This is a genomic window from Pseudomonas sp. ICMP 561, assembly GCF_002699985.1.
In the GTDB taxonomy this organism is placed as follows: Bacteria; Pseudomonadota; Gammaproteobacteria; order Pseudomonadales; family Pseudomonadaceae; genus Aquipseudomonas; species Aquipseudomonas quasicaspiana.
This window is the reverse complement of sequence record NZ_LKBT01000003.1, coordinates 115,344-173,014: the sequence shown is the minus strand read 5'-3', so window position 1 is coordinate 173,014 and position 57,671 is coordinate 115,344. Positions and strand designations below refer to the sequence as shown.

The following is a 57,671-nucleotide window of genomic DNA, read 5'->3' as shown; positions in this document are numbered from 1 at the left end:
TCTGCCGGGCATCCTGGCGATTTACACCGACGCAGTGCTTAACACCACCGCGATCTGGAACGAGCAACCGGTAGATCTGGCCAATCGTCAGGCCTGGTTCGATGCGCGCCAGACTCAGGGTTATCCGATTCTGGTCGCCATTGATGATGACGGCCAGGTCACGGGTTATTCGTCGTTTGGCGACTGGCGCCCTTTTGAAGGCTTCCGTCACACCGTAGAGCATTCCGTCTACGTGCGCGCCGATCAGCGCGGCAAAGGCCTCGGCCCCAAGTTGATGAACGCTCTGATCGACCGCGCCCGCCTGTGCGACAAACACATCATGGTCGCGGCGATTGAAAGCGGGAACAAGGCCTCTATCAGCCTGCATGAACGACTGGGCTTCATCACCACCGGCCAAATGCCACAGGTCGGCACTAAATTTGGACGCTGGCTGGACCTGACATTCATGCAACTGGATTTGTCACCCGGCGCATCGGCCCCACCGTCACAAGCTCCCGTTTCCAACTGAGAGGCGATCATGAATCCTGCCCAGCTACGCCGCGTCACGGATGAAAGTTTTGCTCACTACCGCCACGGACTGGCGACCTTACTGCTGGACGCTGTGAACAACGGCGCATCGGTGGGTTTCATGGCCGACTTGACCCTCGAAGACGCGTACGCCTGGTGCGACGGACTTCGGGAAGACGTCGCCAACGGCAACCTGCTGTTGTGGGTTGTGGTTGAGGATGAGCAGGTACTGGCCAGCACTCAGCTCGCTCTTTGCCAGAAGGCCAATGGCCTGAACCGTGCCGAGGTGCAAAAACTGATGGTGCTCAAAGAAGCGCGACGGCGCGGCCTGGGGCAGCAATTGATGCAAGCGCTTGAACAGGCCGCACGTCAGCTCAAGCGCGGTTTGCTGTTTCTGGACACCGAAGCCGGTTCGCCCGCTGAAGTGTTTTATCGCTCGCTGGACTACACCCGCGTCGGCGAACTGCCCAACTACTGCCAAAGCCCGGACGGCCGTTATACGCCGACCGCTATCTACTTCAAGACCTTGGGACAACCCGCATGATTCCTGGCCAATACCAGATTCAACCCGGTGAAATCGAGCTCAATGCCGGTCGCCGGACTATCAGCCTGAATGTCGCCAACAGTGGCGACCGGCCGATTCAGGTCGGCTCGCATTTCCATTTTTTTGAAACCAACGACGCCCTCACCTTCGATCGTGCCGCCAGCCGCGGCATGCGCCTGAACATTCCGGCCGGCACCGCCGTGCGCTTCGAGCCAGGGCAGTCGCGGGATGTGGAATTGGTGGATCTGGCCGGGCATCGCCGGGTGTTCGGCTTTGCCGGGCGAGTGATGGGTAATCTCTAACCCCGAGCCGGAACCCTGTAGGAGTGAGCTTGCTCGCGATCGGCTGCGCAGCAGTCGCAAAAGTAGTGAATAAACCACCACTGGAAAGTCGTTCCGACTTTATCGCGAGCAAGCTCACTCCTACAGGTCAGGTCAGGTCAGGTCAGGTCAGGTCAGGTCAGGTCAGGGTGTGCACAGACATATTTTTGAATTCAAGGAATCGCCATGAAGATTTCCAGACAAGCCTATGCCGACATGTTCGGCCCCACCGTGGGCGACCGGGTACGGTTGGCCGACACCGAGCTGTGGATTGAGGTCGAGAAAGACTTCACGACTTACGGCGAAGAAGTGAAATTCGGCGGTGGCAAGGTCATCCGTGACGGCATGGGCCAAGGCCAGTTACTCGCCGCCGAAGTCGTCGACACGCTGATCACCAACGCCTTGATCGTCGACCACTGGGGCATCGTCAAAGCCGACGTGGGCCTCAAGAACGGTCGCATTGCGGCCATCGGCAAAGCGGGCAACCCGGACATCCAGCCCGACGTGACCATCGCCATCGGTGCCTCCACTGAAATCATTGCCGGCGAAGGCATGATCCTCACGGCGGGCGGCGTCGACACACACATTCACTTCATCTGCCCGCAGCAGATTGAAGAAGCTTTGATGAGTGGCGTGACCACCATGATCGGCGGCGGCACTGGCCCGGCAACCGGCACCAACGCAACCACCGTGACGCCCGGCCCTTGGCACATGGCGCGCATGCTTCAAGCGGCCGACTCGTTCCCGATGAACATCGGCTTTACCGGCAAAGGCAACGTCAGCCTGCCTGGGCCGCTGGTGGAGCAAGTCAAAGCCGGTGCAATTGGCCTGAAGTTGCATGAAGACTGGGGGACCACGCCAGCGGCTATTGATAACTGCCTGAGCGTCGCCGATGAGTACGACGTGCAGGTCGCGATCCACACCGACACCCTGAACGAATCCGGCTTCGTCGAAACGACGTTGGCGGCGTTCAAGAATCGTACGATTCACACCTATCACACCGAAGGTGCGGGCGGCGGTCACGCGCCGGACATCATCAAGGCCTGTGGCTTCCCCAACGTACTGCCCAGCTCGACCAACCCGACCCGGCCGTTCACGCGCAACACCATCGACGAGCATCTGGACATGCTGATGGTCTGCCATCATCTGGATCCAAGCATCGCCGAAGACGTAGCCTTCGCCGAAAGCCGTATTCGCCGGGAAACCATTGCAGCCGAAGATATCCTGCACGACCTGGGTGCCTTCTCGATGCTCAGCTCCGACAGTCAGGCCATGGGCCGGGTTGGCGAGGTGATCATGCGCACCTGGCAAACCGCCGACAAGATGAAGCGCCAGCGCGGGCCATTGCCTGGCGATGGTGAAGGCAACGATAACTTCCGTGCCAAACGCTACATCGCCAAATACACCATCAACCCGGCAATCACCCACGGCATCAGCCATGAGGTCGGCTCGGTGGAAGTGGGCAAATGGGCTGATCTGGTGCTGTGGCGCCCTGCGTTCTTCGGCGTCAAACCGACCCTGATCCTCAAGGGCGGAGCGATTGCCGCGAGCCTGATGGGCGACGCCAACGCGTCGATTCCGACACCGCAGCCCGTGCACTATCGTCCGATGTTCGCCAGCTATGGCAGTTCGTTGCACGCTACCAGCCTGACCTTCATCAGCCAGGCAGCGTTCGACGCCGGTGTGCCTGAATCACTGGGGCTGAAAAAGGTGATCAGCGTCGTCAAAGGCTGCCGGTCCGTGCAGAAGAAAGACCTGATCCACAACGACTACCTGCCGAAAATCGACGTCGACCCACAGACTTATCAAGTCAAGGCAGACGGTGTACTGCTGTGGTGCGAGCCGGCTGATGTGCTGCCCATGGCGCAGCGCTACTTTTTGTTCTGACCGAGTGCGCGTGCAAGCCAAGGCAGCTAGGGCTGCCTTGGTCCTTTCCCGGCAATTTCCTGCTTGATGCCTGATAGAAATGTCTCATCGCCGTCGAGCAGCTGTAACGCTTGCAGCGTATCGTTCACCGCCTCGATCAAACCCAGATCCTCAGACGTACTGGTCCCCTCAAGTACCCGCCGCAGCGCCAGGTAAAAACCCAGCTTTCCGTACGCCACATCATCCAGTCTCGCGCTCTTGCCGGTGTAGAGCTTTTGTTCAGCCTGAGCGATTTGTTCTTCAACAAACGTCGTGAAAGGGGTTGTGAACATGACGGCTCTCCTGCCAGATAGTCCTTGCGATCAAATAAAGCCTAGCCGTTGCTTGCCTCTGATGCCGGAAATGACTGTGGCCTCCGGTCGCTGTCTCGATACCCGAAGGTTAAAGGCGTAAGATGCGCCATCCTCATTACAGCTCCCGCAGCAAGGTAACCGGCCATGCGCCTCTCGGACTTCATCGTTGCCCATGTGGATCGTATTGTCGACGAGTGGGAAAACTTCGCAAAAACCATTAAACCTGCCGCCGATGCCATGAACAGTGCCGAGCTGCGCGATCACGCCAAAGCGATTCTGCTGGCCGCAGCACGGGACATGAACACCTCGCAGACCAAAAGCGAGCAAGCCGCCAAGGCCAAAGGCGCGGACCTGCGCAAGACACCGAGCCTTGACCAGGCTGCCGCCAGCCACGGGGAGCTGCGGCATATGGTCGGTTTTGATCTGGTGCAGATGACTTCCGAGTTCCGCCATCTGCGCGCCAGCGTCATCCGGTTGTGGGTCGAGAGCCTGAAAACCCCGGACCTGGCCTATTTCACTGACATGATCCGCTTCAACGAAGCCATTGATGAAGCACTGGCCGAATCGACTGCGGCGTATGCCGAGCAGGTGGCACGTTCGCGAGATATCTTCCTGGCCATTCTTGGCCATGACCTGCGCGCGCCTCTGCAAGCGGTGAGCATGTCCGCCGACCTGCTGGAGCACAGAAAAGAACTGGATGCGAAGTCCCAGGGCTACGTGTCGCGGATCAAGAGCAGCACTCGACACATGGGCTCGATGGTCAGCGATCTGCTGGAGTTCGTGCGCAGCCGCCTCGGCGCCAGCCTGCCGGTTGAACGCAATGCCATGGACCTGGGCAAAGCGTGCCGCGAGGCCATCGATGAAGCCTGTGCCGGTCGCCCGGACTCACATCCGCATCTGGTCGTGGAAGGCGATACGGTCGGTCATTGGGATCGCGGACGTATCGACCAGTTACTGCAGAACCTGATCGGCAATGCCCTGCAGCATGGCAAGGGGGAGGAAGAGGTCAACGTCAAAGTCTGCGGTGAGCAGGATCATGTGCAGTTGATCGTGCACAATCTAGGCGACCCCATTTCCGAAGACGCCATCGGCAGCATCTTTGACCCATTGGTACGCGCCATCAGCGAAGGCTCGACGCCCAGCGGTCGGTCAACCAGCCTTGGCCTGGGGCTGTTCATCGTCAAGGAAGTGGTCAACGCCCACGGCGGCAGCATTACCGTCACCTCCAACGTAGGTGACGGGACGACGTTTACGGTGGTGTTGCCGAAAAACGTTTGATCAAACCCTGCATTCGCGAAAGGCCGATGGATGCGAAGCCTCTTCAGCGCCCTGGTGCTTTTGCGAGTAAATTCGCACACAAGGTCCGACATCGTCCAAGGCTTTATGTGTTTATTGCAGGCCGACATCGAGTTCCCTTTCAGGAGTAGATGGCCCGCGCAGAAATCTGCCGTACGAGCGGATCATATTTAGATTATTTGCTCATTTAGAGTATTCCCATTAGCGATAACGCACACTTAACCTATTGTTTCTTTTGAAAAGAACCTTCTTAAGTTCGATGAGTGCGCTCCTAATAAGGAGTGCAGAAGCGGCAGCCTTTTTTTCAGCGACTACTTTGATAGAAGGGATATCCATTACAAGGGAGCGTTATCATGAGTCCACAAACAACCCCAGGCCAAACTCAATCAAAATCTATCAAGGCGGCAGGGGATCTTGATCCTGGTTTTGGTGTTGACGGGCTGGTCAACATCCCAAACCCCGAAGCCCCCAATGCCTTCCTCTACATTTCGGCAGTTACAACTAACCCGACAACCGATACGGACAACGCGCTTTATGTAGGCTGCTGGCTAAACGAAACCTATATTGTCCGCCTGTTGCAAGACGGACAAATTGATACAAGCTTCGGCAGTGCGGGATATGCAAAACTGCCGAAAGGTGAGCCCACAAATCACTCACTTAACGTTGGTAGTTTTATCTTTCTGGAGACAGGAAATGTCATTGGCTTGGGAAGCATACATATACAGGAGAGCGGGTACAATTTGAACGTGCCCGCTGCGGTTGGCTTCACATCGGACGGCATTATCGACACCAGTTTTGGAGACGGAGGTATTTCTATTTTCAGACTGCACCTGCCTACACCCGAGTCCGCCCCACGCCAGACATCGACGAATGAAAAATACGAGCCTAGCCCCTACCTCAATAGTGACATTCATAAAGCGCACCGGAATGGCCACACAGATGCCTCCCAAGGCGTCAGACTCGCGGACGGAAAATTACTGTTCGTTGGATCAACCTACTATTCAAACAGCCCGATATTGGTTGCCGCCTATTTGATCAGGATCAACGCTGACGGGTCGCTGGATACTTCTTTCGGACAGAATGGGAGCGTCGTAATTCGACAATTCGAAGGGAACGACACTCATAATACTTTTTTTGGGTTTGATCGTCAGAACAGAGTGTTTATTGCCGGGAACCCAGCTCTCATCCCCTTCCCTGCCTCTATTGTTCGGTATGACGCAGAAGGCAACATTGACACTGGCTTTGGCAACAGCGGCGTGGTGCACATTACCCTTACCGACAGCCCCGGCTCTCAGGCCATGGGAATGATAGTTCTGGACGATGGTAAGGTCATTGTTCTTGCAAACTTTTTCAAAGATGCGTTTAGCCCAGCGACTACAGCAGTGGTGCAACTTTCGCCAAGCGGGACTCCAGATCCAGAGTTCAATAATGGCGAACCCGTATCTATTGTGCTGACCCAAGGGGGGACCTTTGCCGGATCAACGATCAGCAAGGATGAAGGCAACCGGATAATCATAAGCGGTAGCCGAGAAAAACCGGGTGAAACTTCGTCCGGCTGTATGGTGAGACTAATGCCTAACGGACAGCTCGATACCGGTTTCGGTTCAAACGGCACGGCAGTGTTTGAACGTTTTGAGACGGTGGATCTGACAACTATCCAGAACAGGGTGAACGTCGTCACGGCCTCAAGTGACATTGTCAGTCTTGAAGGTCTCCTGTTCCGGATTATCGGCTGAAGTGATTCATTACCGTAATCTCGAATGTGAGTCATGGCACCACACCACAGTTATTGGAGCGAGGCTTGCCCGCGATAAGGCTGGACGCGTTCGATTCAAGATCGCGGGGCCTTTATCGCGGGCAAGCCCGCCCCCCCCAGACATTCGACGCAATCGCAAGGTTTTACCCGGGAAGAGGGCGGGACAACCGCTATATCTGTGTCATCAGACAGGCCGTTCTCCCGGTTAAAGCCGGTCCCACGTCGGAATAGCATGTGTGCAAAAAAAAAAGATCTCCAAAGTGGCAGCGGCCTCTCCTGCTGGCGCTGCCTACAGCGCTCAACTCACCACTGCGCCCGCGGATCAAACGCTGCCTTGTCGGCCAGTTTTTTCCACAGCTCCTGAGTCGCCTCATCGCTGGACCTGGGCATTACCACTTTGATCTGCGCCAGCAGGTCGCCACGTTGCCCTTGTTTGTTCAGCAAGCCATTGCCTTTGATGCGCAGTCGCTGACCATTCTGACTGTCGGGACGGACAGTAAGGTTGATCTTGCCCGTGAGGGTCGGCACAGCGACTTTGGCACCCAACGCAGCTTCCCATGGGGCCACGGGCACAGTGATGATCAGGTCGTGGCCTTCGACTTCGAACTTAGGATGCGGCGCGAGGCGGATGATCAGGTACAGATCACCGCTCTCTCCCCCTGCAACACCTGGCGCACCCTGCCCCTTGAGGCGAATGCGCTCGCCGTCGGTGACACCGGCAGGAATCTTCACATTCAGCGTCTTGGTGACATCAGCCACACGCTGGCCCGCTGCATTGTGTTGCGGCACCTTGAAGCTGACCTGCTTGGATTCGCCCGACAGGGTCTCCTCCAGGAAGATAGCCAACTCCATTTCGACGTCTTGTCCCTTGCGCCCAGGGTTGCGAGAGCGGCCGCCCTGCTGCGGACGACCACCAAAGATCGAGCTGAAGAAGTCGGAGAAGTCGCCGTTATCAGCGCCGCCAAACCCGCCCGCACCCGCTCGGCTCTGCCAGCCCGGTGGTGCCTGGAAGGGTTGGCCCTGGCGACCGTATTTGCGTAAGTCGTCGTATTCGGCGCGCTTTTCAGGGCTGCTCAGCACCTCGTACGCTTCGTTCGCTTCTTTGAATTTTTCTTCCGCGCCAGCCTCTTTGCTGACGTCCGGGTGATACTTGCGCGCCAACTTGCGGTAAGCGACCTTGATCGCTTTCTCATCCGCAGTCGGATCCACCGCAAGAATCTTGTAATAGTCTTTAAAGTCCATCTAATGCTTTCCCCGGTTACGCCGTGCAGCGCTGAACACTGCGCACAGCATCCTCTGTGTGAGGTCTCTGAATCCAATACGTTGAGATATATCGGCCGTGCAACCCGCCCGCTTGATGCCTGAAGCGTTCGACGGCCTGACATGAAGACAATTCCCTGAAGATTGGGGGTCCGGTCGGTTAGTTCAAGTCAGGCATACAAATACAGTTATCTACATTTAACCGATGTTTCGCCCTACGCATCCGGCGTGCACTGACATACACTGCGCGGCCGTTTTTTGACTGGAACGTAAAAGACATGAATGACCAATCCCCGGCCCGTGCCTGCGGCATCGACTTTGGCACGTCCAATTCCACCGTCGGCTGGCTGCGCCCCGGCATGGAATCGCTGATCGCGCTGGAGGACGACAAGATTACCCTGCCGTCGGTGGTGTTCTTCAACATGGAAGAACGCCGCCCGGTCTACGGCCGTCTGGCGCTGCACGAATACCTGGAAGGCTACGAAGGCCGCCTGATGCGCTCGCTCAAGAGCCTGCTGGGCTCCAAGCTGATCAAACACGACACCAGCGTGCTGGGTACGGCGATGCCGTTCAAGGACCTGCTGGCGCTGTTTATCGGCGAGTTGAAGAAGCGTGCCGAAGCCAACGCCGGTCGTGAATTCGAAGAAGTGGTGCTGGGTCGCCCGGTGCATTTCGTCGATGACGACATTACCGCTGATCAGGAGGCCGAGGACACGCTGGCCGAAGTCGCCCGCAAGATCGGCTTCAAGGACGTGTCGTTCCAGTACGAGCCTATCGCCGCCGCGTTCGACTATGAATCAACGATTACCAAAGAAGAGCTGGTACTGATCGTCGACATCGGCGGTGGTACGTCGGACTTCTCCCTGGTGCGCCTGTCACCTGACCGTCGCTTCTACGATGACCGTCACGAAGACATTCTCGCCACCGGTGGCGTGCATATCGGCGGGACCGACTTCGACAAGCAACTGAGCATTCAAGGCGTCATGCCGCTGTTCGGCTACGGCAGCCGGATGAAAAGCCAAGCGTACATGCCGACCAGCCACCACATGAACCTGGCAACGTGGCACACCATCAACTCGGTCTATTCGCAGAAGTCCCAGTTGGCGTTAGGCAGCATGCGTTACGACATTGAAGACACCCAGGGCATTGATCGCCTGTTCAAGCTGATTGAACAACGCGCCGGGCACTGGCTGGCCATGGAAGTGGAAGAAACCAAGATCCAGCTGACCCACACCGAAAGCCGTCATCTGCCGATGGATCGCATCGAGCCGGGCTTGAGTGTGGACCTGAGCCGCGTAATGTTCGAAGCCGCCATTGATTCACAGCTGGAGCGCGTACGTAACAGCGTGAGCGAATTGCTGCTCAAGGCGGGTGCGGGTGTTGATCAGGTCAACACGGTGTTCTTCACCGGTGGCTCAAGCGGCATCCCGGCGCTGCGCAACAGCGTCTCGGCCATGCTGCCCAATGCCCGGCACGTCGAAGGGAATATCTTTGGCAGCATCGGCAGCGGGTTGGCGATTGAGGCGAAGAAGCGCTATGGCTGAAGGGCAGCTGCAAGCTGCAAGCCTCAAGCTACAAGTTAAAAGCAGGCCGTGCGCCTCTTGAAGCTTGAAGCTTAAAGCTTGCAGCTGCTCTCTTACACCAACCCTTCCCGCTGCAACTCGCTCTTCAGATACGCGTAGTAAATCGGCCCGGCCACAACTCCTGGCAGGCCGAACGCGGCTTCGAAAATCAGCATCGCCAGCAGCAACTCCCACGACTTGGCATTGATTTGCCCGCCAACGATCCGCGCATTGAGGAAGTACTCGACCTTGTGGATCACGATCAGGTAACCCAGCGCCGCCAGTGCAACCCAGATCGAAATCGACATGCCGACGATGAAGATCAGTGTGTTGGACATCAGGTTACCCACCACCGGCAACAGGCCGAGCAGGAAGGTCATGATGATCAGGGTTTTGGTCAACGGCAGGTGAATACCGCACAACGGCAGCACGATGACCAGAAACACCGACGTGAACGCGGTGTTCAGCAGCGAGATTTTGATCTGGGCGAAAACGATGTTGCGGAACGCCTTGCTCAACAGGCTCAGACGGTCAAACAGCGCAGCCGCCAGCGGTTTGCGGGTATGCACATCGGAGATGCGCTGCAAGGCAATGATTGCGCCCAGCACCATGCCAATCAGCATGGTGACAAACATATGTGCCGCACCTTTGCCAATCAGCTGCAGTTCGCCAACGTGCTTCTGTATCCATTCGCCCAGAGATATCCGGAACTCGGCAGCACTGGCCGGTAAATAAGCGTCGATGAACGGCGGAAGCTGACCGCGAGCGCGATCCACGAGGATCATGAACTTATCCAGCGACGCGCCAGGGTTTTCCGCCTCATGCAGCACGAAGCTGAACGCTCCAGCAAAGATCAACGCCAGCACACTGACCACCAACGTGCCCAGCAACGCCACCGCGAGCCAACGGGCACGCTCCCCTGCGATCAGCCTTTGCAGCTTGGGCGTCAGCATGTTGACCAATTCATAGACCAGCAACCCGGCCAACAGACTCGGCAGTAGTTTGAACGGCAGAACCATCAACAGACCGCCGAATATCAGAATCCAGCTGGCCAACAACACTTGTCGCGAGGAAAACGTTGGCATATAGCCTCAAGACGAACGGCGCTAAGAGGCAGGCAGTCTGCCAGCGTTCTGAGCTAAGGACCAGTGATCAGACGACCCCATCGGAAACGACCTACAGACCGATGAATAAGCCACCTGCACCAGACGCCGGAATTAAAGGTTTCAGGACGCTGAACGGCACGTTTTCCAGCGCCTGAACGCTCACTGGAAAATTATTTCTTCTTGAGACAATCGCTCATAAAAGCCTTCCGGGCATCGCCCTTGAGCGCCTGAGTCGTAGCCGTTGCGTTACAGCTGGTCATCTTTTGTTGCTGGGTTTGCGGCGGTGAAGCTTTAAGGCAGGTGCTCATGAACGTCTTGCGCTCATCGCCCTTCAAGGACTGAGCTGTAGCATCGGCATTACAGGTGGTCATCTTGTTCTGTTGCGCAGTGGCCGCATAACTCTGGGCACACATCAACAGACTCACCAACAACACAGGGACGCGCAGCATTTTCATGGTTATCCACTCCACAGTGGCCATGCCGACCAGCGTGGCCTGCTTTGGAGTGTAGCCAAAGAATATGCGGCGCGACCCGCCCAGCTCAGGCCTACCCGACGTTGCGCGTGTCGAGTCGCAGTTCCTCTTCTTCGATGCTGTGAATCGACACATCGGTGATACCCGATGCGTGGGCCGTTGCCTCATCCACGGCGATAAAACTCTGCACGTCGTCATCCAGTACGACGTGATGCTTCTGTGCCAGCTCGTGAACCACGTCGATGATCGGTACATCAAGATTCTCGATCACGTCCACGTGGTGCTCGCCCGCCAGGGTGTACTCGATTGCGTAGTGTTCTTTATCGCTCATTGCATCACTCCAATGCCGACCCGACCGGGCGGCAAACTACGAACAACAGCTGGGATAGCTAAAGGCCCGCAGCCTTGAGGCGCGCGGCGTGCTCAACAAACAATTTCACAGGGTTTACGGTGGTCGGGGGTAGTCATCACCGATGACGGCACCCAGGTGAGAACTGAATCTCCCGACCATGCCATCACATTGACCGCGCCCTTTCGTGAACGTGCGAGCAACTTTCATCAAGTCAGGTTGCTGGCATCCTGGTGGTTACAGACGTAGTCAGAAGCCTGACTGTCAGGTAACGAAAACACCGTGCGACGTACGTAGTATTCAAAGGCCATCAAATAATCGAACTCTTGCGAACCTTCGCAGCTCCAAGCTGCAACGGGCCAACAATGGCTCTGTCATTGGAGTGGTATTTCATGATCAAGAAGAGCCTCGCAGCAGCTTTCGTTATCGCCGCAGTCAGCGGTTGCGCCAACACCACCGTGCAGAACCCGGTGGATTACGTGACCTATCGCAACGAGCCGCTGGTCAAGCAAGTTGAAGACGGCATGACCGAGCAGCAAGTGCTGACCATCGGCGGCACGCCGTCTACTCGCGTACAGCGCAAGGTGCACCCGGGTGTTTGCAACAACTACGTGATGAATAAAGACGGCCACGAGCAGGTCTATCACGTCAGCTTCAACGCCAACGGTCGCGTGGATAACAAGGGTTTCATGACCTGCGAGCAACGCGAAGCCAACGAACGCGCCATGTAAGCGGGTCGTTGATACGCAAAAGCCCGATGCATATGCATCGGGCTTTTTATTGGGCGGCGCTTTTACATGTGCAGTCGTTCGCGCTTAGAACACCAGCTTGAACAGGGCGATGACCACAATCAGGCCGATCAGGAAGATGATGCCGATGGTGCTGCCGAGGAACTTGAGCATTGTGTATCTCCATATATTTTCGTCTCAAGGTTGGGACCGCGGCGTGTAACAGTCGTTTCCTAATATTTTGTTCATCAACCAATGACGCAAAAGAATAAAACTTTTCCCGAAGCCGAGCACTCACACCTGTTACCGATCATGCCGGGCGCCACTCAACGCTGTAGAGGATTGGCGCATCAAGAGCGAGACGGATACCGGATTAGCTTTGGAGATAAACCATGAACCACGACCAACAATTGTCGGATGTAAGCACCCTGCGCGCACGTGCGCGCCAGAACGTCGAGAACGGTGCTGTCACTGAAGGCTATAGCGCTGACCGCGAAACGGTACTGCGCCTGCTGAACGAATCGCTGGCTACCGAGCTGGTGTGCGTGCTGCGTTACAAGCGCCACTACTATATGGCGACCGGCCTCAAGGCCAGCGTCGCAGCCTCCGAGTTTCTTGAGCATGCGCAGCAGGAAGCCGAACACGCTGATTTGCTGGCCGAGCGCATTGTGCAACTGGGCGGCGAGCCGGAATTCAACCCTGACCTGCTGTCGAAGAATTCCCACGCCCAGTACGTGGCAGGCACGACGCTGAAGGAAATGGTCTACGAAGACCTGGTGGCTGAACGTATCGCCATCGACAGCTACAGCGAAATCATCAAATACATCGGCGAAGATGACCCGACGACTCGTCGTATCTTCGAAACCATCCTGGCTCAGGAAGAAGAACACGCCGACGACATGGCGGATATTCTCAACGACCTGTGATCGGCGAGTCGTGATGCAAAAAAGCCAGGACTGAGTCCTGGCTTTTTTGTGCCTGCCAATGCGAAGAACTGTAGGACTGGCAGAGATCCTGTTGGAGCGAGGCTTGCCCGCGAAGAACGATGACGCGCTAGATCTGACGTACCGCGTCGACTGCTTCGCGAGCAAGCTCTGCTCCCACAAAAAAGGCACGAGCGCGATATTTCTGACGACTCATTTTTAGTGCCTGTAACGGCCCCTTCCCGGCTAAAGCCGATCCCACGGCGTGAAGACTCTGTTGGAGCGAGGCTTGCCCGCGAAGAACGATGACGCGCTAGATCTGACATACCGAGTCGACTGCTTCGCGAGCAAGCCTGGCTCCCACAAAAAAGGCACGAGCGCGATATTTCTGACGACTCATTTTTAGTGCCCGTAACGGCCCCTTCCCGGCTAAAGCCGATCCCACGGGATTGCTGAGACCCTGTGGGAGCCGAGCTTGCTCGCGATGAACGATGACGCGGTACTGAGCTATGAAACCGCGTCGCCAATATCGCGAGCAAGCTCGGCTCCCACAAAATAGCCGGGAAAGCGGTATTTTACTGCACCGTCTTCGGCGCTTTGCCCGATCTCATCTGCTCCAGCAACGGCGCGCACTGGTTGGGCTCTTCGCCACTGCTCGGCGCCACAAGAGCCAGCAAACCTGCAGCCGGCCCGATTGCGGCACCCAGCAGTACCATCCCCGCTCCACGCAACAGCAACGGCCCGGACTGCACGCCCGCATTCGGTTTTGCGAACGGCCCGCGTACATAAAGAGGAGACCGCAACGAGAACACGCGGAAGCCTTTTGACTCAGGCTTGACGCTCAAATCCAGTTGCTCGGTTTTGAAGTTGGCTGTGCCGTCGATAAAGATAATCGCGTTCTCGGTATCAAACACAAACAGACGAGGCGTCGCCAGACCGTCCTTGATGCCCACGTCAGACGCTGCGCAGTTAATCTTCACGTCCTGATCGCCGAACAACTTGCCCACCACATAATTACCAACGTTGAGCCCGGCGATTTCCATCAGGCTGCGGCTGATCGCGCCGTCGTTGACCAGCATCTTCAAGTCACCATTGGAAGTGCCCAGCAACGCCGCAACCGAGTTGCCCTTGCCGCTGATGTCGGCATCACCCGCCAGTTCACCAAAGCTGGTTTTCATTGGTTCAAAGGTCGGGAACAGCTGCTTGAGCTTGAGGTTGCGCGCAGAAAGCTTCGCCCTGCCCTGCATCGGTTTGCTGCGGCCATCAAGACGAATGTCGGCGTCGAGCTTGCCGCCCGCAACGCCGAATCGCAGCGGTTGCAGGCTCAGTTGCCCGTCGTTCAACACGACGTGGGTATAAAGGTCAGAGAACGGCAGGTCCGGGCTTTGCACGATGCGCTTGCCGGTGAACTCGACATCCGCGTCCATGGCCCGCCAGCGGTCGGTCTGGAACTCTTCCACAGGCAGCACCTTGCCCGTTGGCTGCTTGCTTTCCCCGCCGCGTTTTTTCTGAGCGGCGTTGGAGTCTGCGCCGATCAACGGTGCCAGGTCGGTAAATAGCAGTTGATTGGAAACCAGTGTGCCGGTGAGTTTCGGCCTTGGCTGACTGGCGACAAAACCCAGGTCGCCATGAATGTCGCTGTTGCCGATCTTGCCGTTGAAGCCTTCGTAGCGGAAGTTGGCGCCCGCCGGGTCATGGATTTTGGCGATCAGTCGACCGTCCGTGGAATAAGCAGGCGAATCCGGCAGTGTCACACCCGTCAACGGATAGAGATTGCTCAGGCTGCTGCCTGACAACTTGAGGCGCAGATCCAGCGCGCCCAGGTTTTGCGGATCGGTCACTGTGCCCGCAATAGCCGCGTGGGTGTCACCGACGTGAGCATCGACTTGAACCGGGAATGGCTGAGCAGCATCCTTGAGCGCCAGCAGCCCGCCGAGCTTACCGCTGCCGTTGAGCTTCTGGCCTTTATATTGGCCTTTGAACGTGACACCAAACGCATAATCCTGCGGCCTGACGCCCTTCTCCTCAGCTTTCTTTGCGTCTCCACTGCCGACGATATCGCCGAATGGAATGGGCTTGCCCAGCGGGTCGATCACCAGGTCCACCTGAGTGTTAAGGGTCTGATCGTTGAAGCTCACCAGCCCCTTGTCGAACTTGATGGCGCCGATGTCCAGCACCCAGCTGGAAGGTTCAGCATTCGGGTCAGATTTGGGCAAATCGAACGTCCAGTTGGCGCGGCCATCAGCCAGGCGCTCAAGTTTTGCATCCGGGCCGGTCAGGTCAATGCGCGGGATAACAACGTGCTGCACGATCAATGGCAACGGCGAGAGGCGGAATTCGACGCGCTTGAGGGTGACCATCTGCGGCGTTTTCGACCACTCCGGGTTACCCAGGCTCAAGTCCTCAGCCACGAAACGCGGCCATGGTACCCATGCACGCCAGCCGCCCTCCTCAGGTTCACGCCCCCAGATAACCGCAAGGTTGCCATTGATCGCGAAGGGACGATGCAGCGCTTCACTGACTTTTTCGTTGAGCGTTGGCTTGATTCGGTTCCAGTCAAACGTGGCGATCACAACGACCAATACAGCCAGTACCAACAACAGAATGGCACCGGTCCAGGCAAAAATTTTACGGCTGCGCGTCATTGCATGACTCTCCAGATAACAACAGACCGGCCCAGGCCTGTTGCAGTCGACTTTAAGCTTCGACTTACAAAAAACCTGAGGGTTTGATCGGATGTGCAAATTACAGCATAGGGCTTAAAACCCAAGCTTCTATGTGAGGAAATATGAAGCCACGCCTGCAAGCCACAGCCAGCAAGGGCTGGAGGATCAATCAATATCGATGATTTTCACCATCAGGAATACGAACTTCTCTATCGACAGGCCGGGCGTAATATCGCTGCCATACATCACCCCGCAAGCTCTTGAGAGGAGCGAATATCATGAAACGCGTATGGCTCGCCCTGACCTTTTCCTTTTTGGCCGCTAACGTCTGGGCCGTACCCGCGCCCGAGCGCGAACCCAGTGCTGAAGTGAAGATGGGCATGCAGACCCTGCACGAGACGATTGCGCAGGATGGCCATGCGCAGTTGATCAAGCAGTATCAGCGGGTTTAGAAACTGAAAATCTCCCATCCAGACAATAGATTTGGAATGCTTTTTAAACCTGTAGGAGCGCGCTTGCCCGCGAAACGGTATGTCAGTCGATAAACATGTCAGCTGCACTGACGCTATCGCGGGCAAGCGCGCTCCTACAGATCCTGTGTTTACCGCGCGACAGCAGCGGCTGTAGACGAGATAGCAGCGCCTGCGGGAGACCGATCAACCGCCCCAGGCTAAAACCCCTTCGACGCATCCAAAGCGCATTTGCTAAAGTGCTGCCTGTCATCCCGGATTTGTCTACCGTCATGCTGCCCCGCGCCGAACAGAAACAACAGACCCGCCATGCGCTGCTCAACGCCGCCCACACCCTCATGGAAAGCGGACGCGGCTTCGGCAGCCTGAGCCTTCGGGAAGTGGCGCGCACCGCGGGCATCGTGCCGACGGGGTTCTATCGCCACTTCGACGATATGGATCAGTTGGGTCTCGCTTTGGTCAGCGAGGTCGGTCAGACATTTCGCGAGACCCTGCGTCTGGTGCGCCACAACGAATTTGTCATGGGCGGCCTGATCGAAGCGTCGGTTCGTATCTTTCTCGAAGTGGTATCAGCCAAGCGTGCGCAATTCCTGTTTCTGGCCCGAGAGCAATACGGTGGCTCCCGGCAGGTGCGGCAAGCGCTCTGCGCACTTCGTGATGGCATCAGTGCCGACCTCGCGACAGACTTGGGCACCATGCCTAAATGGCAGCATCTGGATGCAGCATCACTTTCGATCCTTGCAGACCTGGTGGTGAAAAGCGTATTCGCCATGCTCCCTGAACTGATCGACCCGCCAAGCGATGCGCTGCCCTCACACCTGAAGCCTCAGGCCAAGATCACTCACCAACTGCGTTTCATCTTCAGTGGTGCCAAACATTGGCGCGGACTGCCCAGCGCGGAATAGCCAGTCGACTCAAATTGGTGCACTCCAAACGAATAGCACTGTTTGGGTGCGAAATATCTCGACCGGCGTTTCATTCCCACCTTTTCCGTCGGCTTTTTCCTACAACCTGCACTGTTGGCAAGCCCCTTGCTCTGTCTTGAAGCATCGCAATTAGCTGGATGCCTTCCGATGCTGGTGATTCACAAAAGAATCGACTCTCAAACCGAATGGGCCGCCGAGCTGCATTTGAATTTCGAGGCGCGCAGCAAAAGCCGCCTGCGTTGCTACAGTGCCGACGGTGAAGACGTTGGCCTCTTTCTGGAGCGCGGTCAGCAACCGCTGCACGATGGTGAGTTTCTAAAGGCCGAAGACGGCCGTATCGTCCGTGTCTGCGCCCGTCCCGAACAATTGATGCACGTCACCTGCAGCAGCACCTTCGAACTGACCCGCGCCGCTTACCATCTGGGCAACCGTCACGTTGCGCTGCAAGTAGGGGACGGCTGGCTGCGCCTGCTCGACGACTATGTGCTCAAGGCGATGCTCGATCAGTTGGGCGCAACGACGGAATCGATTGAAGCGCCCTTCTCCCCGGAAACCGGTGCCTATGGTGGCGGCCACCACCACTCACGGGCAGGCGAGGAAGATTTCAACTACCCGCCGAAACTGCACCAGTTTGGCGTGCGTATATGAACAGCGCCTGGGCGCTGCTGCGCCTGGCCAGTCCGCAATTACCGATTGGCGGCTACAGCTACTCCCAAGGCCTGGAAATGGCGGTGGAAAACCAACGGGTGGTTGATCCAGCCAGCGCGTCACGCTGGATCGGCGACCAGTTGCTGCTCAACCTCGCCCGCTTCGAGGCTCCGCTGCTGCTCGCTCATTGTGTTGCAGCGGCAGAAGAAAACTGGTGCCAGTTGCTGCAGTTGAGCGACGAACATCGCGCCAGTCGGGAAACCCGCGAGCTGAATCTGGAAAGTCGGCAAATGGGCTATTCCCTGAAACAGCTACTCATCGGGCTGCCAGAGCTTGATCGCCCTGCGCGGGAGTTTCTGGCGCAAACCGAGGAGCCACATCTCGCACTGGGTTGGGCCTTGGCTGCTCGTGCCTGGCAGATCAGCCCGCAGGACGCTCTGGCTGCCTGGTTGTGGAGCTGGCTGGAAAACCAGCTCGCAGTCCTGATGAAAACCCTGCCGCTGGGTCAACAGGCTGCGCAGCGCCTGACCAGCGAGTTGCTGCCGTTGCTGCAGCAAGCCCAACAGCATGCGACAGACCTTGATCCACAACATATTGGCAGTGCCGCTTTCGGTCTGTCATTGGCGAGCATGGCCCATGAGCGTCAATACAGCCGGCTGTTTCGGTCCTGATCTTCTACCTGGCAAATGACTAACAGAGCTCAAGAACCAGAGCTCAACGGAGAACTCAATGAACAGCCAACCTCTGCGTGTCGGCATCGGTGGTCCGGTCGGATCAGGCAAGACAGCCCTGACGCTGGCGCTGTGTCTGGCCCTGCGTGAGCGTTACAACCTCGCAGTAGTCACCAACGATATTTATACCCGCGAAGACGCTGACTTCCTGGTGCGCAACGAAGCCTTGGCACCGGAACGCATTATTGGTGTTGAAACCGGCGGCTGCCCGCACACGGCCATCCGCGAAGACGCATCGATCAATCTGGAAGCAGTCGACCAGTTGAACCGTCGCTTTGAAGGCCTTGACCTGATCATCGTCGAGTCAGGCGGTGACAACCTGTCCGCCACCTTCAGCCCGGAACTCTCGGACCTGACCATCTACGTGATCGACGTTTCAGCGGGCGACAAGCTGCCACGCAAAGGCGGCCCTGGCATCTGCAAATCCGACCTGCTGGTGATCAACAAAATCGATCTGGCACCGCTGGTAGGCGCGTCCCTGGAAATGATGGACCGCGACACGAAGAAGATGCGCGGCGAAAAGCCGTTCGTGTTCAGCAACCAGAAAACCGGCCAGGGTCTGGAACAGATCATCGCCTTCATCGAACGCCAGGGTCTGCTGACCAACGCGGCCTGATTTTCACTCCCTCAAGGAAGCTTTGCATGAACTACAAACAAGCCCTCGGCACCCTTGCTCTGCTGCTGGTTCCAGCGCTGGCCTTTGCTCACCCTGGACATGGCGACAACGGCCTCGTCGCCGGTATCAGCCACCCGATTGGTGGCCTGGATCACTTGCTGGCCATGTTGGCCGTCGGCCTGTGGGCCGCTCAACAAAAAGGCGCTGCGCGCTGGGCCCTGCCTTGCACCTTCGTCGGCACCATGCTGATCGGTGGCTTGCTGGGCTTCGAAGGCCTGAACCTGCCTGCGCTGGAAAGCGGTATCGCGGCTTCGGTGCTGGCGCTGGGTCTGGCCGTTGCACTGGCGATTCGTCCACCGCTGTTCATGGCCGTAGGCGCCACAGCGCTGTTCGCTTTGTTCCACGGTGTTGCCCACGGCCTTGAGCTGCCAGACATGTCCAGCCCGGCGGCCTACGCCATCGGCTTCGTAGTCGCCACTGCTGCCCTGCACGCTGCTGGTTATGCCGTTGTGCGCTACCTGCCTACAGCGGCTGCGCCATTGGTGCGGATTGCCGGTGCTGCCTCGGCGGCTGCGGGTGTGTGGTTGCTGGCTGCTTGATTCGCTGCGTCAAACCCTCTCGCCAACAAGTTGCCTCCTACCTTGAAAGCGCCAGGCTGAGCCACCGCGCCAAAAGGTAGGAGCGAACTTGTTCGCGAGACGGCAAACCCGATTCAACGCGGCAAACACTCTCGCCAACAAGTTGCCTCCTACCTTGAAAGCGCCAGGCTGAGCCACCGCGCCAAAAGGTAGGAGCGAACTTGTTCGCGAGACAGCAAACCCGATTCAACGCGGCAAACCCTCTCGCCAACAAGTTGCCTCCTACCTTGAAAGCGCCAGGCTGAGCACCGCGCCAAAAGGTAGGAGCGAACTTGTTCGCGAGACAGCAAACCCGATTCAACGCGGCAAACACTCTCGCCAACAAGTTGCCTCCTACCTTGAAAGCGCCAGGCTGAGCCACCGCGCCAAAAGGTAGGAGCGAACTTGTTCGCGAGACGGCAAACATGATTCACCGCGTCAATCCCTCTCCCTGCAAGCGCGCTCCTACAGTCTGGTACTAGCTGCTACCATGTCGCGCAATTCGCCCCTGCCGTGACGCCTGCCGATGCCAGATGTTTCCTGCTCCGCCCTTCAGCCTGACCTGAACGCCGTTTTCGCCAGCGTTCAGGCGCACTTCCTGCAAACCATCGTGCCGGTCTGGCTTGGTCCTGGCTGGAATGCACAGCTGGCGCTGCCGTATGAAGCGGTCGATGCGGAACACCAACCACTGCCACCGCAGCGTTATCGGGCCATGGCCTGTGCGCGACAGTTGTTTCTGTTTTCCAGCCTGATCGATGATCCAGCGGTGCCCGAAGCTGCCACCCGTGCAGCCGCGCTGTTTCGCTCACTGCAACGGCACTTCCATGACGCCGAGCACGGTGGCTGGTTCTACAGCATCGACCCGCAGGGCGCGCCACTGGACCGTCGCAAGGATCTCTACACCCACGCCTTTATCATCTTCGCTTGCGCACACTATTGGGCCAGGGTTCGCGAGCCCTTGGTCGAGTCAGTGCTCAATGCAGCGCTGGATGTCGTGGCAGAGCAGTTTGCCGATGATGACGGGCTGTATGAAGCGGTGCTTGATGAGGACTGGGCAACGCTGGGCAGCGGGCCGTTGCAGAATCCGTTGATGCATTTGGCCGAAGCGCTTCTGGCCACAGTTGAGGTGCGCGCCGACGAGGCAACACTGGCGACGCTGAACGAATTGGCAGCCGCCATGCAACGGCGCTTCGTGGACAGCGAACACGGGGTAATGCTGGAGAAACCGCTGGCCGCTGTGGATAACTGGTACGAGCCCGGCCATCAGTTTGAATGGTACTTCCTGCTGGAGTCGTCGCCGCACTTGCGCGGTAGCGCGCTGCATCAGTCACTGAGCACGGCGTTTATCCATGCCGAAGCCCAAGGGGTGGATGCGAAAACAGGCGCCGTAGCGGCCGCGCTGACCAGCGATGGACATATTCAGGATGGCACCCAGCGCATCTGGGCACAGGCCGAGTATTTGCGGGCGCTGACTTTACGGCCCGGCAGCGAAGCGGCGCTGGGTAAACAGTTATTGGCACTGCAGAAGCGATTCCTGCATGCCAGCGGCTGGAACGAGTGCCTGGACGCCAATGGTCAGGTCAGCCGCAGCGACATGCCATCGACCACGCCCTATCACCTGGCGACGTGTTACATCGGGTTGGCCAGATATTTCCGGGGTTGACTCGCACTGTCGCGCTGTAAAGACGTTAGTTCTGTTGGAGCGAGGCTTGCCCGCGAATAACGATAACGCGTGGGTCTGATCCGCCGAGTCGGCTGATTCGCGGGCAAGCCTCGCTCCAACAGAAACACTCAATCCAGCCAAGCGGTTATGCGTTGGCTGTTCTCAACCGCGATTACGATCAACCGCGAAGCCTGCCCAGGTCTGGCTGACCGGCATCAATTCAAGGCTGTTGATATTCACGTGCGCCGGGGTGTTCATGATCCAGAAGATGGTCTCTGCGATGTCCTGCGGCTGGATCGCTTCTGCGCCTGCGTACGTCGCGTCGTACTTGCTCTGATCACCACCGAAGCGCACCAGCGAGAATTCGCTTTCACACAGGCCTGGCTCAAGGTTGGTAACCCGCACGCCAGTGCCGATCAAATCGTTGCGCAGGTTGAGCGAGAACTGGCCAACGAAGGCCTTGGTCCCGCCGTAAACGTTGCCGCCCGGGTAAGGATAGTTACCCGCCACCGAACCCACGTTTACGATGCTTGCACCGCGACCATGAGCAATCAGGCGCGAGAGCAACAGGCGGGTGCTGTAGACCAGACCCTTGATGTTGGTGTCGATCATGGTGTCCCAGTCATCCAGGCTGCACTTGGGCGCAGGATCGATGCCCAGAGCCAGACCGGCGTTGTTGATCAAACCCTGGATGGTTGCGAACTCGGCTGGCAGGCTTTCAATGGCAGCTTCCATGGCAGCGCGGTCGCGCACGTCCAGCACCAGCGTATGCACTTTGGTCTGCGTGGACAGTTCAGCGCTGAGGGCATTGAGACGCTCTTCACGGCGGCCGGTCAGCACCAGCGACCAGCCGGCTTGTGCGAAGCGACGGGCACAGGCTTCGCCAAACCCGGAAGTAGCGCCAGTAATGAACACAGTGGAAGTCATTTCATTCTCCTGATGTGCCGCACCTGAGTGCAGACCGGTTAATAACGATAAATAAACAAGCCCAGCAGAATGCCCGCCCAGAGAGGTCGGGAGCAAGTCTGTGGATAAAACAATGCACTTTTTGTACAAAAAACAACCAGATACCGCAGAGCCAGGCGTAGTCGGGGTCAAACGGGGTTTTACCCACGTTATCCACAGCCAGGCCCACAATATCCGTGGGCAACTCTTTTCATCACAGCCCCCGGATTGCGGGGCCTGAGGGAGAGCCAAAGCGGTTTTTCCCTTGACGTCATTCTCTCCTCGTGTAATGGCAATGAAACATCCGCCGCGCCGAAATCCCCTTGTCATTGCTTCAGGCCATATCCGCTGCCGGTTTGCGAACTATTTCCAATGCTTGCCCACAGACTTATCCACAGGCAAAGCAAATGAAATACCTGTATGAAAAACCAGCCCTCAAAGCGTTGACAAATGCACGCCGAGCAAGCTCGAAAAGCGCTGATCAAATTTTAACCATCACTCTACAAGCCTTATAAAACAAGGGCTTCAGCTAAATGCTCCCACGTTATTCACAGGCAGTTCCACAGTAAACCTGAACAAGTCAAAAGCGTGACAAAACAAGCATTTGCAGCGGCTTTATGTCGCGGTTTGGCGGCTCTTCAAAATTGTTTTCCACAATTCGGCAAGCGATGTTTGAGGGCGGTCATCAGATCAACAGCAAGCCGTCGGACTTCACCTCATTCAGTACGAAAAAAGTCCGGACCTGACGTACGCCGGGCAGCGCAATAATCCGGGTGTTATGCAAGTGATTGAACGCTGGTAAATCCCGAACCCTGATTTTCATGAAGTAATCCACATCCCCTGCAACCAGCCAGCATTCCAGCAGTTGTGGCAGTTCACGGGCAGCCGCTTCGAAGGTGGCGAAGCTCTCGGGTGTCGAGCGGTCAAGCACTACACCGATGAGCACGACGGTGCCTTGCTGCACTGCATTGGGGTCGATCTGGGCGCGCACGCTTTTAATGATGCCGTTTGCGTATAGCCGTCGCGTGTGGTTCCAGCATGCGGTGGTACTCAGCCCGACCTTTCTGGCGAGGTCTGCGTTGCTGATACGGCCATCGATCTGCAGCGCCCGCAGGATCTTGCGCTCCTGCACCGTCACTTCAGGCGTTTGAGGCGGCTCTTTCATCGTCCGTGACCTCCTTGAATGAATGGGCAGACCGGCAGTCATGCGCAAATCGTGCCGGTATATGAACAACGACCCGCGAAAAATGCCTGAGCGTGAACATTCATCCGCACAGCCATTGCGAAGCGGACGACCTTCCGATTCAAGGGCGTTAATACGTAGGAAACCCCGCTGGACTTTCAGTAGTTTAGAACTCAGAAAACGTGCACCTTCAAGCCGCCAGGAGCGCCGTCATGCTTGGGATATCGGAATCTGCTGTCTGGGTCAAAACCCCCTCCCCGGAAGTCGGCGTAGTGATCGTTACGCGTGCCGGATTGCCGGGCTACATCAGCGAGCGTTTGCGCAGTGCGATAGATGATTGGGACCAGGTCGGTTATCTGCATGTCAGAGAGCCCAACGAGTTTCTAGAAGACTGGCTACGGGCAGAATCGAGTCAAGCCGCTCTCAATCTGGACACACGCTGCCATGCCAGCCAACTGCTGCGCTCGGTGTCCAAAGGCTGTTATTTGCTGGATATCGAAGAAAGCCCTTCGCCGCAACTCACCTGGCTAGGCTCGGTATGCGGCCACAAATTGCATGTGGTCAGGCTTGGGGAATCAGATTTTTCAGCAGAAGCCATGGATCAGCAGGTTGAGGAGATTCTGGCAAAGGTCAGCACATTGGCGAAGAGCATTCTGGAAGAGCGGTTTATTGGGGTTTGATGGGGAGATTATTCAAACGCCGTCACCCTGTAGGAGCTGCCGAAGGCTGCGATTGGGGCATGTCATACACCGCGGTTCGCAGCCTTCGGCAGCTCCTACAGGCCAGTTCAATCAACCATTACGGAAGATGAAGCTGTAAGCACTCAACGCAGGCACGCCGCCCAGGTGGGCGTAGAGCACTTTCGAGCCTTCCGGGAATTCGCCGTTGCGGACCATCTCGATCATGCCGTGCATCGACTTGCCTTCGTACACGGGGTCGGTCAGGACGCCTTCGGTACGCGCGCATAGACGAATAGCCTCCAGCGTCCCTTCGTTCGGCAGACCGTATTCCGGATAGGCAAAACGCGTATCGAGGATCACGTCGTCCTCGGTGATGTCCTGCCCAAGCTCCACGAGCTTCGCGGTGTTTTGGGCGATGCGCAGCACCTGCGCTTTAGTCTTTTCCGGCTTGGCCGACGCATCAATGCCGATCACCCGACGCGCACGGCCATCCGCTGCAAAGCCCACCAGCATGCCTGCGTGGGTGCTGCCAGTGACGGAACAAACCACGATGTAATCAAACTTGAAGCCCAGCTCTTTTTCCTGCTCGCGAACTTCTTCAGCAAAGCCGACAAAACCCAGGCCGCCGTAAGGGTGCTCAGAGCAGCCAGCAGGGATCGGGAAAGGCTTGCCGCCGCTTTCCTCAACGTCCGACATGGCTTTCTCCCAGCTCGGACGGATACCGATGTCGAAGCCGGCCGCATCCAGACGCACATCAGCGCCCATGATTCGCGACATCTCGATATTGCCGACCCGGTCATACACCGCATCGGAATAGTTGACCCAGTTCTCCTGCACCAGCACGCACTTCATGCCCAGATGCGCAGCTACGGCAGCTACCTGACGGGTTTGGTTGGATTGAATACCACCAATGGAAACCAGCGTGTCGCAGCCCTGCTCCAGCGCTTCGGGAATCAGGTATTCCAGCTTGCGGGTCTTGTTACCGCCGAAGGCCAGACCGCTGTTGCAGTCTTCACGCTTGGCGTACAGATCGACCTTGCCACCCAGATGCGCACTGAGTCGTTTGAGAGGCGTGATGGGCGAAGGACCAAACGTCAGAGGGTAGCGCTTGAATTTGCTCAGATTCATAACAGGGCTCCTTGATATTGAGAGTATGCAGGCACGCTCTGCAGTGCTTGCGATGGATTCAATATTAAGGAAACGAGCCAAAAAACGGGTTGCAAACTTAAGGCTATTTTTGGCGCTTTATTAATCATTTAGGGATTTAGCCTAATAAAGTTGTTAGGATTATTTTAATCACGCAATGAAAGACCGCCACTGAAATGACCACCAGCACAGACGCCAGCAGTACCGACCGAATTGACCGGGCCATCCTCAAAGCCCTGCAAAGAGACGCTTCAATCTCTAACGTCGCGCTGGCGGAAAAGGTCAAGCTCAGCGCTCCGGCGTGCTTGCGACGGGTTGAGCGGCTGAAGCAGGCAGGGCTGATCAAGAAGATTGTGGCGGTACTGGATTACGAAGCGCTGGATGCGGGGATGGTAGTGATTATCGGCGTGGTGCTGGATCGATCGACCCCGGAATCATTCTCGGCCTTCGAGACCGCGGCGCAGAAAATCTCCGGCTGCATGGAGCTGCATGTGGTGACGGGGGAATTCGACTACCTGATGATGCTGCGTACCCGGGACAGTCAGAGCTTCAACCGACTGCACGCCGAGCAGTTGCTGTACCTGCCGGGCGTGCGCCAGATCCGTTCGTTCATGGGTCTGCGTTCGGTGTTGTCGACGACGATGATTCCGTTGTGAGTTAAAGCCGTACGATGGGATTAAAATGCGATCTCTCTGGCTTATCGCACCGCCTTCAAAGGTAGGAGGCAACTTGTTGGCGAGAGGACCTGACGCGGTTCTTCAGGCACGCCGCCTCGCGAACAAGTTCGCTCCTACCCAGACATGCCGCATCGCGAACAAGTTCGCTCCTACCTTTGGCGCGGTGGCTCAGCCTGGCGCTTTTGAGGTAGGAGGCAACTTGTTGGCGAGAAAGGCTGACGCGGTTCTCCAGACATGCCGCATCGCGAACAAGTTCGCTCCTACCTTTTGGCGCGGTGGCTCAGCCTGGCGCTTTCGAGGTAGGAGGCAACTTGTTGGCGAGAGAGGCTGACGCGGTTCTTCAGGCATGCCGTCTCGCGAACAAGTTCGCTCCTACCCAGACATTGCGTTGTCGCAGACGTCAAGCCAGCTTATCAATGCCCCCCCAGATAAGCGTTACGCACCTCTTCGTTAACCAGCAACTCCTGCCCCGTACCGCTCAGGCGGATCTCGCCGTTGACCATTACATAAGCCCGGTCCGACAGTTTCAGCGCATGGTTGGCGTTTTGTTCGACCAGAAAGATGGTCATGCCGGTAGCTGCCAGTTCGCGCAGGGTGGCAAAGATCTGTTTGACGATGATCGGTGCCAGGCCGAGGCTTGGCTCATCAAGCAGCAGCAACTTGGGACGACTCATCAACGCACGAGCAATGGCGAGCATTTGCTGCTCACCACCGGACATGGTCATGGCGCGCTGATTACGACGCTCCTTGAGGCGCGGAAACAGTTCGAACATGCGCTGCATGTCTTCAGCCGAATGTTTGTCGCCAATCGGGATAGTGCCCATCATCAGGTTCTCCTCGACTGACATGTCGGGGAACACCCGACGCCCTTCCGGCGACTGCGCAATGCCGTTGGACGCGATGTAGTGCGACGACTTCTGGGTGATGTCGGTGCCCTGGTAAATAATCTGCCCACTGGCCGCCCGCGGCTGGCCGAAGATCGACATCAGCAGCGTGGATTTACCCGCGCCGTTGGAACCGATCAGGCTGACGGTTTCGCCTTCATTGATGTGCAACGAGACTTTCTTCAAGGCCTGAATCGGCCCGTAAAAAACATCGATCTCTTTCATTTCGAGGATCGGCGTACTCATACCAGTTCCTCTTCATCAGCGCCCAGATACGCCGCAATCACTTTCGGATCGTTGCGAATCTGTTCAGGCCCGCCAGTGGCAATGACGTTGCCATGGTCGAGCACCACAATATCGTCGGAAATCCCCATGACCATGCCCATGTCGTGCTCGATCAGCACAATGGTCATGTCATGTTCATCACGCAGCAGGCGGATCATGCCGCTCAGCGCTTCGGTTTCCTGCGGGTTGAGGCCCGCAGCCGGTTCATCCAGGCAAATCACTTGCGGGCGGGTGCACATGGCTCGAGCGATTTCCAGACGGCGTTGCTGGCCATAGGAAAGCTCGCCCGCCAGACGGTTAGCACAATCCACCAGGTCCACCACTTCCAGCCAGTAGAACGCCGTATTGATGGCGACCTCTTCTGCCTCGCGATAACCCTTGGTATTGAGAATGCCCGCCAACAGGCTGCGGTTGACCCACATGTGTTGGGCCACCAACAGGTTCTCCAGTACGGACATTTCCTTGAACAGACGAATGTTCTGGAAGGTCCGCGCCAGCCCTGCCCGGTTTACCAGATGCGTGCCGCCGAACATCTTGTAGTAGACGCGACTGAGGAAGCTTTTCGGCGAGACAAAGTCTGTGCCCTTGAACGGCTCACCCAGCAGCTTGATCACGTTGGTGGTCGTGCCGCGAGTGTGTAATTCAATGCGCCCGCCTGTGGCTTTATAGAAACCGGTCAGGCAGTTAAATACCGTGGTTTTGCCCGCGCCGTTGGGGCCAATCAGGGCAAAAATGGAATTGCGTCGCACTTGAATGCTGACGTCGCTGAGCGCCTTGATGCCGCCAAAGTGCATCATCAAATGTTCAACAGACAGAATGATTTCGTTGCTCATGGCGCAACCCCCTTACGTGGAGTGACCCCGGTACGTGAGACACGGATCAGGCCGCGTGGCCGCCAGATCATCATCAAAACCATGAGTATCCCGAACAGAAGCACGCGGTATTCCGCGAAGCTACGCAATAGCTCAGGAGCAACCGTCAACACAAACGCGGCAATGACCACGCCCATGGTCGACCCCATACCGCCCAGTACCACGATGGCAAGGATCAAGGCTGACTCGAAGAAGGTGAACGAGGTCGGGTTGATGAAGCCTTGATAGCTGGCGAAAAACACCCCGGCCAGACCGGCAGTCGATGCGCCGATGGTGAACGCCGAAAGCTTGACCAGAACGTGGTTCAGCCCCATCGAGCGGCAGGCAATCTCGTCTTCACGCAGCGCTTCCCAGGCACGGCCAATCGGCATGCGGGTCAGACGATGTTTGATGTACAGCACCGCCAGGACGACCAGAAACAGCACTGCGTAGATGAAGATGAATTTGAGGTCGGGGTTGTAATCGAACCCGAAGTACTCATGGATGGGCACCCCGCCGTCTTTGGCACGACGTCCGAACTCCAGACCGAAGAAAGTCGGCGAAGGAACCGCTACGCCATTTGGCCCACCGGTGAACGACAGCCAGTTGTTCAACACCAGCCGGATGATCTCACCAAAGCCCAGCGTGACGATGGCCAGATAATCGCCGTGCATACGCAACACCGGAAAACCCAGTATGCAACCGGCCAACGCCGCAGCAATTGCCGCCAGTGGCAATGCCGACCAGAAGCCCAGACCGAGGTATTGATACCCCAGCGCCAGACCATAGGCACCAATGGCGTAGAACGCCACATACCCCAGGTCCAGAAGACCGGCCAGACCGACCACGATATTCAGCCCCAGGCCCAGCAGGACGTAAATCAGGCCAAGGATGACGACTGTCAGCACGTACTTGTCGGCAAACACCGGGAACACCATCGCGATGACGATCATCGCCGGGATGATGAAGCGCAGACGCGATTTGTAATCCGGCGGCAGCACATGAACACCTGAACCCGAGCTCTCGAAGCTTTGAGCGATGCTCAAGCCCTTGGGCGTCTGCATGAACAGGCTCAACAACAGACGACCGACCATGACAACACTGACCAGAACGGCGACGCGAGTAGGCTCAAGGTTGAAGCTGTAACCGTCGAGCACCACACCAACAATCGGACCAAAGACAATCAGCGCCAATAGACCCGCAATCACGGCATCGATCAGGCTTTGTTTGAAACTGACGGGTTTAGTAGGAGCAGACATATTTATACCTTCGCCACGAGTGGGCGACCCAGCAGGCCTTGAGGACGGAAAATCAGAATCAGTACCAACAGGCCGAAGCTGAACACGTCTTTGTAATCAGAGTTGATCAAACCGGAGAACTGCGACTCCGCAACCCCCAGGATCAACCCACCGAGCATCGCGCCCGGCAATGAGCCGATGCCGCCCAGCACCGCAGCCGTGAACGCCTTGATGCCAATGATGAAGCCGGCATAAAAATCGAAGGTGCCGTAATTCATGGTGATCAGCACACCGGCCAATGCGGCCATGGCTGCACCGATGATGAACACGTAAGAAATCACCCGATCGGTATTGATGCCCAGAATCGATGCCATCTTGCGATCCTGTTGGGTCGCGCGGCACATCCGGCCCAGCTTGGTGTACTTGATGATGTAGGTCAGTACGCCCATGCCAACGAACGCAGCAATCAGGATAAATACCTTGGTGAAGGTGATTTGCACGAAGCCGCTGCCGACTTCAAAGCGCCAGGCGCCTTCGAGCAGCGTCGGTACGCCTTGCTGACGCGCACCCTGGCTGATTTGTGCGTAGTTTTGCAGGATCAGCGAGATACCAATGGCGCTGATCAGGGGGGCAAGGCGTGTCGAGTTACGCAGTGGTTTGTAAGCCACGCGCTCGATCACAAAGCCGTAAACGCCGGTCACCACAATGGTAAAGATCAGCGTGCCGAGAATAAGGAAAGGGAAAGACTCCAGACCGAAAAATGAGAGGACGGCCAGACCGATGGCGGCCAGGTACGCAGAGATCATGTACACGTCGCCGTGGGCGAAGTTGATCATGCCGATGATGCCGTAGACCATCGTGTAACCGATGGCGATCAAACCGTAGACCGACCCGAGGGTCAGACCGTTGATCATTTGCTGCAGGAAAATACCGTCCATCACGCACGCTCACGAACTTGAAAGGCTAACGATGCAGTTCGAAGTTTCCTTGTGAGAAACAGCGGACCGTCATTCAGTAGCTGACAGAAGAACTTCGGGGTCGCGACCTTGCGCCCCCATTAACAAGACGCGCGAGCACCTTTGAGGTACTCGCGCGGCTATGCGCTTTGCTTACTTCTGTTTTTCGAGCTGATGGTATTTACCGTCTTTGTCCCACTGGTAAACCACATAGTCGGAGACTTTCAGGTCGCCTTTGGTGTCCCAGGCTTTCTCGCCCATTACAGTTTTAACGGGGTGAGCTTTGAGCCACTTGCTGGCATCTTCGCCCTTGTTGGATTTGGCACCATTGAAGCCAGCGGCCAAGGCTTGAACCGAAGCGTAGGCATACAGCGTGTAGCCTTCAGGCTCGTAGCCGGACTTGCGGAACTCATCCACGACGGCCTTGCTGTCTGGCAGTACGCGAGGGTCAGCACCAAATGTCATGTACACGCCATCAACGTATTGCGCGCCGCCAGCGGTCGTCACCAACTCATCCGTTACGATGCCGTCATCGGACATGAACTTGACGTCTTTCAGGCCTTGCTCACGCATCTGACGAACCAGAGGACCGGCTTCCGGGTGCAGACCGCCGAAGTAGACGACGTCCGCGCCGACAGAACGAATCTTGGTCACCAGGGCGCTGAAGTCTTTCTCGCCTCGGGTCAGGCCTTCTTCCAGAACCGGTTTCACGCCACGGGCAGTGAGCTGCTTGGCGGTCGCATCCGCTAGGCCTTTGCCGTAGGTGTCCTTATCGTTGATGACGGCGATTTTCTTGCCTTTCAGAACATCGACAATGTAGTCGCCCGCCACGATACCTTGCTGGTCGTCACGACCGCACATGCGGAACATGGCGGTCAGGCCGCGTTCGGTCACCGTCGGGTTGGTAGAGCCTGGGGTGATAGCGATGATGCCGGCTTCGTCATAAACTTCCGAGGCTGGGATCGTTGACGAGGAGCAGAAGTGACCGACAACACCGGCTACTTTGTCCGAGGCGGCCTTGTTGGCGACGGCAACGGCCTGTTTCGGTTCGCAGGCATCGTCATACGCCGTCAGTACAATTTTTTCGCCGTTAACGCCGCCAGTTTTGTTGATCGCGTCGGCGGCTGCCTGAGCGCCTTTCATGTATTGCTGACCAAACGATGCGTTGGCGCCAGTCATTGGCCCCGCGACACCGATCTTCAGATCAGCCTGAGCAAACGAAGACACGCCGAATGCAGTAGCGACTGCAAGTGCAAGAAAGCCTTTTCTGTAAAACGTCTGCGACATGAGTGGTGCTCCTGAGATTTTTTTGATTAGCACTGCAACTACAGAGTTGCTCTGAGCAAGTGGCGTGCCATTCGTTTTTTATTCTGATGAAACTCTCGGATTTGTTGCGTCCGGCCCGGCTAGAGCCTTTGACCGCAGGGCATGCAACCCTCTATATCAAGCAAAGTACAACCCTGAAATAAAAAGGTGCAACCAGCGGCAAAATACGTAGCAACCTACGCATCACGCCACGTACAACCCCGCTGTAACAGCATGCGTCACCGATCTGCACACCGGCGGTGCGCCTGCGCTACGGGACGCACCAATTGAGGTTAGTGGAGGTTATTACGCCATGCACGAACCTCGACCCTGTAGGCACGACTTCGATGCCCGACTCCGCGCGGTATGACGCCAAGCTCACTCCTACAGGGGTGTGTTTCAGCAGCCTAAGTAGTTTGGCTCCCACAAGGCATGGAGTTCGAGACAGAACTCAATCGAACGTAATGCCCTGCGCCAGTGGCAGTTCCAGCGAGTAGTTCACGGTCGCTGTCTGACGGCGCATGTAACCGCGCCACGAATCGGAGCCGGACTCACGACCGCCACCGGTTTCTTTCTCGCCACCGAATGCGCCACCGATTTCAGCACCGCTCGGGCCGATGTTGACGTTGGCGATACCGCAGTCACTGCCCAGCGCCGACATGAACTGCTCCGCTTCGCGCACGTCCGTGGTGAATATGCACGACGACAGACCTTGCGGCACAGCGTTGTTCAAACGCAGCGCTTCGTTGAAATCTTCATAACCCACTACGTACAGAATCGGCGCGAAAGTCTCGTCGCGCACGACATCGCTCTGCTCTGGCATCTCGACGATGGCCGGAGAAACGTAATAAGCATTGGGGAATTTGTCCTCCAACTGACGCTTGCCGCCAAACACCTTGCCGCCTTCGCTCGTTGCCTGCTCCAGCGCATCCTGCATGGCTTGATAGCTGTGCTTGTCGATCAGCGGACCAATCAGATTGCCTTCCAACGGGTGACCGATACGAATTTTTTCGTAGGCAGTTTTTAGACGCGCAACGATTTCGGCTTTCACCGACTCATGGGCGATCAGACGACGCAGGCTCGTGCAGCGCTGCCCGGCAGTACCGACGGCGCTGAACAGGATTGCGCGTACGGCCAGATCCAGGTCGGCTGTCGGGCTGAGAATCATGGCGTTGTTGCCGCCCAGTTCGAGGATGCTGCGAGCGAAACGGGCGGCCACTTTCGGAGCCACTTCACGCCCCATTCGGGTGCTTCCGGTTGCACTGATCAGAGCCACACGCGGATCATCGACCAGCGCCTCACCCGCATCACGACCACCAATGATCACTTGAGCCAGATACTCCGGCGCATCGGCAAAGTCAGCCGCGACCTTGTCGAACAGCGCCTGGCACGCCAGACCGGTCAAAGGTGTTTTCTCAGACGGTTTCCAGATCACCGAGTTGCCGCACACCAGCGCCAGCGCGGTGTTCCAGGACCAGACCGCGACCGGGAAGTTGAACGCACTGATCACACCGACCACACCCAGCGGATGCCAGGTTTCACGCATGTGGTGACCCGGGCGCTCAGATGCGATGGTCAAGCCGTACAACTGGCGGGACAGGCCGACAGCGAAGTCACAGATATCGATCATTTCCTGCACTTCACCCAGACCTTCCTGGGTGATCTTGCCAGCTTCCCATGAAACCAGCTCCCCCAGATCAGCCTTGTGCTTGCGCAGCGCTTCACCGAACAGACGAATCAGCTCGCCACGACGCGGAGCCGGTACCTTGCGCCAGGCCTGAAAAGCAGCGTCTGCACGCGTAACTTGCTGCTCAACCTCGGCAGCACCTTCCCAGCTCACAGCACCGATACGGCTGCCGTCGATAGGTGTATGAACAGGCTGGTCGCCCTTTTGATATTTCGCGGGGTCGACACCGAGGCGGTTTAGCAGGTCGGTAAGCATGTTCTCTCCTGATTTCGGGAATGCTGAAATAACGGTAAATCTTCAGGCTCTAGTAATAACTGGCCTTAACGCCATCAACAAACGACCATTAGGCGAGATATCATTCCTTTTATTCATGCTCGCAGTATCAAGATCGGAAAAGGCCAGAACATGCTCAACAGACGCCACCTGCCGTCCATCACGGCGCTGCAATGCTTTGAAGCGGTCACCCGGCATTTGAGCTTCACGCGCGCGGCCGAGGAACTGAACCTCACGCAAAGTGCGGTCAGCAAGCAAGTGGCGCAGCTTGAAGAACTGGTGCAGCACTTGCTCTTTCGCCGCGTGCGTCGCCGCTTGCAACTGACCCCGGCCGGCGCGCTGTATCTGGGCGAAGTGCGCAAGATTCTGAGCCAGATGGAAATGTCCACGCACTTCCTGCGCTCCTATGGCGGCGAGACTGAGGTGCTGCGCGTCTCTACGCCCTCGACCTTCGGCGCACGCTGGCTGGTACCGCGTTTGAAAGGCTGGCGTCTGCGTCATCCGCATATCCACCTGGATGTGGTCAACGAGCAGGAGAACGATGACCTGATTCAAAGCCGCTGCGATTTCACCTTCTACTTCGGCCAGGGCGCGCGTCCGGGCGCAGAGAGCATTCGGTTGTTTGGCGAAGAGTTGGTGCCGGTCTGCGCACCGAGCGCTCTACCCGCCATACCGTTTACCGATCCGACACAGCTGGCCGATCTGGTCCTGCTGCAAAACGCCAATCGCCCCCAAGGCTGGCATGACTGGTTCGACAGTCAGGGCTATCACACCGAGCACAGCTACCACGGACCACGCTTCGAAACCTTCTACATGTGCATCCGCGCAGCGCAGGTCGGCTGCGGCGTCGCCCTGCTGCCGCGGTTTCTGGTGGAAGAAGAACTGGCCGACGGCAAGCTGGTCATCCCATGGCAACACGCCTTGCCAAGCAGCGACGCGTATTATATGGCCTACCCGGAGCACGCTGCTGAAGTGCCGAAGATCAGGGATTTTGCCAAGTGGATGCTTGAGCAGTTGGGAGGAGAATGAGCGCACGAAACCTCTCGCCAACAAATTGCTTCCTGCCTGACACCACATCACACGGTAGGAGCGAACTTGTTCGCGAGGCGCCAGACCTGATTCACCGCGTAAACCTCTCGCCAACAAGTTGCCTCCTACCTGACACCACACCACACGGTAGGAGCGAACTTGTTCGCGAAGCGGCAGACCTGATTCACCGCGTAAACCTCTCGCCAACAAGTTGCTTCCTGCCTGACACCACATCACACGGTAGGAGCGAACTTGTTGGCGAGGCGCCAGACCTGATTCACCGCGTAAACCTCTCGCCAACAAGTTGCCTCCTACCTGACACCCCACCAAATCCTGACGCCAGCATTACGGCTGCTTCTACCCATCAAATAGTTTTTTATGGCTGTGTGCAGCCCGGCGTTGAACCTATATTCCTGCAACCCTGGGTAGAAGCCTTCGCGCTGCGCATGTCGATCGCTACGTAGTTTCCCTGACTTGATCCCCTGACAGGTTATGACGCTATGGCGACCGCTAACATTGCAAAGGCAAACTCACTGCCACGGCTTACAGACAGGCACCTGACGGTTATTTTGCTCGCGTTGCCGGTGATACTGATGACGCTGGCGATCCTGATCAACAACCACGGCATGTTCATTTACACGCTGGACGATCCATACATTCACCTCGCGCTGGCCAAACAGATGTTCAGCGGCCATTACGGTATCAACCCCGGTGAATTTTCAGCGCCATCCTCAAGCATTATCTGGCCTTTCCTGCTCGCACCTTTTGCCGTTCTGGGGAACGGGATGGTGTTGGCACCTTTTTTCCTCAATCTGATTTTCGCGTTCCTGACAATAGGCCCTTTGCTCAGGTTGCTCGAGGGTTTGCACCCAATCAGCAAGGTGCTGATTCTCGGTGGTTTCTTCCTCGCCACCAATCTCTACGGCCTGATTTTCGCGGGGATGGAGCACACGCTGCAGGTCTATCTCGTGACCTTGATAGCGTGCGCGGTGGTGAAAAAAGAGTTCGGTCAGGTAGCCATAACACCGCTGCCCATCTATATCGCGCTGATTCTATTGCCGTTGGTGCGCTATGAAGGACTGGCCGTTTCTCTGCCAGTACTGGCTTACTTGTTCTGGCATGGCGAACGGCGTGCGACGGTGATCAGCGCTGCAGTTATCGGAGCGCTGGTTGTGGCATTTTCGCTGTTCTTGAATCATCTGGGCCTGGGCTACATCCCGTCGTCCGTACAGGCAAAAACCGGTACGGGCCTGGCCGCGCTGTTCTTTAACGTCACGAATCAGCTCGATGCCTATGGCTGGGTCTTGCTTGCCCAATTGTTCGTCTGCGTGCTGTTTTTCGACAGGAAGCCCCTGATCCTGATGCTGCTCACTGTGGCGGCGCTGCACACGCTGTTTGGTCGATCAGGGCAAGGCCGCTATGAAGCCTATTGGCTGACCTTTGTTGGCGTGTTCGTCATCTACGCCTGTGTCACACGCATGAGCGAGCGCTACATGACCGCCCTGTTCGCAATGCTGCCGGTCGCTTTCGCGATTCCGGTGTACACGACGCTGCGTGTGCCTCTTTCCTCGGCAGCAATTTATAACCAGCAGTACTCCAGCGGGGAGATCGTCCGGGCACTGGGCGAACCGGTAGCCGTCAATGATTTGGGCCTTGTCGCGCTCAATGGCAACCAATACATTCTGGATTTATGGGGGCTGGGCAGCATCCAGGCGCTGCACTATCGCAAGACGCGCAACGACGTCGACTGGATGACCACACTGATGGACGAGAAGGACGTTCACTACGCATTTGTCTACAACGAGTGGTTCCCGGAGAGGCCGAAGAACTGGATTGAGGTAGCAGAAATGCGCCTGACCATCCCTCGCGCTTCGGCCGCAGCGTCCAGCGTTTTTTACTACGCCACCGACGAGGAATCGGCGAAAAAGCTCAAGACTGTGATGGAGCGGTTTCGTGATGACACACCCAACGGGAAATTCACTCTTAATTTTCCGGCGGTTGCTGCGGTGCGCTGATATACAACACGCATTACTGTAGGAGCGCACGAGCACCGCGAGGCCGCGATAGCGTTCCCCCTGATACACCGCCATCGCGGCCTCGCGGTGCTCGTGCGCTCCTACAGATCTGATAGCCGTTTCATGTTTGACAAGACCTCGCCACCAGCCCCTACCAAAGAAAACTGCCCCTATCCCGCACTGACTGGCATTATGTCGGTCATTATCAACAACAAGCTCAATGAGCGCTCGATGGCTCTGCCACGGGACGCCGTGACCACTTGATTCATTTTTCGTTTGGCCGCGTCTGGCGGCCGGTCCTGCTGGAGCGACCCAATGAGCGAGAGCGCTTTCTCCAATCGCATCGTGCAAAACCTGCTCGACACCGATCTGTACAAACTGAGCATGATGCAGGCGGTGTTGCACAATTACCCCAACGTCGACGTTGAGTGGGAATTTCGCTGCCGAAACGGTGAGGACCTGCGTCCCTATCTGGGTGAAATCCAGCAACAAATCCAGAAGCTGTGCGAGCTGTCGCTGGCGGCTCCGGAGCTGAACTTCCTGGAACGCATCAACTTCATGAAGCCCGACTTCCTGAGGTTTCTCGGCCTGTTCCGCTTCAACACACGCTATGTGAAAACCACCATCGAAAATGATGAGCTATGTATTCGCCTGCAAGGGCCATGGCTGCATGTGATCCTTTTCGAAGTGCCGGTGCTGGCGATTGTGAGTGAAGTGCGCAACCGCCACCGCCACCCCGAAATCCTGCTCAGCCAAGCGCGGGATCAGCTGTATCGCAAGTTCGACTGGCTGACCGCGAATGCCAAGGCTGACGAGCTGGCTGAACTCAAGGTCGCTGACTTCGGCACCCGTCGTCGTTTTTCTTATCGCGTTCAGGAAGAAGTCGTCGACGTGCTCAAGCGCGACTTCCCTGGCCAGTTTGTCGGCACCAGTAATGTGCAACTGGCACGCAAATTTGACCTGAAACCGTTAGGCACCATGGCCCACGAATGGATCATGGCTCACCAGCAACTCGGCCCGCGCCTGATCGACAGTCAAAGCGCCGCGCTCGATTGCTGGGTGCACGAATACCGGGGATTGCTGGGGATCGCCCTGACGGACTGCATCACCACTGATGCTTTCCTGCAGGATTTCGATCTGTATTTCGCCAAACTGTTTGATGGTCTGCGCCATGACTCCGGTGATCCGGTGAAGTGGGCCGAAAAATGCATCTCCCATTACCAGAAGCTCGGCATTGATCCGATGAGCAAGACGCTGGTGTTCTCCGACGGCCTGACGTTGCCCAAGGCTCTGGAAATATTTCGCGCGTTGCGCGGTCGCATCAACGTGAGCTTCGGAATTGGCACTAACCTCACTGCAGACATACCGGGCGTCGAACCCATGAGTATCGTTCTGAAAATGACCGCCTGTGCCGGGCAACCCGTTGCGAAAATCTCCGACGAACCCGGCAAGACGCAATGCAAAGACCCCAACTTCGTCTCGTACCTGCGACATGTGTTCAAAGTGGCGGACTGATCCGCAAACAGAAGCCGTCGCCCCCATCCTTACCAAGGAGTGAATCATGCAAGCCGTACAGCTCCAGATCGCCGAGCAGCTCAAGGTGCAACCGCCTTTCGCCGACGAAAACGCACTTCAAGCCGAAGTCGCCCGGCGTATCGTTTTCATTCAGGACTGCCTGACCAACGCCCGGCTGAAAACGCTGGTGCTGGGCATCAGCGGCGGTGTGGATTCATTGACTGCCGGGCTGCTGGCTCAGCGCGCTGTTGAAGAGCTGCGCACCACTACCGGTGACGACAGCTATCAGTTCATCGCTGTGCGCTTGCCTTACCTTGTCCAGCATGACGAACACGAAGCTCAGGCTTCGGTGGATTTCATCAATCCGGATGTTCGTCACACCGTGAACATCGGCGGTGCGGTCAAGGCCATGGCGAGCGAGATCAAAGCGTTCGAAGGTAAAAATGCCAGCGCTGTGGACTTCGTACTCGGCAACACCAAAGCACGCATGCGCATGGTCGCGCAGTACACCATTGCCGGTGCCCATCAGGGTCTGGTGATCGGGACCGACCATGCAGCGGAAGCTGTGATGGGTTTCTTCACCAAGTTCGGCGACGGCGCGTGCGATCTCGCCCCCCTGAGCGGGCTGGTGAAGAATCAGGTTCGCGCGATCGCCCGTCACTTCGGTGCGCCGGAATCGCTGGTCGAGAAAGTCCCGACCGCTGACCTTGAAGACCTGGTGCCCGGCAAACCGGACGAAGCATCACACGGCGTGACTTACGCCGAGATTGACGCCTTCCTTCACGGTGAGCCTGTGCGTGAAGAAGCGTTCAAGATCATTTGTGAGACCTACGCCAAGACCCAGCACAAGCGGGAATTGCCGTACGCGCCTTGATGTAGATTAGGTTCCTGTAGGACTGAACTTGTTCGCGAAGCGTTTCACCTGACACATCGCCTCGCCAACAAGTTAGCTCCTATCAAACAGCATGCAATCTACTGGATTGAAATGCATTTTCTGTAGGAGCTGCCGAAGGCTGCGAAGCGTTTCTACTGATACACCGCGATCGCAGCCTTCGGCAGCTCCTACGGATCCTATGTTTGCCGCGAGACAGCGCGGGGCCATGGACACCGGGGTGCGAAGGTAACGCTTACTTCAGCGTTACAGTGCCTTTCATCATGCCGATATGGCCTGGGAACGAGCAGAAGAAGCCGTATTTCTCAGACGGATCCAGCTTCGACACATCGAACGTCACCGAATCCTTCTCGCCAGCGCCAATCACTTTGGTGTGCGCGATGATGCGAGCGTCGCCGTCCTTCAAATAATCCTTTTCAATGCCTGCACCCAAGCCATCAGTCGCAATCGACTGCATGTCAGCCTCTTTGCTCAACACCCAGTTATGGCCCATGACATTCTTGGGCAGGCTACCGGAGTGGGTCAGATTTACGGTGAACGTCTTGCAGCTTTTATCGATTTCAACGGCCTTGGTGTTGAAGGACATTTGATCAGTGGAATCAACGTCTACGCTGCACTCTGCCGCCAGCAAATGGCCGCTGGCCAATGTCAGCAGGGATACAGCAACAAGCTTGCGAATCATGGGGAATCTCCAAGGCTGGGTATTTTGTTTATTCCGGCAAAGACTGCCTGATATGGCGTCAGGTTCCAATGACCTGCGTCAACAAGGCTCAGTGGCAGTTAGCTATCGAGGTCATCGAGACAATCAAAGAGCTGGCGATCAGTGCCGCGTGCAAGATGCCTCATCGCCACTTTCAGGATGACCATCATGCAGCTCAACACCCTTTTCCGTAGTTTGCTTGCCGCTTACGCATGCGGTGCCACTGGTAGCAGCGCTGAGGAATCAAACCCGTATTGATAACGAGTGAGTAACAAAAAACTGGTGTCTGGAATTAAGGCTTTGGACCAGAGGACGCACAACGCCGTGTGCCCGACGCCGTTCTCAGGCAGAATGGCCGCATTTCCAGCATGAAACAGAGGATCGCCCATGGCTAAACCTAACTACTCCTTCGCGAAACGTCAGCGAGATCTGGCCAAAGAGCAGAAGAAAGAGGAAAAGCTACAGCGCAAAAACGCTGCCTTGGCCGAAACCAGTGCTGAAGGCGAGACAGAAGCGACTGAAGCGACCGATGAAGCTGCGCCAGTAGAACAGACCAGCACTGACGACAAGCCAGCCAGCTGATAAAGCTTGTTCTCGTAGGACCGGCTTTAGCCGGGAGCGCATTTTCCCTGAACCAGCAATTGCAGCGTACCTGCTGTCCCTCTCGCGGCTAAAGCCACTCCTACGATTGCATTGAGTCCGTAGGACCGGCTTTAGCCGGGAGCAAGAGGTTAGTCACCTTCACCCTCAATCGGCATCACCGTCACCCGTACTTCGGGGTCGTGACTGCCACCCCCCAGAATCACTCCGCGTAACGGCGAAACGTCTGAAAAGTCCCGCCCCCAGGCCAGACTGATGTGCTCAAGCGCAGGCTGCACGTTATTGGTCGGGTCGAAGTCCACCCAACCCAGTACCGGACAAAACACCGACACCCAGGCATGGGACGCATCCGCGCCGATCAGCCGTGGTTGACCCGGTGGTGGCTGGGTCAGCAAATAACCACTGATGTATCGAGCCGACAAACCACGTGAGCGCAAGCACGCCAGCATCAGGTGGGCAAAGTCCTGGCAGACGCCGCGACGGCGTTCCAGCACCTCGACCAGCGGCGTCGCCACCTGGGTTGCTTCACTGTCAAACGTAAACTCGGTGAAGATCTTCTCCATCAATGCCTGCACGCACCACATCAACGGCTGACTCGGCACAAAGCAATCTGCCGAGAACTCGATGAACGACTGCTTCAAATGCACGTAAGGCGATTCGAAACGATAGCGACAGGCTTCCATGATGTCCGCCGACATCGGCCGGGCGTTGTAGGTCATGATGCTGCGAGTCATTTCCCACGCAGGCGAATGATCGAAATTAAGCGGCGAACGCTCAAGGACTTCGACCTGCAGGCGCGCATTCACTTCCAGTTCATCATGTGGCCGCTCAAAGGCCAGCCGGGTCAGCGGGTTGCCGAACACGTCGAACTCATCCCGGCGAATCGTCGGGATCGGGCTGACCAGTAACTGCTGCTCGGTGCAGCGCTGCCAGGGATTGGGTCGCGGCCACAGGTGCGCCAACTGCTGGGCAAGCGAAACCGGGCTGTCGTATTTGTAATGCGTGTCGTGAAAAATCTGGTAACGGGCGCTCATCAGACGGACACCGTACGTTGGCTGATATCGTCGACGTGGGCGAAGTGACGTAAGGCGAGGCGATCAGAAACCTGCCCGCTGGCATCTCCAATGCTATGCAACATGTCCGCAAGCCCTTCCAGCACGGCCTTGATACTGCTGTCACCAAACAAGGGATTCTCCAGACAACCCAGATCGAAACTCGACAGGCGTCGAACCAGCGTCCCAAGGCTGGCATCGCGAGGCGCACCGAACTCTTCGTTCAGATGATTCAGGGATTTGGACACCAGCTTGAGCTGGAACAGCACGGCGTGAGGGTTCTGATCATCCAGCAACAGCAGGTCAAGGACCGGGATCAACTGCGGCACGGCCAGGTATCGCGAGCGATAGGTAATGCTGCTGTTGCCCAGCTCCAGCAGCCACTCCAGACCGGCCTGATCGGTCACGGCCGCGCTGCGCAGAAACGCCGACAGGCTGTTGCTGAGAAACTTCAGCCGCTCGATACGACGACCGATCATCAGGAAGCGCCAGCCTTCGTCACGGGTCATGTCATCCAGGGCAAAACCGGATAACGCTGCCAGCGACATGACCAGCCGGTTGAGGAAGTCCAACAGTTCGCCGAAATCAGGGTCCTTGCTGTCCAGGCTAGTCGCTTCACGCTGCAGTTCGACCAGTGCCTGCCAGTTTTCCCGAGACAACTTGCCACGCACTTGCGAGGCCGCCCATTGCAAACGCTGCAGATTGGCGCGCAGGCTGAACGGCCACTCTTCGCCGAGAAGGGCCGCGAGAAGCCGCTCAGGCAATGTTCCGCCCTCTTCCTCATCAGGCAGTAAGTTCAGACGTTCACCCAGCTCCACGGCCGCCTCGAGCGCTTCAGGGTCGTCGCCATCCACATAACGGGTGAGCATGATGCGCAGCAGGCGCGCACTGTTGTCGCAACGTTCACAATAACGACCGAACCAGAACAGGTTCTCCACCACGCGGGACGGCAAATACGGATCGCGACGAATCAGGTCGTGCACGCCCAACGTGCGCTGGCCTTTCCAGGGCTCACCGGTTTGCGACAACTCGCCCAGCACCCAGGTGTCTTTGCTGGCACCGCCGCGCTGCATCGAAACCACGTCAGCATCAGCTTCGGCGGCAACGCGAGTTAGTCCGCCCGGCAGGACACGATAACCTTCAGAACTGGCCACGGCATAAACACGCATACCGATGGCACGAGGCTGCAACTGCTGACCATCGGACTGCCAGATCGGCGCGTGAGACAGCTGCGCCAGTTCCTGAGCCACGTAGGCGTAGGGTCTGGCCTGCATGCGCTGGGCGAGTGCTTCGCGTTGTGCCTTGTTCAAATCCCGGCCAAACACCGGCGAGAAACTTTGCGAAGGAAACGCCGGTTTGATCAGTAAATCTGGCAGCTTCTCTAGCGCCTGAGCCAGCACGGGCGGCTCGCCGCACCACCAGGTCGCCACGGACGGCAGGGTCAGGTCCTCGCCAAACAGGTGCTGACAAATCTTCGGTAAAAAGCCCAGCAGACCCGGTGACTCCAGCACACCGCTGCCCAACGCGTTGGCAACCAGCACTTTGCCCTGACGCACCGCTTCCAGCAGGCCGGGTACACCGAGTGCGGAATCGGTGCGTAGCTCCAGCGGGTCGCAGAAATCATCGTCCAGGCGACGCATGATCGCGTGCACCCGACGCAAGCCACTGAGGGTTTTCAGATACACCGTCGCGTCCCGCACCGTGAGGTCGCCACCTTCCACCAGTGGATAACCCAACTGACGCGCCAGATACAGATGCTCGAAATAGCTTTCGTTGAAGCGCCCCGGCGTCAACAGCACGATCAGCGGCGTTTCGTTATTGGCCGGCGCCTGGCGCGCCAGGGTTTCCTGCAATGCACGGAAAAAACCGGACAGGTGCTGAACCCGCAAATCCCGATAGGTTTCCGGGAAAGCACGGGACACGATCTGGCGGTTTTCCAGCGCATAACCAGCACCCGACGGCGCCTGAGTACGATCAGCCGTTACCCACCAGCGACCATCCGGGGTGCGCGCCAGATCCACCGCGTACATATGCAGAAATGCGCCTTCCGGCGGGGTGATGCCCTGGCACGGCCAGAGAAAATTGTTGTGACCAAACACCAGTTCGGCAGGCAGCAGGCCTTGGGCGATCAGGGTTTGCGGACCATACAGGTCAGCCAGTACCGCATTGAGCACTTTGGCCCGTTGCGCAATGCCCGCCGCAACCTGCTGCCATTCTTCGGCAGGGATCAGGTGCGGTAGCAGATCCAGCTCCCACGGACGGTCCGCGCCCTTGGGGTCGGCGTAGACGTTGTAGGTGACGCCATTTTCCTGAATCTGCCGGGCCAACAGGGCCTGCCGTTGAATCAATTGCGCGGAAGTGCTGCGTTGCAGTTGCTCATACATGCGCTGCCAATGAGGGCGAACGACTCCATCGGCATCAAGCATTTCGTGATAGGTACCCGCAAACACAGGGTAATGGTCAAGCAAGTCGCGCATGGAAGGCTCGGCAGAGACTAAAAATTTCAGAGTAGCGCAGTCGGATGTCAGCTGAGGGTCGACTGCGTTTTATGCAAAAAAGGATTCCCTGTAGGAGCTCACCGAGGTTACGAGGCCAGCGATGGCGGCGTATCAGACAAACCGCTATCGCTGGCCTCGTAACCTCGGTGAGCTCCTACAGTCCAATGTTGCCGCGAAACAGCGCGGAGCAATGGATACTGGGGCAGCAGCTCCTATCTGTTTCTTATTTATGCAGACGCATATCCAGCGTCATTGGCAGTTCATCGTTAACGCTCAGCAGTGGCACTTCCAGTTTGCCGGGGGTGTGACCGATCCTGAAGAACCGCGCCAGACGGCGGCTTTCCGCTTCGTTGGCGTTGACTGGCAGGGTTTCGTAATTGCGCCCACCAGGATGCGCGACATGATACTCGCAGCCGCCCAGTGAGCGCTGCATCCATGTATCAACCAGATCGAAGACCAGCGGTGCATGCACCGGAATGGTCGGTTGCAGACAATTGGCAGGTTGCCAGGCCCGATAACGCACACCAGCAACAAATTCGCCAACCCGCCCGGTGGGCTGCAACGGTATCGCAATGCCATTACAGGTCAATACATACCGTTTCGGCGGAAGGCCATTAATCTTGACCTGCAAGCGCTCCAGCGAAGAATCCACGTAACGCACAGCGCCGCCGGCCGAACCCTCCTCGCCCAGCACGTGCCACGGTTCCAGCGCCTGACGCAATTCCAGCTCGATGCCGCTGACTGCATAATCGCCAACCTTGGGGAACCGGAACTCCAGATGCGCCGCAAACCACTCGGCGCGTACCGGATAACCGGCACTGTTCAACTCTTCGATCACGTCTGCAAAGTCTTGCTCGATGAAGTGCGGCAGCATGAACCGGTCATGCAGCTCAGTACCCCATCGGGCCAGCTTGGCCGGTGCATACGGCTCGCGCCAGAACCGCGCGACCAGCGCACGCAGCAACAGTTGCTGAGCCAGGCTCATCCGCGCATGCGGCGGCATTTCGAAGGCACGCAGCTCCAAAAGCCCCAAACGGCCAGTGGCCCCGTCCGGGGAATAGAGCTTGTCGATACAGAACTCGGCCCGGTGGGTGTTGCCGGTGACATCAATCAGCAAATTACGCAGCAACCGGTCAACGACCCAGGGCGCTACTTCTTCACCGGGTTTGGGCATCTGCGCGAAGGCAATTTCCAGCTCGTACAGGGAGTCGTTACGCGCCTCATCGACCCGTGGTGCCTGGGAAGTCGGGCCAATGAACAGCCCGGAAAACAGGTACGACAGCGACGGATGGTTGTGCCAGTAGCTGAGCAGGCTGCGCAGTACATCAGGACGGCGCAGGAACGGCGAATCCCCGGGCGTCGCGCCACCCAGTACGAAGTGGTTGCCGCCGCCGGTACCGGTGTGACGGCCGTCGATCATGAATTTTTCGGTGGTCAGTCGCGTCAGACGCGCCTGTTCGTAGAGAAACTCGGTGCGCTCCACCAACTCGTCCCAGGATGCGGACGGCTGTACGTTGACTTCAATGACTCCCGGATCAGGCGTGATACGGAAATTCGCCAGACGCGGATCGCTCGGCGGCTCATAGCCTTCAAGCAGAATCGGGCAGTTCAGCTCTTCGGCGCTGGCTTCGATGGCCGACACCAACTCCAGGTAATACTCGAGTTTTTCCAGCGGCGGCATGAACACATACAAACGCCCTTCCCGCGCTTCGGCACAGAGCGCCGTGCGGGTCAGCCAGTCGGCCGACTCGTCGATCTTCGGCATACGTTCAGCGTTGGCGTCCAGCTGTTCTGTTAGCCCGGTAAGTTGCGCCTGAACTTGCCCGTCATCTGGCAGCTCGGGGAAATCCTGATTGAAGTCGGTGGGGTGAATGAACGGATATTCCGCCGCCTTGACCCAGGGTTGCGATGCCAACGGCAAACGATAGCCCAGCGCCGAATCACCCGGCACCAGACGGCAATGGGTATCCCGCAGATACCAGCGACCACTCTGCCAGCGATCACCGTCGACGGAGCGCGCCAAGGGCAGGACCTGACCGATAACCTTGTCCAGCCCTTGAGCAAACACCTTGCGCAGTCGCGCACGCTCGAGTTCGTCACTGAGACGTGAGTCTTCGGCACTGACGTTGGCAGGCAGTGCGCCCTCACGCCACAGGTAATAGAAATTGTCTTCGTAGGCAGGGAACACAAAACGCGTCGGCACTTTCAGCCGCTCAGCGACGCTGGTCAGGAACTTCCCGGCCAGTTCGCCCGTTGCACCGTAGCTTTCGGTTTCGTCGGCGATCAATGCATTGTTGTGCCACACAGGCTGCCCGTCTTTACGCCAGAAGCAATTGAGCGACCAGCGCGGCAACTGCTCGCCCGGGTACCACTTGCCCTGACCAAAATGCACGATACTCAGCGGCGCATAGTGTTTGCGCATGCGCTGGAACAACTCGGCCGACAGGGCGCGCTTTTTCGGCCCCAGTGCAGCGGTGTTCCACTCGGCACCGTCGCGATCATCAATGGAGACGAACGTGGGCTCGCCCCCCATGGTCAGTCGCACGTCGTTGTCAGTCAGGTCGCGATCGATCTGATGGCCCAGCGCTTGAATCTCGGCCCACTGTTCTTCGGTGTAAGGCTTGGTAACGCGAGGCGCTTCCCAAATGCGCTCCACCGACATTTCATGACTGAACTCGGTTTCGCACGGTTCAACCAGACCACTGATCGGCGCTGCCGACGAAGGCTCCGGGCTGCACGCCAGAGGAATATGCCCCTCCCCCGCGAACAGGCCGGACGTCGCATCAAGCCCCACCCAGCCTGCGCCTGGCAGATACACCTCACACCAGGCGTGCAGGTCAGTGAAATCGACGTCGGTACCGGATGGCCCATCAAGCGCTTCAACGTCAGCCTTGAGCTGAATCAGATAGCCGGACACAAAACGCGCAGCCATGCCCAGATGACGCAGCAGCTGCACGAGCAACCAGGCCGAGTCGCGGCAGGAGCCAGAAGCATTTTCCAGCGTGAATTCCGGGGTTTGTACGCCGGGCTCCATGCGGATCAGGTAATCAATGTCCTGACTCAGGCGCTGGTTGAGCCCGACCAGGAAGTCGATGGCAGGCAATGGCGTGCGGTCGATGCTGGCCAGATAGTTGGCAAACTTTGGCGTCAGCGGGAGCTTTTCAAGATACGGCGCCAGTTCGCGCTGCTCTTCGCTGGCATAAAAGAACGGGATCTTCTCGGCATAAGGCTCGAGGAAGAAGTCGAACGGGTTGAAGACCGCCATTTCGGCGACCAGATCGACTTCAACACGCAGCTCGTTGGTCTTTTCCGGAAAGACCAGACGCGCAAGGTAGTTGCCTTGAGGGTCCTGCTGCCAGTTGATGAAGTGATTTTCAGGCAGGACTTTCAGTGAATACGACAAAACCCGGGTGCGGCTGTGGGCCGCAGGACGCAGGCGGACAATCTGCGGACCCAGTTCAACCGCTCGTTCGTAGCGGTAATGCGTGACGTGGTGCAAGGCAATGTGAATCGACACGGCGTGCCTCCTGCGAGCCTGGACGGTAATGGAACCGCGCAAGACTTATGCCATCCGGGCAAATACGGCGGTTCCTCGATGGCGAGGCAGAACCAGGCACTATTAAAGCGCCTACCGTGCCCCGCGGTGCAAGCGTTGCACAGAAATAAGGCACAGGGAGGGAAAATTTGTGAACGAGCTGGCGGACTGTCGAGGGGGCTGAGGCAGATCGTGATCATCTGTGGCAGCGAATTCATTTACGACAGCGGGACTACTGAAATCAGTTACGTCTAATGGGGTGCTTTCGCGAATGAATTTGCTGCCACTTAAGAGTGTTTAGGGAAAACAGCGTGGTTACTCAAGCGGGTAGCGCGTGAATACTCAACAATCAGTAGCTGTAGTGAACAGCTATTGAATCTTCACCAGCGGGAGTTCCCTGATTTTGTCCGCCACTCACCAAATGCTTGATAGTGATTCTCGCAAATCTGTCAAAACCATGGTGATTAAAAGCCTCAGTCGAGCCTGAAGAGTTCTTGGAAATTTCTTCGCACTGGTCGTAACCAGCTCTACCTGCCCGGGTGTAACATATCTGAACGTGCTCACCTGTATTATTCGGATAGTAGGTACTAGTCCAATGTATGCTCTCCAAGCTTTTCGGCAAATAACGTTGACTTCTGGGAAAATCCACAGTCATCATCGTAAACTGCGACAGACCAACGCCAGCTTTGGCGACCACAATCCGGTCAGGCACTTTAGACTTTGTAATGACATCCTCTGCTGCGAACGTATTGGCTGACAAAGTCAAAAGTGTAACCACTATAATTTTCTTCACGAGTCATTCCTTGAGTGTTGTGCTTAATACCCCAAGCTTACTCAACCGTCCAGGCCGCGCGACATACATATATATTAAATAAAAAACCAATCAGAGGCATCGCTGCGCTCAATACGGCGCGATTAAGTGATTCGCGCCGTTGTAAGCCGAGGATCGGTGCGAGCCCTACATTTCTCCAAGCCGATCCCATAGACTGCCAAGCCAACCCGGCTCTCTTGGGTAAAGATCATTGCCGGGCCATTCGCGTAATATCTCCAGCCCCGCCCTGGTCCTCACAAGCTCCAGATGGGGTCGAACTGTTTTATCGTCCCCCTCTCCCGAATCCCCCCTCAGTGCTCGACCTTTCTCTGTCAGACGCAAAACTCCCCCCTCACTGACGACATATTGAACGAAATTCGCCATCCTGACCGTACTCGAGGTCGTCATTACGTAGTACCCCTCCCCTGGCCTGGGCACATAGCTAGAGAACGTGCTCTCCACAGGAGCTGCTGTATTAGATTCATCAGAGAACTTCGTCACGACATGTTCCATGAATTCAAAATAACCCAAGTTCACCAACGCGCCAGAGGCTGGAGTCAGCGCATATCGTAAGAAATCCGGATCGAGCCGTGTGCTATTGATCGCGGAGCCATTCAATATACGCGACGCGACAACTGCATCTTCTTCTGGAAAAGCAACCGTCAACTTCCAACCCTGGAGATCGTAATTGCACTTGTTAAAATCCGACTTGAAATGCCCATACATCCGATAATGCCCAAGAGAACGAGCGACCCCATCAACATATTCCATGTCAACATCCTCACCTTGAGCATAAGCATAGATATCAGAAATCAGCCCGCGATCTTCTTTCGTGAGGTACTCACATTCGTTACGGGCTAGGTCCCCAAATTTTAAACCTTTCGACGCATCGGCGATGGCGGGCTCACGTACTCCGAACAAACGCTCCACCATTAAATCGCGGCCCACCTTATTTGCTTGAGTAGCAGCTACATCAACTTGCGATAGTGGGACAACTTTCGGATGCTCGCTCAACCTCGATACTTGAGTAAAGGCCAGCTCGGGAAGTGATTGTTGAATAACCTCCAGAGGGTTCGCTGCGCCCATTTCTCTCAGCGACATCTTGCTGCCCGAATAGAGCTCAAGCTTCTGCTGCAAATCGACAGCATAGCTAATTGGGTACTGGCTTTGCTCAATGGGTGCCAGTGACTTGAAATGAGTAAGGGCTTCATTAAAAAAGCCGGTCATCTTTCCGGTGGCGTCGTACTCAAGCAGCGCGTGCTGGGTCGCAGTCTGCCGCCAGAGCTGTTCCTGACTGGATAACTCTTGCAGGGCCGCGACACGCTCTGCGACGGGAAAATCACCACCTTCGTCATACGCAATCAAAGCCAACTGATCTCGGGGCATCCCTTGAAAAGGGCTGGCAAACGTATTGGCTTGGTTAACTTGATGAGTACCGCCCAACAGCTCGTCGAGCAATTGCGACGCCTTTTGCCCAAGCGCCTGCGGGTCGAGCGAGGCATCCCTGGTCTGGGCACGCGAAGCAGCCGCGCTAATCTGACGAGCGAGGACTGAAACCGAGCTGTCGGTGCTGGTCTGATGAGTCACCTCGTCAGCAACTATGTTTGCTATGGCTGAGGGCCTGCTGTCCAGAGTTGAGATGAAACCCTGAGTTCTCACTGAATTGTTATTGATAATGAGCACCGCGATCTCCCTGACTTAGGCGGCTAGCAACGCTAGCGCTTCTGTTGAAGAAACCGAGGATAGGCTCAGGCCGCCCCAATGGATGTAGGACTAACTCTGTCGTCGCGTGGGAAGAGTCTTGTTTTGCTTTCAGTGTGCGTCAAGCGGGTTGCTATCTGGAGGAAACCCAGATCGAAAGGCAACTTCTGACGGCGCGGCGGCGCGCGGCATCAGTTCCATACAAAGCTCATTACCCATAACTTGCAGATAGTTACGCAGGCGGACAATTGAGGCCCCCCCCTTAAACCGCTCGTTCGTAGCGGTAATGCGTGACGTCGTGCAAGGCAATGTGATCGACACGGCGTGCCTCCTGCGAGCCTGGACGGTAATGGAACCGCGCAAGACTTATGCCATCCGGCAAAGTCTAGCGCATGCGGCGTAGATACTGCCCGCTCAGCACAGCACAGCACAGCACAGCACAGCACAGCACAGCACAGCACAGCACAGCACCATAGTCACGCCAGCTTCCGCGCATGGTGCAAGGGTCGCACGGAAATGAGGCGAAAAGTCAGAACTATGGCGATTTGGGAATTCAACGGCTACTTGAGTGCTTCCAATTTGTAGAAAAAAAGCATTAGCCGCAACCCAACCACCCCCATGACAACTATAAAGGCGTATAGAGATATAGCGAACCAATATACGCCTGGCTGGGTAACCACAGAGTAGCGTTGAACCGGGCCACCTCTCCCCCCCAAGAGGACAACACCACTCATCAGGCTGTCATAGATCGAATAACCCAAGAGCCCTATCAGCGCCAATACCAACACCGCGGCTATCGGGTAGGTCACTTTGTTTTTTGCTTGCCTTCGTCGGACAGCGGCCTTTTCTGCCTGATCCCTAAGTCTATTAGTGATAGCAGTTTCTCGCTTTGAGGTTTTATTCTGGCGCTTTGCGAGCGAGCTTACTCCGAGGACAATTCTAGCCGACTCACCGCCATCCCTGTGCGCGGAAGCACGCTGGTGCCGAAAATCTCTAAAATCTCTGCAGAACTGTCTATGCCGGTTACTGTTGAAAGAAAGCAAGCCCAGTAACGGAAAAAAAACGGCAAGCGCATACACTAGCGGGTTCGGCTGATACCCAATAGCAGGTACAACGACCAGAAGGCAAAATATCAAAATCCCTATTGAAACCCTCAGCCATAGAACGCTACCCGTCGTGATCATGAAATTACAGTGAAACACTGTAGCCACCCACAAAAAACACAACGCAGTCAGACAGCGCTCCATTTTCAAGATCGGGTACCCTAGCCTATAGAAACTCGCCACAACCCATAAAGAAAAACCTACCGACAGACAGGAAACCACGATATTGTAAGCGCATAACGGAAAGTAACTACGACGATGCGCCTCCACCTCAAAATAATCACTCACCCGTAAACTCCTGATAAATGCCAACGGCTACAGCGCGCAAAATGCCAGACATCATACTCCCGACCATATCAGGGATAGTGCTTAGGCAATCGGCTATTTGTATGTTCGTACTGTGTTTAATTTGAACCGGGGTGAATCGCTTGGGCAACTCACCCGCCGCCTGCCTAAGTTTCAGCAATTTAGGTGTGATTCGTGGATCCTTGATGAGCAACAACTCTTTTGTTAAGTTACGACGCTCTTGCCTGTTCAAGCTACTCAAAGCCTGTCGGGTACTTCGCCCAGTCGATGATTTCGTCAACCCGATCAGTTTAAATGTCACGCCAGTTGTGACAGCCACTCCTACGAGAGAGACAGCATCCAAAACGTATTGGGCAGCCTCATACCATGCCTGACTATTCAGGTCATCTTTATATAGAGGATCGCGCACTTCAAGATGTGTTTTGTAAGCACCATTGAAGCACTGGGCGGTCGTGGCAAGCCCTGCCGCAAGCCCAATATAAGCCACGACGATACTGGCTCCGGCACTGAATGGAATAAGCACCATACCCGTAGTTCCTATAACACTCCAACTAATAATTGCCCCTGTACAGGCTACTACCATTCCCGCAACCTCGGCCACCAGCTCGGACTCCCGTGGTTGCATCTCCAGTGTTCTTGCGAACTCATAACCCCCTAAATATCTAGGAGACTCTCGCAGAATTACCCTCTTCACCGCCACACTGCAAATCGGTTGAAACTCTCTGAGCGTTACGACATTGAACTCACTGTCGATATAAACCACACCTGCCCCGACAATCGCTGGGTCCCCATCAATAACGCGAAACAGCTTCTTGAGGTCTACCGCGTTTTCAATACGATCCCTTGCCAAGCTTCGTGCAACGGAAAATCCATCCCGAAGTTGTGTGAAACTCATTCCTTTAGCCTCTGCGCCTTATCAGAAGGAACGAGAATAGGCAGTCATCATTGGCAGATATGTAGGAACTTTTACTTTGTCTTGTATGAACGCTCCCGTTCAGCGCTCATCCTCTTGCTATCAGTTTTGTAGTAAGAAAAAGTGCGCATCGACAATTCGTCGGCCGTTGTTTTCAAGGGAGTGTTCATGGCTATTGATATGTTTTGGAAATTGGGCGATATCAAGGGTGAATCCAGGGATAGCATGCACAAGGAAGAGATCGATATTCAAACGTTTCAATGGGGCATGTCGCAATCCGGTTCGATGCATCAGGGCGGTGGTGGCGGCGCAGGCAAGGTCAGCATCGGCAACCTGAGTCTTTCCAAATCGCTGGATAAGTCTTCCCCAAATCTGATGATGGCATGTTCAAGCGGCAAACATTATCAGGAGGCCACGCTCACTGTGCGCAAGGCCGGTGGCAGCGTTCCTGTGGAATATATGATCATCACACTCAAGGAAGTCATGATCGCCTCTTATCAGACAGATGCAGGCAATAGCGACGAATCCGTGAAAGAAAATATCGCCCTGAACTTCGCCACAGTCGAAGTCAGCTACCAACCGCAAAAAGCTGACGGCAGCAAAGAAGGCGGCCCGGTCAAATACGGCTGGAATATCCGTGAAAACGTGAAAATCTAAAAGCAAAACGCCAGCTCGTAAGCTGGCGTTTTCTTCGCTACAACTCCATCAGCGCGGAACAACCGGTTTACGCTTCGGCGGCTTGGGGCCTTTGCCTTTCGCAGCATCCATCCGCTCTTTAGCGGCCTGCCTGTTGCGCGCCTCGGCGGCGGCCTTGGCTTGCTCGCGTTTGTCCCAGGGTTTGCTGCCATCGCTGCCCCGAGGTGGCAAACCGGTGTGCTGGGTGAGGATCCGCGTAGTTTCCTTGGCGACCTTGTGGCTGCCAGCGGGTGTCGAGTTTTTACGTCGGGCGCTCTGGTAGCTGTCGGTGGTGGGTTGATGTAGCGGGATCAGTTGATCCTTACCCGAACCGATAAGGTCGGCGCGGCCCATACGGGTCAGTGCCTCACGCAGCATTGGCCAGCCTTTCGGGTCGTGATAGCGCAGGAACGCCTTGTGCAGACGGCGTTGCTCTTCGCTTTTCACGATGGTCACCGCATCGCTCTTGTAGGTGACCTTGCGCAGCGGGTTTTTACCCGAGTGGTACATGGCGGTCGCAGTAGCCATCGGCGACGGATAGAACGCCTGCACCTGATCGGCGCGGAAACCGTTGCCCTTGAGCCACAACGCCAGGTTCATCATGTCTTCATCGGTAGTGCCTGGGTGGGCCGCGATGAAGTACGGAATCAGGTACTGCTCTTTGCCCGCTTCCTTGGAATACTTCTCGAACATGCGCTTGAACTTGTCATAGCTGCCAATGCCCGGTTTCATCATCTGGTTGAGCGGACCTTCCTCGGTGTGTTCCGGGGCGATCTTCAGGTAACCACCCACATGGTGGGTCACCAGCTCTTTAACGTATTCCGGTGACTCGACCGCGAGGTCATAGCGCAAGCCGGAAGCAATCAGAATTTTCTTCACGCCCGGCAAAGCACGAGCACTGCGATACAGCTGAATCAACGAAGAGTGATCGGTGTTCAGGTTCGGGCAGATACCCGGGAACACGCAGGACGGCTTGCGGCACGCGGATTCGATTTCCGGGCTCTTGCAGGCAATGCGGTACATGTTCGCGGTCGGGCCGCCGAGGTCCGAAATCACCCCGGTGAAACCTGGCACCTTGTCACGAATCTCTTCGATCTCGCGAATGATCGATTCTTCGGAGCGGTTCTGAATGATCCGGCCTTCATGCTCGGTGATCGAGCAGAAGGTACAGCCACCGAAACAGCCACGCATGATGTTTACGGAGAAGCGAATCATGTCGTAGGCCGGAATCTTTTCCTTGCCGTACGCAGGATGCGGAATACGTGCGTAGGGCATGCCGAACACGTAGTCCATTTCTTCAGTGGTCATGGGAATCGGTGGCGGGTTGAACCAGACGTCGACTTCGCCGTGCTTCTGAACCAGCGCACGGGCATTACCCGGGTTGGTTTCCAGGTGCAGTACGCGGTTGGCGTGGGCGTAAAGAACCGCGTCACCACGAACCTTTTCTACCGATGGCAAACGGATGACCGTTTTGTCACGGGTCATGCGCGGGCTGGCCAGGATCTGTACGACCTTGGCTTCGTTCGGATCTTCAACCGGACCTTTTTCCTGCTCGATGGCGCAGGCTTGAGTGTCCTGGGTGTTCACATACGGGTTGATGATCTTGTCGATTTTGCCCGGACGGTCGATACGGGTGGAGTCCACTTCGTACCAGTCTTTAGGCGTGTCACGACGAATGAACGCAGTGCCGCGCACATCGGTAATGTCTTCGATCTTGTGGCCGTAGGACAGACGCTGCGCCACTTCGACGATTGCCCGCTCGGCGTTGCCATACAGGAGAATGTCGGCGGCGGCGTCGATGAGGATCGAGTTGCGGACCTTGTCCTGCCAGTAATCGTAATGGGCGATGCGGCGCAGCGAGGCTTCGATGCCACCTAGCACGATAGGCACGTGCTTGTAGGCTTCCTTGCAACGCTGGCTGTACACAAGGCTGGCGCGATCCGGACGTTTGCCCGCCATGCCACCTGGCGTGTAGGCATCGTCGGAACGGATTTTCTTGTCCGCGGTGTAGCGGTTGATCATCGAGTCCATGTTGCCTGCAGCGACACCGAAGAACAGGTTCGGCTCGCCGAGCTTCATGAAATCGTCTTTGGACTGCCAGTTCGGCTGGGCAATGATCCCGACGCGGAAGCCCTGAGACTCCAACAGCCGACCGATGATTGCCATGCCAAAAGACGGGTGATCGACGTACGCATCACCGGTCACAATGATGATGTCGCAGGAATCCCAGCCAAGCTGATCCATTTCTTCCCGGCTCATGGGCAGGAAAGGCGCAGGCCCGAAACATTCGGCCCAGTACTTCGGATAGTCAAATAACGGCTTGGCTGCTTGCATGTCGGAACCTACGTTTGCACGTTGGAAAAATCGCGGGCGCGGAATATAGCACAAATTTTGATCAAGTCCGACGGCAATGGTCGGATTAATCTTCAACTGGTACAGATGCGCAACACATCGCAACAACGCCGATAACTATCTACCGACGGACCTGCATGCGCATGCAGTTAGTTTGCCTTTTAGCGCCCGGAACCCTCTCCGAAGCGCACCAGACAAAGGCAATGCCACCATGACACACGCTATAGACACGGCCCTGATGACCAGCGAAACCTGGTCCGACTATCAGGCTCTGGAGCTGATCGAGACTCAACTGGGCGCCTCCCTTGCCCGCTTGACCAACGATCAACGCCAACGCTATCTGAAACTCTGTCGGATAGAACCTCTGGCAAGGCAGGATCTGGCCGAGGCAATCCAGAGCTTCAAGAGCAGCTTTGAAAACGATGCTTATTTCGCACTGGTCCAACTGTTCAGGGCAAGAACCGGCCAAAACCTGGACCTGCACAATACCTGGTTACACACCCGCGTACTTGAAATCCCGCAGCGCAAGGATGCCAAGGACCCTATTGAGTTGCTGAGCACTATGTTCAGCTCACGCACCAAGCGCGCCCTGGCCGACAACGCCCCCCGTGAACACATCATGTCCACAACGTTGTGGCAGGCAGCGAAAGATAATTTCGCCTTTCATCTTTCCAGTCGCCTGCACTCAGGCCTGGACTTCCAGCGCGCCAGTGTCATCAACACGGCCGCCTACGGTTCAGACGCTCATACCGTCGAGAATCTGGGTGTAGCCCAATGTATCGACATCATTCGCGAGTTCGACCTGGCTTCACGCTTGCGCATAGCTCTGGCCAGCCATTTGGCCACCACCCTCAACCCCCTCATCTTTTCTCATCGAAAAGCAGGTTTCGAACTGGATCTGCTGGAAGCAATACGCAGCAACGGAGTCGCCGCCGAAGGCCTGGTGCAGAGCACCCGGTTGATGGAAGCGCTGACAAAAGAAAACGCACTGAAATGGCAGTTTTTCCATGTTTACTTCGGCTGGCAGTTATTACCAACGCCCACCACAGTGCCTTTGCCTTTCTGTGTGTTCTCGCTGCAAGACGGCTCGGGCGTGTTCAGTCATTTCCCGAACCGTCCGCAAGGCGCGTTGAGATATCACCGCAGTGGGACGGATGCCATTACGTCGTTGCGGGAACAGATTTCCGCAGACGCCAAGGCCAACCGAATCGACTGGCTACTGCGCTCCCTGTCGCTCGCCGATCAGGCCACTTTGCTCAGCGAACTCAAAACCACCGCAGTCGATGAAAGCCAACTGAACTGGATGGCGAAACTGCTTTACACGGCGTTCAGCAGTCGCAGCCCTGCCACTGAACGCCTCTATATCCGCGCAGAAATCGGCCAGCCGGAATCCTCCTCGCACTCGCTGCTGACCGTCATGGAAATGCGCCAGAGCCTGACCCTCTTCAACGATATTCATAGCATCGCAACCTCCACAACCAGCAAGGATTGGGAGCAGGTCAAAAAGACCTTGCTGCACATTGGCAGCGAAATCCTTGAAATGCTCACGCTGCCCGCCCCGGGCGGTGTTACCGGGCTCAACCGCCTGATGATGATCGCCAGTCTGGGAACACTGACCTACAACGCAGTCAGTGCCAGCGAAGCACTCGCTCGCGGTCAATCGGCAGACTTTGTCCAGGCGCTCGGCGATATTGCGGAGCTGGTTATCAGCAGTCGCATCCAGATGGTCGGGGCAAAGCTTTCCGCACAACGCACTCAACATTTGATCACCTCCATAGGCAAGCCACGCGCGGTAGAAATGCCCAATGGCAAGCGTCGCCTGTGGTTACCTGACCTGCACGCCTATACAGAACACGCTCCCCGACTGTTGAATGGCTTGAGCGCAAATACCGCGGGCATCTTTGAGACGCAAGGCAAGACTTATGCGCGGATTCAGGTTGATGAGCAGCTCAGGATCGGCGAGCTGGTTTATGACACAGACTTCAAGCAATACCGGCTCAAGCACCCTGACCCGCAGCACTATCAGCCGCTCTTGCGCTATGACCAACGGCGTGGTCATTGGCCGTTAGCCCCTGTAGACATCAGCAACCTGACCAGTACCGAACTGTTGCAAACCATGATGCGCCCGGACATGCCGTCGCTCAGCCGCGAGGATGTGCAGTATTTGCAAACGCTGACACAGGTCGAGCGGCCACAGCTGGAAGCCGCCTGGAACGGTGACGCGCCAATACCCTGGATACTGGAATTCGCCACCCGCGACCTGCAACAACTGCGCGCAGAGGGTCGGCGCGACGCGATAGAGCAGGACACCGCTTCAAAAACACTGGCGTTGCGCCTGCGCTTCAAGCACCTGCCAGAAGCCGCAGCGCGAGAGCTGGTGCGCCAGTACCCGACGCTGAAAAACATCAACCACCATGCAGCGTTGGACGCAGAGCAACGGACCGCCATAGACAAGGCCCAACTGCAAAGCCGCTTGATCCGTGC

49 protein-coding genes and 1 pseudogene (2 of these 50 cut by a window edge) are annotated in these 57,671 nt (G+C 56.8%); 25 read left to right on the top strand and 25 right to left on the bottom strand.

The genetic code is table 11. The annotated features are described in order from the left end of the window. From AO242_RS04290 to ureC, 4 genes are all read left to right on the top strand, one after another. On the top strand, positions 1-508 hold the 3' portion of the coding sequence (locus AO242_RS04290; protein WP_099267810.1) for a GNAT family N-acetyltransferase. 35 nt of this gene lie to the left of the window's left edge; the window shows 508 of its 543 coding nt (coding positions 36-543); the start codon falls outside the window, past its left edge; it ends in the stop codon at positions 506-508. Positions 509-517: 9 nt separating this feature from the next. Then, positions 518-1,051, top strand: coding sequence for a GNAT family N-acetyltransferase (locus AO242_RS04285; protein WP_099267809.1), 534 nt, complete (start codon positions 518-520; stop codon positions 1,049-1,051). Beyond that, positions 1,048-1,353: an urease subunit beta gene (locus AO242_RS04280; RefSeq protein WP_099267808.1), complete on the top strand. Its 306-nt coding sequence runs from the start codon at positions 1,048-1,050 to the stop codon at positions 1,351-1,353. Before AO242_RS04285 ends, AO242_RS04280 begins: the two co-directional genes overlap by 4 nt. 204 nt (positions 1,354-1,557) lie before the next feature. Further along, on the top strand, positions 1,558-3,258 hold the full coding sequence (gene ureC / locus AO242_RS04275) for an urease subunit alpha (protein ID WP_027902529.1): 1,701 nt from the start codon (positions 1,558-1,560) through the stop codon (positions 3,256-3,258). Between the two features lie 26 nt (positions 3,259-3,284). Here the strand turns inward: ureC and AO242_RS04270 are convergent, their stop codons facing one another. Then, a complete protein-coding gene (locus AO242_RS04270) occupies positions 3,285-3,569 on the bottom strand; it encodes a hypothetical protein (RefSeq protein ID WP_099267807.1) in 285 nt (94 codons plus the stop codon). 165 nt (positions 3,570-3,734) lie between these two features. On the opposite strand from AO242_RS04270, the gene AO242_RS04265 reads away from it, so the two are divergent. Next, a complete protein-coding gene (locus AO242_RS04265; protein WP_099267806.1) occupies positions 3,735-4,868 on the top strand; it encodes a sensor histidine kinase in 1,134 nt (377 codons plus the stop codon). A gap of 371 nt (positions 4,869-5,239) precedes the next feature. Beyond that, positions 5,240-6,622 (top strand): delta-60 repeat domain-containing protein, encoded by a 1,383-nt coding sequence (locus tag AO242_RS04260; RefSeq protein ID WP_099267805.1) that lies wholly within the window; start codon positions 5,240-5,242, stop codon positions 6,620-6,622. Positions 6,623-6,945: 323 nt separating this feature from the next. Here the strand turns inward: AO242_RS04260 and cbpA are convergent, their stop codons facing one another. After that, positions 6,946-7,884, bottom strand: a complete 939-nt coding sequence (cbpA, locus tag AO242_RS04255; protein ID WP_027902531.1) for a curved DNA-binding protein — start codon at positions 7,882-7,884, stop codon at positions 6,946-6,948. A gap of 296 nt (positions 7,885-8,180) precedes the next feature. Here cbpA and AO242_RS04250 point away from each other — a divergent pair, with 296 nt between their 5' ends. Then, complete coding sequence (locus AO242_RS04250) at positions 8,181-9,446, top strand: Hsp70 family protein (RefSeq protein ID WP_027902532.1); 1,266 nt, start codon at positions 8,181-8,183, stop codon at positions 9,444-9,446. A 92-nt stretch (positions 9,447-9,538) separates the two neighbouring features. Here AO242_RS04250 and AO242_RS04245 read toward each other — a convergent pair whose 3' ends face one another. The 4 genes and pseudogenes from AO242_RS04245 to AO242_RS04230 form a co-directional block, all read right to left on the bottom strand. Continuing rightward, positions 9,539-10,549 (bottom strand): AI-2E family transporter, encoded by a 1,011-nt coding sequence (locus tag AO242_RS04245; protein ID WP_027902913.1) that lies wholly within the window; start codon positions 10,547-10,549, stop codon positions 9,539-9,541. Between the two features lie 191 nt (positions 10,550-10,740). Further along, entirely contained in the window at positions 10,741-11,025 is a 285-nt protein-coding gene (locus AO242_RS04240; protein ID WP_027902912.1) for a PsiF family protein, read from the bottom strand. Between the two features lie 91 nt (positions 11,026-11,116). Then, positions 11,117-11,374, bottom strand: a complete 258-nt coding sequence (locus tag AO242_RS04235; protein WP_027902911.1) for a hypothetical protein — start codon at positions 11,372-11,374, stop codon at positions 11,117-11,119. A gap of 58 nt (positions 11,375-11,432) precedes the next feature. Further along, positions 11,433-11,593, bottom strand: a pseudogene (locus tag AO242_RS04230) (triacylglycerol lipase); the annotation flags it as partial. A 191-nt stretch (positions 11,594-11,784) separates the two neighbouring features. Here AO242_RS04230 and osmE point away from each other — a divergent pair. Next, entirely contained in the window at positions 11,785-12,123 is a 339-nt protein-coding gene (gene osmE, locus AO242_RS04225; protein ID WP_027902910.1) for an osmotically-inducible lipoprotein OsmE, read from the top strand. Positions 12,124-12,207: 84 nt separating this feature from the next. Here the strand turns inward: osmE and AO242_RS30365 are convergent, their stop codons facing one another. Then, complete coding sequence (locus AO242_RS30365; RefSeq protein WP_441343355.1) at positions 12,208-12,294, bottom strand: hypothetical protein; 87 nt, start codon at positions 12,292-12,294, stop codon at positions 12,208-12,210. Positions 12,295-12,512: 218 nt separating this feature from the next. Here AO242_RS30365 and AO242_RS04215 point away from each other — a divergent pair, with 218 nt between their 5' ends. Beyond that, positions 12,513-13,046, top strand: a complete 534-nt coding sequence (locus AO242_RS04215) for a ferritin-like domain-containing protein (protein ID WP_099267804.1) — start codon at positions 12,513-12,515, stop codon at positions 13,044-13,046. 572 nt (positions 13,047-13,618) lie between these two features. On the opposite strand, the gene AO242_RS04210 is transcribed toward AO242_RS04215, so the two are convergent. Continuing rightward, positions 13,619-15,688, bottom strand: coding sequence for an AsmA family protein (locus AO242_RS04210; protein ID WP_099267803.1), 2,070 nt, complete (start codon positions 15,686-15,688; stop codon positions 13,619-13,621). A 299-nt stretch (positions 15,689-15,987) separates the two neighbouring features. On the opposite strand from AO242_RS04210, the gene AO242_RS29365 reads away from it, so the two are divergent. From AO242_RS29365 to AO242_RS04180, 7 genes are all read left to right on the top strand, one after another. Next, a complete protein-coding gene (locus tag AO242_RS29365) occupies positions 15,988-16,161 on the top strand; it encodes a hypothetical protein (protein ID WP_161628615.1) in 174 nt (57 codons plus the stop codon). Positions 16,162-16,451: 290 nt separating this feature from the next. After that, a complete protein-coding gene (locus tag AO242_RS04205) occupies positions 16,452-17,084 on the top strand; it encodes a TetR family transcriptional regulator (RefSeq protein WP_099267802.1) in 633 nt (210 codons plus the stop codon). A 168-nt stretch (positions 17,085-17,252) separates the two neighbouring features. After that, positions 17,253-17,753, top strand: coding sequence for an urease accessory protein UreE (gene ureE, locus AO242_RS04200; protein WP_099267801.1), 501 nt, complete (start codon positions 17,253-17,255; stop codon positions 17,751-17,753). Then, positions 17,750-18,424, top strand: a complete 675-nt coding sequence (locus tag AO242_RS04195; protein WP_099267800.1) for an urease accessory protein UreF — start codon at positions 17,750-17,752, stop codon at positions 18,422-18,424. The genes ureE and AO242_RS04195 overlap by 4 nt, the downstream gene beginning before the upstream one ends. 58 nt (positions 18,425-18,482) lie before the next feature. Beyond that, positions 18,483-19,100: an urease accessory protein UreG gene (gene ureG, locus AO242_RS04190; protein ID WP_027902252.1), complete on the top strand. Its 618-nt coding sequence runs from the start codon at positions 18,483-18,485 to the stop codon at positions 19,098-19,100. Between the two features lie 26 nt (positions 19,101-19,126). Beyond that, positions 19,127-19,699, top strand: coding sequence for a HupE/UreJ family protein (locus tag AO242_RS04185; RefSeq protein ID WP_027902253.1), 573 nt, complete (start codon positions 19,127-19,129; stop codon positions 19,697-19,699). Between the two features lie 544 nt (positions 19,700-20,243). After that, positions 20,244-21,380, top strand: coding sequence for an AGE family epimerase/isomerase (locus tag AO242_RS04180; RefSeq protein ID WP_099267799.1), 1,137 nt, complete (start codon positions 20,244-20,246; stop codon positions 21,378-21,380). A 162-nt stretch (positions 21,381-21,542) separates the two neighbouring features. Here the strand turns inward: AO242_RS04180 and AO242_RS04175 are convergent, their stop codons facing one another. Both AO242_RS04175 and AO242_RS04170 read right to left on the bottom strand, forming a co-directional pair. Then, positions 21,543-22,307: an SDR family oxidoreductase gene (locus AO242_RS04175; RefSeq protein ID WP_027899731.1), complete on the bottom strand. Its 765-nt coding sequence runs from the start codon at positions 22,305-22,307 to the stop codon at positions 21,543-21,545. 703 nt (positions 22,308-23,010) lie between these two features. Beyond that, positions 23,011-23,490 carry an Lrp/AsnC family transcriptional regulator gene (locus tag AO242_RS04170; protein ID WP_099267798.1) on the bottom strand — a complete coding sequence of 160 codons (480 nt, stop codon included), beginning with the start codon at positions 23,488-23,490 and terminating at the stop codon, positions 23,011-23,013. A 230-nt stretch (positions 23,491-23,720) separates the two neighbouring features. Here AO242_RS04170 and AO242_RS04165 point away from each other — a divergent pair, with 230 nt between their 5' ends. Continuing rightward, entirely contained in the window at positions 23,721-24,188 is a 468-nt protein-coding gene (locus AO242_RS04165) for a transketolase (RefSeq protein ID WP_099267797.1), read from the top strand. Positions 24,189-24,299: 111 nt separating this feature from the next. On the opposite strand, the gene AO242_RS04160 is transcribed toward AO242_RS04165, so the two are convergent. Next, positions 24,300-25,316 carry a 1-aminocyclopropane-1-carboxylate deaminase gene (locus AO242_RS04160; RefSeq protein WP_027899734.1) on the bottom strand — a complete coding sequence of 339 codons (1,017 nt, stop codon included), beginning with the start codon at positions 25,314-25,316 and terminating at the stop codon, positions 24,300-24,302. Positions 25,317-25,510: 194 nt separating this feature from the next. Here AO242_RS04160 and AO242_RS04155 point away from each other — a divergent pair, with 194 nt between their 5' ends. Further along, positions 25,511-25,990: an Lrp/AsnC family transcriptional regulator gene (locus tag AO242_RS04155; protein WP_099267796.1), complete on the top strand. Its 480-nt coding sequence runs from the start codon at positions 25,511-25,513 to the stop codon at positions 25,988-25,990. A gap of 434 nt (positions 25,991-26,424) precedes the next feature. Here the strand turns inward: AO242_RS04155 and AO242_RS04145 are convergent, their stop codons facing one another. The 6 genes from AO242_RS04145 to amaB form a co-directional block, all read right to left on the bottom strand. Then, complete coding sequence (locus tag AO242_RS04145; protein WP_099267794.1) at positions 26,425-27,141, bottom strand: ABC transporter ATP-binding protein; 717 nt, start codon at positions 27,139-27,141, stop codon at positions 26,425-26,427. Next, entirely contained in the window at positions 27,138-28,013 is an 876-nt protein-coding gene (locus AO242_RS04140; protein WP_027899737.1) for an ABC transporter ATP-binding protein, read from the bottom strand. The genes AO242_RS04145 and AO242_RS04140 overlap by 4 nt, the downstream gene beginning before the upstream one ends. Beyond that, complete coding sequence (gene livM / locus AO242_RS04135) at positions 28,010-29,290, bottom strand: high-affinity branched-chain amino acid ABC transporter permease LivM (RefSeq protein ID WP_099267793.1); 1,281 nt, start codon at positions 29,288-29,290, stop codon at positions 28,010-28,012. Before livM ends, AO242_RS04140 begins: the two co-directional genes overlap by 4 nt. Positions 29,291-29,292: 2 nt before the next feature. Then, positions 29,293-30,207, bottom strand: coding sequence for an ABC transporter permease subunit (locus tag AO242_RS04130; RefSeq protein WP_099267792.1), 915 nt, complete (start codon positions 30,205-30,207; stop codon positions 29,293-29,295). 171 nt (positions 30,208-30,378) lie between these two features. Then, the gene (locus AO242_RS04125; protein WP_027898117.1) at positions 30,379-31,512 is read right to left on the bottom strand and encodes a branched-chain amino acid ABC transporter substrate-binding protein; all 1,134 of its coding nucleotides are present in this window, start codon (positions 31,510-31,512) and stop codon (positions 30,379-30,381) included. A gap of 469 nt (positions 31,513-31,981) precedes the next feature. Next, a complete protein-coding gene (gene amaB / locus AO242_RS04120; protein ID WP_099267791.1) occupies positions 31,982-33,472 on the bottom strand; it encodes an L-piperidine-6-carboxylate dehydrogenase in 1,491 nt (496 codons plus the stop codon). Positions 33,473-33,622: 150 nt separating this feature from the next. On the opposite strand from amaB, the gene AO242_RS04115 reads away from it, so the two are divergent. From AO242_RS04115 to nadE, 4 genes are all read left to right on the top strand, one after another. Beyond that, positions 33,623-34,519 (top strand): LysR family transcriptional regulator, encoded by an 897-nt coding sequence (locus tag AO242_RS04115; RefSeq protein WP_099267790.1) that lies wholly within the window; start codon positions 33,623-33,625, stop codon positions 34,517-34,519. A gap of 500 nt (positions 34,520-35,019) precedes the next feature. Next, complete coding sequence (locus AO242_RS04110) at positions 35,020-36,534, top strand: hypothetical protein (RefSeq protein ID WP_099267789.1); 1,515 nt, start codon at positions 35,020-35,022, stop codon at positions 36,532-36,534. Between the two features lie 315 nt (positions 36,535-36,849). Beyond that, the gene (gene pncB, locus AO242_RS04105) at positions 36,850-38,049 is read left to right on the top strand and encodes a nicotinate phosphoribosyltransferase (RefSeq protein WP_027902390.1); all 1,200 of its coding nucleotides are present in this window, start codon (positions 36,850-36,852) and stop codon (positions 38,047-38,049) included. Positions 38,050-38,095: 46 nt separating this feature from the next. Next, positions 38,096-38,923, top strand: coding sequence for an ammonia-dependent NAD(+) synthetase (gene nadE / locus AO242_RS04100; RefSeq protein ID WP_027902389.1), 828 nt, complete (start codon positions 38,096-38,098; stop codon positions 38,921-38,923). 253 nt (positions 38,924-39,176) lie between these two features. Here nadE and azu read toward each other — a convergent pair whose 3' ends face one another. Continuing rightward, a complete protein-coding gene (gene azu / locus AO242_RS04095) occupies positions 39,177-39,623 on the bottom strand; it encodes an azurin (protein WP_099267788.1) in 447 nt (148 codons plus the stop codon). 405 nt (positions 39,624-40,028) lie between these two features. On the opposite strand from azu, the gene AO242_RS04085 reads away from it, so the two are divergent. Further along, a complete protein-coding gene (locus AO242_RS04085) occupies positions 40,029-40,223 on the top strand; it encodes a hypothetical protein (protein WP_027902387.1) in 195 nt (64 codons plus the stop codon). 149 nt (positions 40,224-40,372) lie between these two features. Here AO242_RS04085 and AO242_RS04080 read toward each other — a convergent pair whose 3' ends face one another. The 6 genes from AO242_RS04080 to AO242_RS04040 all read right to left on the bottom strand — a co-directional run bounded on the left by AO242_RS04080 (position 40,373) and on the right by AO242_RS04040 (position 52,142). Beyond that, positions 40,373-41,275 carry a transglutaminase family protein gene (locus tag AO242_RS04080; protein WP_099267786.1) on the bottom strand — a complete coding sequence of 301 codons (903 nt, stop codon included), beginning with the start codon at positions 41,273-41,275 and terminating at the stop codon, positions 40,373-40,375. Next, the gene (locus tag AO242_RS04075; protein ID WP_099267785.1) at positions 41,275-43,770 is read right to left on the bottom strand and encodes a circularly permuted type 2 ATP-grasp protein; all 2,496 of its coding nucleotides are present in this window, start codon (positions 43,768-43,770) and stop codon (positions 41,275-41,277) included. The genes AO242_RS04080 and AO242_RS04075 overlap by 1 nt, the downstream gene beginning before the upstream one ends. A gap of 244 nt (positions 43,771-44,014) precedes the next feature. After that, complete coding sequence (locus tag AO242_RS04070; protein ID WP_099267784.1) at positions 44,015-47,308, bottom strand: transglutaminase family protein; 3,294 nt, start codon at positions 47,306-47,308, stop codon at positions 44,015-44,017. A 367-nt stretch (positions 47,309-47,675) separates the two neighbouring features. Beyond that, positions 47,676-48,119 (bottom strand): hypothetical protein, encoded by a 444-nt coding sequence (locus tag AO242_RS04060; RefSeq protein WP_099267782.1) that lies wholly within the window; start codon positions 48,117-48,119, stop codon positions 47,676-47,678. 165 nt (positions 48,120-48,284) lie between these two features. Further along, positions 48,285-49,820: a hypothetical protein gene (locus AO242_RS04055; RefSeq protein WP_099267781.1), complete on the bottom strand. Its 1,536-nt coding sequence runs from the start codon at positions 49,818-49,820 to the stop codon at positions 48,285-48,287. Positions 49,821-51,221: 1,401 nt separating this feature from the next. Continuing rightward, complete coding sequence (locus AO242_RS04040; RefSeq protein WP_099267778.1) at positions 51,222-52,142, bottom strand: NAD synthetase; 921 nt, start codon at positions 52,140-52,142, stop codon at positions 51,222-51,224. Positions 52,143-52,328: 186 nt separating this feature from the next. Here AO242_RS04040 and AO242_RS04035 point away from each other — a divergent pair, with 186 nt between their 5' ends. Next, positions 52,329-52,817, top strand: a complete 489-nt coding sequence (locus AO242_RS04035; RefSeq protein ID WP_099267777.1) for an Hcp family type VI secretion system effector — start codon at positions 52,329-52,331, stop codon at positions 52,815-52,817. Positions 52,818-52,865: 48 nt separating this feature from the next. On the opposite strand, the gene AO242_RS04030 is transcribed toward AO242_RS04035, so the two are convergent. Then, positions 52,866-55,169 (bottom strand): YgiQ family radical SAM protein, encoded by a 2,304-nt coding sequence (locus AO242_RS04030; protein WP_027900432.1) that lies wholly within the window; start codon positions 55,167-55,169, stop codon positions 52,866-52,868. Between the two features lie 229 nt (positions 55,170-55,398). Here AO242_RS04030 and AO242_RS04025 point away from each other — a divergent pair, with 229 nt between their 5' ends. Next, on the top strand, positions 55,399-57,671 hold the 5' end (the start) of the coding sequence (locus tag AO242_RS04025; RefSeq protein ID WP_099267776.1) for a hypothetical protein. 2,278 nt of this gene lie beyond the right edge of the window; only the first 2,273 of its 4,551 coding nucleotides appear in the window; it begins with the start codon at positions 55,399-55,401; its stop codon lies beyond the right edge, outside the window.

Excerpts from the sequence above, each read along its gene's own strand:
- AO242_RS04205 (WP_099267802.1), top strand. The coding sequence starts at position 16,452 with ATGCTGCCCCGCGCCGAACAGAAACAACAGACCCGCCATGCGCTGCTC.
- nadE (WP_027902389.1), top strand. The coding sequence starts at position 38,096 with ATGCAAGCCGTACAGCTCCAGATCGCCGAGCAGCTCAAGGTGCAACCG.
- cbpA (WP_027902531.1), bottom strand. The coding sequence starts at position 7,884 with ATGGACTTTAAAGACTATTACAAGATTCTTGCGGTGGATCCGACTGCG.
- AO242_RS04250 (WP_027902532.1), top strand. The coding sequence starts at position 8,181 with ATGAATGACCAATCCCCGGCCCGTGCCTGCGGCATCGACTTTGGCACG.
- AO242_RS04145 (WP_099267794.1), bottom strand. The coding sequence starts at position 27,141 with ATGAGTACGCCGATCCTCGAAATGAAAGAGATCGATGTTTTTTACGGG.
- ureC (WP_027902529.1), top strand. The coding sequence starts at position 1,558 with ATGAAGATTTCCAGACAAGCCTATGCCGACATGTTCGGCCCCACCGTG.
- osmE (WP_027902910.1), top strand. The coding sequence starts at position 11,785 with ATGATCAAGAAGAGCCTCGCAGCAGCTTTCGTTATCGCCGCAGTCAGC.
- AO242_RS04110 (WP_099267789.1), top strand. The coding sequence starts at position 35,020 with ATGGCGACCGCTAACATTGCAAAGGCAAACTCACTGCCACGGCTTACA.
- AO242_RS04270 (WP_099267807.1), bottom strand. The coding sequence starts at position 3,569 with ATGTTCACAACCCCTTTCACGACGTTTGTTGAAGAACAAATCGCTCAG.
- azu (WP_099267788.1), bottom strand. The coding sequence starts at position 39,623 with ATGATTCGCAAGCTTGTTGCTGTATCCCTGCTGACATTGGCCAGCGGC.
- AO242_RS04130 (WP_099267792.1), bottom strand. The coding sequence starts at position 30,207 with ATGGACGGTATTTTCCTGCAGCAAATGATCAACGGTCTGACCCTCGGG.
- AO242_RS04125 (WP_027898117.1), bottom strand. The coding sequence starts at position 31,512 with ATGTCGCAGACGTTTTACAGAAAAGGCTTTCTTGCACTTGCAGTCGCT.
- AO242_RS04210 (WP_099267803.1), bottom strand. The coding sequence starts at position 15,688 with ATGACGCGCAGCCGTAAAATTTTTGCCTGGACCGGTGCCATTCTGTTG.
- AO242_RS04170 (WP_099267798.1), bottom strand. The coding sequence starts at position 23,490 with ATGAAAGAGCCGCCTCAAACGCCTGAAGTGACGGTGCAGGAGCGCAAG.
- AO242_RS30365 (WP_441343355.1), bottom strand. The coding sequence starts at position 12,294 with ATGCTCAAGTTCCTCGGCAGCACCATCGGCATCATCTTCCTGATCGGC.
- AO242_RS04215 (WP_099267804.1), top strand. The coding sequence starts at position 12,513 with ATGAACCACGACCAACAATTGTCGGATGTAAGCACCCTGCGCGCACGT.
- AO242_RS04240 (WP_027902912.1), bottom strand. The coding sequence starts at position 11,025 with ATGAAAATGCTGCGCGTCCCTGTGTTGTTGGTGAGTCTGTTGATGTGT.
- AO242_RS04175 (WP_027899731.1), bottom strand. The coding sequence starts at position 22,307 with ATGACTTCCACTGTGTTCATTACTGGCGCTACTTCCGGGTTTGGCGAA.
- AO242_RS04030 (WP_027900432.1), bottom strand. The coding sequence starts at position 55,169 with ATGCAAGCAGCCAAGCCGTTATTTGACTATCCGAAGTACTGGGCCGAA.
- AO242_RS04235 (WP_027902911.1), bottom strand. The coding sequence starts at position 11,374 with ATGAGCGATAAAGAACACTACGCAATCGAGTACACCCTGGCGGGCGAG.
- AO242_RS04165 (WP_099267797.1), top strand. The coding sequence starts at position 23,721 with ATGCTTGGGATATCGGAATCTGCTGTCTGGGTCAAAACCCCCTCCCCG.
- AO242_RS04085 (WP_027902387.1), top strand. The coding sequence starts at position 40,029 with ATGGCTAAACCTAACTACTCCTTCGCGAAACGTCAGCGAGATCTGGCC.
- AO242_RS04140 (WP_027899737.1), bottom strand. The coding sequence starts at position 28,013 with ATGAGCAACGAAATCATTCTGTCTGTTGAACATTTGATGATGCACTTT.
- AO242_RS04245 (WP_027902913.1), bottom strand. The coding sequence starts at position 10,549 with ATGCCAACGTTTTCCTCGCGACAAGTGTTGTTGGCCAGCTGGATTCTG.
- AO242_RS04285 (WP_099267809.1), top strand. The coding sequence starts at position 518 with ATGAATCCTGCCCAGCTACGCCGCGTCACGGATGAAAGTTTTGCTCAC.
- pncB (WP_027902390.1), top strand. The coding sequence starts at position 36,850 with ATGAGCGAGAGCGCTTTCTCCAATCGCATCGTGCAAAACCTGCTCGAC.
- ureE (WP_099267801.1), top strand. The coding sequence starts at position 17,253 with ATGCTGGTGATTCACAAAAGAATCGACTCTCAAACCGAATGGGCCGCC.
- AO242_RS04160 (WP_027899734.1), bottom strand. The coding sequence starts at position 25,316 with ATGAATCTGAGCAAATTCAAGCGCTACCCTCTGACGTTTGGTCCTTCG.
- AO242_RS04115 (WP_099267790.1), top strand. The coding sequence starts at position 33,623 with ATGCTCAACAGACGCCACCTGCCGTCCATCACGGCGCTGCAATGCTTT.
- AO242_RS04080 (WP_099267786.1), bottom strand. The coding sequence starts at position 41,275 with ATGAGCGCCCGTTACCAGATTTTTCACGACACGCATTACAAATACGAC.
- AO242_RS04260 (WP_099267805.1), top strand. The coding sequence starts at position 5,240 with ATGAGTCCACAAACAACCCCAGGCCAAACTCAATCAAAATCTATCAAG.
- AO242_RS04265 (WP_099267806.1), top strand. The coding sequence starts at position 3,735 with ATGCGCCTCTCGGACTTCATCGTTGCCCATGTGGATCGTATTGTCGAC.
- AO242_RS04155 (WP_099267796.1), top strand. The coding sequence starts at position 25,511 with ATGACCACCAGCACAGACGCCAGCAGTACCGACCGAATTGACCGGGCC.
- AO242_RS04185 (WP_027902253.1), top strand. The coding sequence starts at position 19,127 with ATGAACTACAAACAAGCCCTCGGCACCCTTGCTCTGCTGCTGGTTCCA.
- livM (WP_099267793.1), bottom strand. The coding sequence starts at position 29,290 with ATGTCTGCTCCTACTAAACCCGTCAGTTTCAAACAAAGCCTGATCGAT.
- AO242_RS04280 (WP_099267808.1), top strand. The coding sequence starts at position 1,048 with ATGATTCCTGGCCAATACCAGATTCAACCCGGTGAAATCGAGCTCAAT.
- AO242_RS29365 (WP_161628615.1), top strand. The coding sequence starts at position 15,988 with ATGAAACGCGTATGGCTCGCCCTGACCTTTTCCTTTTTGGCCGCTAAC.
- AO242_RS04035 (WP_099267777.1), top strand. The coding sequence starts at position 52,329 with ATGGCTATTGATATGTTTTGGAAATTGGGCGATATCAAGGGTGAATCC.
- AO242_RS04040 (WP_099267778.1), bottom strand. The coding sequence starts at position 52,142 with ATGAGTTTCACACAACTTCGGGATGGATTTTCCGTTGCACGAAGCTTG.
- amaB (WP_099267791.1), bottom strand. The coding sequence starts at position 33,472 with ATGCTTACCGACCTGCTAAACCGCCTCGGTGTCGACCCCGCGAAATAT.
- AO242_RS04075 (WP_099267785.1), bottom strand. The coding sequence starts at position 43,770 with ATGCGCGACTTGCTTGACCATTACCCTGTGTTTGCGGGTACCTATCAC.
- AO242_RS04195 (WP_099267800.1), top strand. The coding sequence starts at position 17,750 with ATGAACAGCGCCTGGGCGCTGCTGCGCCTGGCCAGTCCGCAATTACCG.
- ureG (WP_027902252.1), top strand. The coding sequence starts at position 18,483 with ATGAACAGCCAACCTCTGCGTGTCGGCATCGGTGGTCCGGTCGGATCA.
- AO242_RS04180 (WP_099267799.1), top strand. The coding sequence starts at position 20,244 with ATGCCAGATGTTTCCTGCTCCGCCCTTCAGCCTGACCTGAACGCCGTT.